Below are 57,671 nucleotides of genomic sequence, written 5' to 3'. Positions count from 1 at the left end.
ACACTGGTAACAAATTTCAACCTTTTTACCACAATGCTTCTAGGAGGATTATGGCATGGAGCCGGAGCACAATTTATAGTTTGGGGAGCATTACACGGTTTGGCATTAGCAATTCATAAAATATTCGTAGAATTTTTTCCTTCCAAAAAAGAAAAAAGTTCAAATTTCTTATGGACGTTTTTCTCTATCGTAATTACATTTCATTTCGTAGTTTTCTGTTGGATCTTTTTCAGAGCCAGAGACTTCGAAACCGCCTTGCAGGTAATTAATAATATTGGTCAGTTAACATTTGAACCGGAACAATGGAAGGTGATTGTATTAGGATATAAAAATGTGTTTTTATTGATGCTTTTTGGATATGTTTGGCACTTTTTACCGGAAATTTTCACATCAAAAATGAAATTTGTTTTCGATAAAACACCTTTAATCGGGAAAGCAATTGTACTGGGATTCATTTACTGGATTGTTTACGCAACCGCAGTTGCAGGTTCACAGCCTTTTATTTATTTTCAGTTTTAAAAAAAGGTACAAAGGTTCATAGCCACAAAGGCACTAAGGCGCAAAGGTTTATTCTTTGTGCTTTTTTGTTTCTCGCAGATTTAGCAGATATAGCTGATTTTTTATATGCACTCTTAAAAAAGATCTGCCCAATCTGCGAGAAACAATAAATTTTACGGTTTTTACGACTCTGCGAACAAAAAAAACTTTGTGTCTTAGTGCCTTCGTGGCAAAACCAAAAAATTGCGCTTAAATAAAAATTGCCTGAAATACCTAATTAGATTATCTTTGCACTTCAAATAAAGAAAATAGTATGTTTGATAATTTAAGTGATAAGTTAGATAAAGCGTTCCATATATTAAAAGGACACGGTAAAATTACAGAAGTAAACGTTGCCGATACCTTAAAAGAAGTTCGTCGTGCCTTATTAGATGCCGATGTTAACTTTAAAATTGCCAAAGATTTTACAACCAAAGTAAAAGAAAAAGCAATAGGTCAGGACGTTTTAACAACACTTCAGCCAGGACAATTATTGGTAAAGTTAGTAAAAGACGAGTTGACAGAATTAATGGGTGGCGATGTTGCAGGAATCAATCTTTCCGGAACACCTAGCGTTATTTTAATGTCAGGACTTCAGGGTTCAGGTAAAACGACTTTCTCTGGTAAACTTGCCAACTATTTAAAAACAAAGAAAAATAAAAAACCACTTCTTGTAGCGTGTGATATCTATCGTCCAGCGGCGATCAACCAGCTTCATGTTGTAGGAGATCAAATAGGTGTTGAGGTTTACTCAGAACCGGATAATAAAAATCCCGTTGAAATTGCGCAAAATGCAATTAAACACGCAAAAGCAAATGGTTTCAATGTAGTTATTGTCGATACGGCTGGTCGTTTAGCAGTAGACAAAGAAATGATGGACGAAATTGCTCGTGTTCATAAAGCAATTCAGCCACAGGAAACCTTGTTTGTTGTTGATGCAATGACAGGACAAGATGCAGTAAATACAGCAAAAGCCTTCAACGATATTCTAAATTTTGACGGAGTTATTTTAACGAAATTAGATGGTGATACACGTGGTGGAGCTGCAATTTCGATTAAATCGGTTGTAAACAAACCAATCAAATTTGTAGGTACAGGCGAAAAGATGGAAGCAATTGATGTTTTCTATCCGGATCGTATGGCCGAGCGTATCTTAGGTATGGGTGACGTTGTGTCGCTTGTAGAAAGAGCGCAGGAACAATTTGATGAAGAAGAAGCAAGAAAACTTCAAAAGAAAATCGCTAAAAACGAATTTGGTTTTGATGATTTCCTAACACAAATTCAGCAAGTAAAGAAAATGGGTAATATGAAAGACCTGGTTGGAATGATACCGGGAGCTTCAAAAGCCATGAAAGATGTAGAAATAGAAGATGACGCTTTTAAACATATAGAAGCAATTATTCACTCGATGACACCAATCGAAAGAAGTAAACCTGCCCTAATCGATGTAAAAAGAAAAGCCAGAATCGCTAAAGGTTCCGGAACGAAAGTCGAGCAAGTAAATCAGTTAATGAAGCAATTCGAGCAAATGAGCAAAATGATGAAGATGATGCAAGGCCCGGGCGGAAAAAACCTGATGAAAATGATGGGAGGCATGAAAGGAATGCCAGGCGGAATGCCGAGATAATAAAATAAGAAAAAAGTTTCAAGTTTCAGGTTTCAAGTTATGAGACTGAAATTTGAAACTTTTTTTAATAAATAAATATTTTCATTTTTAAGTGACACGCAAACCTGAAACTTTAAACCTGAAACAAAAAAATAAACCTGAAACAAAAAACAATGCAACTACTAGACGGTAAAAAAACAGCTGAAGACATTAAAAACGAAATCGCAGCCGAAGTTCAATCGATAAAAGATGCCGGTGGAAAAGTGCCTCATTTGGCAGCGGTAATCGTGGGAACAAACGGCGCAAGTTTAACTTACGTAGGAAGTAAAGTAAAATCTTGCCAGCAAATTGGCTTTGATTCCACTTTAGTAAGTTTACCGGAAGATATTAGCGAAGACGAGTTATTAGCAAAAATTAAAGAACTAAACGAAGATGACGATCTTGACGGATATATCGTTCAGTTACCTTTGCCAAAACACATCGACGAACAAAAAATCTTATTAGCAATCGATCCTGATAAAGATGTTGATGGTTTTCACCCAACAAATTTTGGGAGAATGGCACTTGAAATGGAAAGCTTTATTCCGGCAACACCATTTGGAATTATGGAATTGTTAGAGCGTTACAAAGTTGAAACTGCCGGAAAACACACCGTTGTTATTGGAAGAAGTCATATTGTAGGTCGCCCAATGAGTATCTTGATGAGCCGCAAAGGAAATCCCGGAGATTCAACCGTTACATTAACACACAGCCGAACTAAAAATTTAGCCGAATTCACTAAAAATGCTGATATTATAATTACAGCTTTAGGAGTTCCTGAATTTTTAAAAGCCGATATGGTAAAAGACGGAGTAATAGTAATCGACGTTGGAATCACAAGAGTTGACGATTCTACAAATCCAAAAGGCTACGTTATTAAAGGTGACGTTGATTTTGACGAAGTAAGCAAAAAATCATCATTCATTACGCCAGTTCCTGGTGGAGTAGGACCAATGACAATTGCAATGTTGCTTAAAAACACACTTTTAGCACGAAAAATGAGAAGCGCAAAAAAATAATTCTTTTCAAATAAAAATAAACAAAGCCTATTCAATCGAGTAGGCTTTGTTGTTTATAATTTGGGCGTGACCCTATTTGCAAAAGGCGCTTTTTTAGAATCGCATATACGCGCCTTTTGCAAATACGGTCGGGCTATCCATGCTACTTCGGTAGCTTATTCCTATCCCTCACGCAAGCAAAACAGTTTTCAGTCTCAGTCCCAGTTTCCAACACAATCTTGTCATCTCGACGAAGGAGAGATCACAAAAGAAACTCGACAAAGATTGGCGAATATCTGAACGGAAATAATAGTGCGATCTTTCCTTCGTCGAGATGACAAACTTTGTGTTTACTTCTGTGTCTATTTACTCATTTCTTAAATTAATGACATTGCCCTACGGGACAAAAAGAATATCGATAATTTTTCTCTGCCAACATTTAATCTCTACTAGATACTCCGTTAGGAGTTACATATTGGTAGAATGTCGGTAGAAAAAAATGATTATCACACCAATATTATCCGTAGGGATTACAAATATTCAAGTCCCAGCGGGACGACATATTTATAGAAAAAATATTTTATTTTAAAGAACCCCATCGGGGTGTCATATTTAAAAATATTATCCCAGAAACGTAATATCGCTCCGATGGAGCTTTAGTCTGAATGTTTAAATTAGCTATAAACATTATACTCCTCTGGAGCATTTTGAACGTTAATAAAAATTAATTTTTAAATATCCTCGTTAGAAGATAAATATCGGTAGAAAAAATGATTATCACACCAATATTATCCCGTAGGGATTACACATTTCCAACATTTAATCCCAAACAAAAATAAAAAAATCAATTTTCTACTTGTCAATTCAAAATAAAATATAACTTTGCAATACAAAGTACTTTATTTATGAATCAGAAGCACCAAGAAGATTTAGCACATATTCGTTCCATGATGGAGCGCTCTTCAAGATTTATATCACTAAGCGGACTCTCAGGAGTTTTTGCAGGACTATCTGCATTGATTGGAGGATTATATGTTTATCAATTATTCAAAGCAAACGGAGTTGAATATTTTGATGGAAAACATAAATTATATTCTGCTAATTTAGTTTCTGAGTTATTCTTTACCGGAATTATAATCTTAGTTTTTGCTTTTACATTTGGACTTCTTTTTACCATCAGAAAAAGCAGAAAATACGATTTACCAATTTGGACATCGGCTACAAAAAATATGTTGTTCAATTTAGCCATTCCACTTTTAGCAGGAGGTATATTTTGTTTAGCACTTTTACACCATGAGGTTTATGGTTTAGTTGCGCCAACAACTTTAATTTTTTACGGTTTATCACTTATAAATGCTGAAAAATATACTTTTTCAGATATTAAATATTTAGGATTCTGCGAATTAGTTTTAGGATTTATTTCTCTTTTTTATATTAGATATGGTTTAGTTTTTTGGATCATAGGATTTGGTATTTTGCATATCTTGTACGGATTAGTAATGTTCAAAAAATATAAATAATCCACAAATGGGAATTATTGATAAACTAAATAAAGATTTTGAAAGTCGCGTCAGATTGGGGATTATGTCCGTTCTGATGGTCAATGAATGGGTTGATTTTACAGAGATGAAAAATCTTTTGAACATCACAGATGGTAATTTAGCCAGTCATTCCTCAGCACTTGAAAAATCAGAATATATCGAAGTCAAAAAAGAGTTTGTAGGTAAAAAGCCCAAAACATCTTATCAGGTAACTCCCAGAGGACGTGCAGCTTTTAAAGAACACCTGTCTTATCTTGAAAAATTAATGAAATCCTAATAACCCTATTTTTTTATCTATTTACTTTGAAACGCAAAGTACTTTTAAATTTTAAATCATGAAATCGCCACTTAAAAATTGTGAAGACAAAACCAATAAAAAAGGGCGATAACATATTTGACCTCTAATAAATAAAATTCAACAAATATGAAAAAACACCAAATTATTCTAGCTTGCAGTTTGATATTTACGCTGCTTTTTTACAACGAATCAGCAGGAGTGAACCTCGCTATTTTCGGACTATTATTAACCGGTTTGATCTGTTATTTATTTCAGGATCGGTTCACTGACAGATCTCATTTAGTATTAGTTGTTACGTCGGTTTTGTCTTGTCTCGCATTTGCCTGGTATGGAGATTTTGCTTCTTTTTTAGCTTTGGCAATGTCAGTTCTTTTTTTACAATTTAGAACTCAGGAATCTCAACTGAAAGTAATACAGGTTTTTCCGCTTGTTTTTTTAAACGCATTTACTTCGTTAGGACGCATTTTTATGTTTAGTCAATGGCTTCCGGAAAGAAAAATTCACAATAACTTTGCTAAAAAGTTGGTCGCTTATTTTATAATTCCGGCGATTTTTATCATTGTATTTTTTGCAGCATATTCTTTCGGAAGCACACATTTTTTTTCTTTATTAACTGATTATACTTTAGATATCGATATTGTACAAGTCATTCTAATTGGAATTCTAGGATTTTACATTTCATTCAGTTTCTGGAATTATTGGGTTCCGGATGTTTCTTATGAAAAAAATGAGTTGCTCGATAATGACTTCAGTAATGTAGATCAAATCAAAAATCAAAATACATTTTCATTTCTTGATCTGGATTTCGAACGAAAAAGCGGAGAGATTACATTAGTACTTTTAAACTTCATGCTTTTAGTATTTATCGTCACCTATAACTATGAACAGTTTTTTGAAGTAGTAAAGAAAACTAACTTAAGCGCCGATACACATGACAGAGTAAACTCAGTAATTTTTTCAATAATTATGGCAGTCGGAGTAATCATGTTTTATTTTAAAGGCGGATTCAATTTTGATTCAAAAGCGATCTGGTTAAAAAAATTAGCAAAAATCTGGATTGTTTTAAATGGTCTTTTGATTATAAGTGCCATCATTAAAAATTCAGAATACATTTCAGTTTTCGGATTAACTTACAAACGATTAGGAGTTTATGCTTTTTTAATTTTAGCAATTATAGGTTTAATATTTGTGTTTCTTAAAATTACAAAACAAAAAACAAACGCTTATTTAATCAACCAGATGGTGTGGTATTTTTATGGAACCGTTTTGCTATGCAGTTTTGTAAATTGGGGAAATCTGATTACCAATTATAATATTTCGGTAAATAAAAGCGTAGAACCAATCTTCCTGAGCGGGCTTAATTTTAATGATGAAGCCAGAAGAGAATATTTTTCACAACACCATTTAGACGGACAATTAATTGAAATAAAAAGAGAAGATCAAATTGATGAATATCGTAACGCAACATTTTTGTCGAAAGCTTTGTATTATGAATTTCTGAAAAAATAGTAATCTTAAAAACCATCTTACTTCAGCAGTTAAGATGGTTTTTTAGTATTTAATTATAATTTTAAAGTTTCGGGTATTAGAAATAAAGGATACTTTTGCAGCACTAAAAAAAACTTCTCCAATGGACGATTATTATTCGTTAGTATTAAATTAAAATAGCTTTTGAATTTTTTCAAAATGCTATGATAAAACCCTGCAATTTTGAAATGAAAGCCTTTTACAAAAACAACAACGGATTAATCGAGACACAAGAATGGACTCCAAACTGCTGGATCAATATTGAATCTCCTTCAGAAACAGAAAAAAAATATTTATTAGAAGAACTTCAAATTCCCGAAGCTTTTTACAACGACATTGAAGATATCGACGAAAGACCACGTATGGAATCTGAAGACGGCTGGACTTTATTTATCATGCGCGTTCCAATAAAAAGCAATGACATTAAACTGCCTTTTCAAACCATTCCGTTAGGATTAATTTTTAAAGATGATGTTTGTGTTACTATTAGTTTTTATGAAACAGAAATTATTGCTGATTTTGTACAATACACAAACCGTAAAAATATTATCATAAAAGACAACTTAGATCTTGTTTTAAGATTATTATTGTCATCGAGCGTTTGGTACTTAAAATATCTAAAACAAATCAATCAAAAGATAAAATTAGCCGAAGATAACTTAGAAAAATCAATCAAAAATGAAGAATTACAGGCGCTTTTGCAAATAGAAAAATGTCTCGTATTTTTTATTACTTCCCTAAAAGGAAATGATGTTTTGTTTCACAGAATAAAAAATCTAAAAGCCCAAAGAGAAAACTTCGATCAGGATTTATTAGAAGATGTTGATATCGAATTAAGTCAGGCGCAAGACACCGCTAATATTTACAGCAATATCTTGACAGGAATGATGGACGCTTATGCCTCAGTAATTTCAAATAATATGAATGATATTATGAAGCAAATGACTTCAATTTCAATTATTCTTATGATCCCAACTTTAATCGCCAGTTTGTACGGAATGAACGTGCCAAATGGTTTAGAAGAAAGTAAATATGGTTTTTGGATATTGCTTTTTGTATCAGTTGTATTATCGATTTTTGGCGTTTTCTTATTCAAAAGAAGAAGATGGTTCTGATAAAACAGATCACAAATAGTGATAAAAAAAATCCATTCGTTGATTCGAATGGATTTTTTATGGGATTTAATAATCTCCTTTTTTCTTAAATCGAGGATCATCTTTTGATATAAAATCTGTTCTTCGTTTAGGCACATCATCTTTTGAGAGAAAATCAGTTCTTCGTCTTGGAGCTTCCGGTTTTGGTAAACTCGCTTCTTCAGTTTTACTGGATGGTTCAATTAAATGATTTAACTCTTTAATTTCATCATCAGTCAAATCACGATAACGCCCAACCTGAATGTCTAACGAAATATTTATAATTCTGATACGTTTAAGCGCCGTAACATCATAACCCAAATACTCAGTCATTCTACGAATTTGTCGGTTTAAACCTTGCGTTAAAATGATTTTAAAGGTGAATTGGCTAATTTGTTCTACTTTACATTTTCGGGTAACCGTATCTAAAATCGGAACACCATTTCCCATACGTTGTATAAAGCGTTCTGTGATAGGTTTATTTACTGTAACCGTATATTCTTTTTCGTGATTGTTTCTCGCGCGTAAAATCTTGTTCACGATATCACCATCGTTCGTCATGAAAATTAATCCTTCACTCGCTTTGTCCAAACGTCCAATTGGGAAAATACGTTTAGGATAATTAATATAATCCACAATATTATTTCGAACTTCTAAATTCGTCGTACATTCAATTCCAACAGGTTTATTAAAAGCAAGATACACGAGTTTTTCATGTTTCTCTACAATCAATTTCCCGTCAATACGAACTTCATCTTTCTGAGAAACTTTCGTTCCCATTTCCGGCACAACACCATTTATTGTCACGCGTCCTTCCTCAATAAGTTTATCGGCTTCACGGCGAGAACAATATCCTGTTTCACCAATAAATTTATTCAGACGTTTTAAATTCTCTTCCATACTGCAAAAGTAGTCAAAATTTGGATTTGTTACTAATTTGCCATTCCAAGGAACGAAGAATCTCCGTTAGAAGATCGAAAAATTGTAGAAAGTTACTTGTGAAGATTCCTTAATATTGGGGTTACTTTGCGTTTCAAGGGATCAAAATCCCTATCTACAAAATAAATCATTCTCCGGAATTTTATGAAAAGTTCCGGAGGAACGAAACATATTATAGGGATGGATTTTAATCCATTCTTCCAAGAATTGACAACAGTGCGTGTTTTTCGCGGGAGATTTCCTCGTTCCACAAGATGACAAACATGCCGTTACTTTATCTAAAAAAAACTTAGCAACTTAGCAACTCAGAACCTCAGAACCTTCCTTGAAAACTATTTATGATAACACGAACTATCCTCAGGCGTTTCATCCCGATCAAACATTCCGTAATCGCGAACAACAGTTGCAATACGTAAATGATACTCTTTAAAAACCTCATTTCTTCCTTTTTCCTGAGCGTGACGGTGCATTTCCAGATTTCTCCATTGCTGAATACTTTCTTCATCTTTCCAAAATGACAAAGACAAAACTTTTTCAGGATCGCTAAAACTCTGAAAACGTTCTATCGAAATAAAACCTTCGATATTGTCTAATTCAGGTCGCAGATTGGCTGCAATTTCAAGATATTCTGCTTTTTTTCCTTCGTTGGGAATTACTTCAAAAATTACTGCTATCATAATTTGTGTTTTTATTATTGTATTGAAATCCAAATTTCTTTTGGTAATCGGGCATTAATCAAGGATTCGTATTTAATGTTATTTTCTAAAAGTGTAATATTTTTATAGTTTTCAAATAAATATGATAAAGCTTCTGTCGCTATTTGAATCGAAAAATGTTTCGCCAAACATTGATGACCACCAATTCCGAAAGCTAGATTATCGTTATTATTGATGCGATTAATATCAAAATTTGATGCATTTTTAAACTTTTCAAAATCTCGATTTGCCGCTGCAAGAACAACTAAAATAGAATCACCTTTTTTAATTAAAGTATTTCCTAAGATAATATCATCATTCGCAATTCTTCGTGTATTATGAATTGGCGGATCAAATCGTAAAGTTTCAATAATAGATTTTTCAATTTCGGCTTTATCAGCAAAAGTTTTATGTTTGATAATCTGTAATAATGAATTACTCAAAATTCCGCGACCGGCATCATAACTTTGAATAAATAATCCGATCAAATTACTCACAAATTTTGTTTTAATTTCGTCAAGCGAAAGTTTATGCGATTCTGATATTTTGATCAATGAATCTTCATAGAAAGACTGAACTGATAAATGATTCCCGACTATCAAATAAAGTTGTTCCGAAATTTCATTAATAGATTTTATTTGTTCCTCAGTTTTATTCGGAAGCATAATTTTGGTGATAATTTCTATTTTCTCCGAAAGGAAACCAGAATCTTTATCGCTAAAACCAAAGCTTTTTAAAACAATAAGAATGGGTAATTTTTTACAAACTGAATCAATCCAATCAATTTTATTTTGGATTAAATCCTTTTCAATTAATTGAGAAATTATTGTTTTCACAGCAATAGATTTCATATTTGAAAATAACAGCATTGCAATTTCTCTTGAAATTTCATGTTGAATTCCATTTGATAAACGAGTTAAATTAGTCAAAACAGCTAAAGCATATTTGTTTAATTTTTGCTCGTTGTTTGAATTTACAATTGGAATATATGCATGAGGATTTTTTAAAACTTCAACACAATATTTATAAGAATAAATTGCCCAGATTTTATTTTCGTCATCCCAATATATCGGGTTTTTATCCAACATAGTTTTGTATATGGAAAATGGATCGTGAACATCAGATTGAAGAAATAAAGTAGCAGACATATAAATTGTTTTTAGCAAAGTTATTTAACTTTACAAAGGAATACTTCATTCTATATTTAACTATGAACACTTAAATGGAAGATCAATTTATAAAAGCGGCAGCATTAATTGGCGACCCAACGCGCGCATCAATTATGTGGACTTTGTTGGACGGAAGAGCTTTTACAGCAACGGAATTAGCAATATCTGCAAATACATCGCCGCAAAATATAAGTATGCATTTAGGAAAACTGCTCGAAGCTAATTTACTTTGCGTAGAAAAACAAGGACGTCATAAATACTATAGATTTTCAAATAAAGAAGTAGCTTATGTTGTTGAGGCAATGGCAAATCTTATTCCTAAACCTGAAATTGCTTCCAAAAAGAAATCTGAAAATTATCCTCCAATAAAATATTGCCGAACTTGTTATGATCATTTGGCGGGAAAAATTGGTGTTGCTTTGACGGATAGTTTATTGGAACAAAAAATAATAATCGAAAACAATAGTACTTTTGAAATTAGTTCTGAAGGTGAAAAATGGTTTTCAGATTTTGGAATTAATATCGAAGATGCTCAAAAGCAAAAACGAATATTTTTAAAACCTTGCCTGGATTGGAGCGAAAGAAGAAATCATATTGCAGGATCAATAGGAACTTTGTTATTAAATAAAATGCTCAACGAAGACTGGATCAGGAGAACCGCAAATTCCAGAGCAATTGTCATTACAGGAAAAGGAGAAAAAGAAATGTTGAAATATTTTAAGATTATTATTTAGACAGTGTTTTGTCATCCTGAGCGAAGTCGAAGGAACGTAAGCAGCTCGACAAAGATTGACGATTTCTGTTCGGAGTTTCTTGTGTTCCTTCGACTTCGCTCAGGATGACAACGTAAAAGCCGGCTGATTTTTTAAAAAAAACTCAGTGCCTTAGCGACTTAGTGGCTCAGAACCTTCCGAAAACAAAAACTCAATCACTTTATCATACAAATCGTCATCGTGCATTCCGTGACCTAAACCTTTGGTCTCAATAAACTGACTGTTTTTCCAGTTACTGGCAATCTTTTTACCTTCTGCAAAAGCTACAATTTTGTCTGAAGTATCGTGTGCAATTAGTCCCGAAACATTAAATTCTGAAGCAAATTTTTGTCCGGAGAAATCTTCCAGTTTAAAATTAAAATGTGTTAAAAACCGACTTTCTAAAAGTGAAAATATTTTGGTATTTAAACTTAACATCGAAACATAATTGTCAATCAATGTCTTTAAATCCGATGGAGCGCCAAGAATTACCATTTTATTAATACTCGTATTCGGGAATAAATATTGATGGTAAACACAAGCTGCGCCACCTATCGAATGACCAATAATAATTGTAGGTTGGTATTTTTCGACAGCTTTATTGATAAATTCAGCATAAAGCGGAATATTAAATTCCTTACCGCTGCTTTGCCCGTGAGCGGGAGCATCAATTGCAATAATAGTGCTTCCGGATTTTTGAAGATGCGGTAAAGTTTTTTTCCAGCGCGAGGCATTACTTTCCCATCCGTGAACCAATAAAATTTTAGTTTCATTTCCTTTCCATATATAAGTCTGAAAATGATGTTCGTTATGATGAAACGTTTCTGTTTCTGTATTTTTTAATATTTTGGGTAAGTTTTCCTTCTGGAGTCTTCCAATTCTAGGCTGACTAAAAAGTGCGTAAGAAAGTGCAACAGCTTTTTGCGGACGTACGTAACTCAGAAAGTTGATATATTGCCCGACCGATTTTAATGTAATGAAACGGATTCCTTTTTTAATTCCCAAAGCTTATTTTTTTTATAAAGATAAAAAATGTTTTGCCACAGATTAAAATGATTTTCACAGATTAGTAAAAAGTTTCGCCACGAATTTCAGGATCAACACTAATTAATTCGTGATAATTCGTGAAATTCGTGGCGAAAAAATACAGATTTGTAAAATCATTTTAATCTGTGGCAAGAAAAATAATCGCAAAAAAAAGTCCCGATTAAATCGGGACAGTTATTTAGAATTTAGAGAACAATTGTTCCATTTTTTCTTTTTCTTCTTCAGCTAATGCGCTGTCAACTAAAATTCTTCCAGAGTGCTCATCAGTAATGATTTTCTTTCTAGAAGCAATTTCTACCTGAGTTTGTGGCGGGATTGTGAAGAATGATCCTGCAGATGCTCCTCTTTCGATAGATACAACAGCTAAACCGTTACGAACACTAGTTCTGATTCTAGTATAAGCAGCTAATAATCTTTCTTCAATCTGAGCAGAAAACTCAGCTGATTTCTCAGATAAGAAGATTTCTTCTTTTTGAGTTTCAGCCATGATAGCGTCTAATTCAGATTTTTTATGTTTTAAATGAGAACTTTTAGCGTCAAGTTTTTCTTTTAAGTTAGATGTAACTTCTTTCTTGTGCTCAATAGAAGCTTTCATTTCTTTGATTTGCTTTTCAGCCAATTGAATTTCTAATTCCTGAAATTCAACCTCTTTAGTCAAAGAATTAAATTCTCTGTTATTACGAACTGATTCTTGTTGTTTTGTGTATTTTTTGATAACTTCTTTGTGCTCATCAATCGCATTTTTCTTTGATTTGATAAGATCCTCAATAACCTCAAGTTCACTTTTCAGTTTTTCTGAACGCGTGCTTAAACCTGCAACTTCATCTTCTAAATCTTCCACTTCTAAAGGAAGTTCACCTCTCACGTTTCTGATTTCGTCAATTCTAGAGTCAATAAGCTGTAAATCGTATATCGCTCTTAACTTGTCCTCAACACTTAATTCTTTCGTATTCGCCATATTCTATAAGTACTTAACTGGATTTGTATTTTCTTCTGATAAAATGATGGCAAAATTAAGGATTTTTTTTCGAAGATAATCAACAATATAGTTTTTTGTATAGCGTTCGCTCTCAAAATGACCAATATCGGCTAAAAGTAACCTGTTTTCTGCTTCGTAAAATTGATGGTATTTTAAATCAGCAGTCAAAAAAGCATCGGCTCCAGACATGATGGCATTTTTTATGGCATAACTTCCAGATCCGCCCAAAACAGCAACTTTCTTTATTTTCTTTCCTAAAAATGCAGAATGTCGAATTCCGTCTGCAATCATTTTATCTTTAACGAAGTGTAAAAATTCTTTTTCATCCATTTCAGTTTCAAGTTCACCAATCATTCCCAAACCAATATTTTGATGTGAATTTTTGAGATCATAAACTTCATAAGCGACTTCTTCATATATATGATTGGCAAAAAGTGCTTTCAGAATTTTGGGGTGCAAATGTTTTTCGAATATAACTTCAATTTTTATTTCAGTTCCCGTGTGTAATTTTCCTTTTTCTCCAATAACCGGATTGCTATTTTCATTTCCCTGAAAAGTAAAAAAACCTTCGGTATTAAAACTGCAATTGTCATAATTACCAATTGTTCCTGCACCAGCATGAAACATGGCATTTCTAACTTTTTCAGCATTTTCCGGAGTAGTGTAAGTAACTAATTTTTGAATGAAATTTTGTTTCGGAATCAAAACTTTAGTATTGGTTAAACCTAAAGCATCGCAGAATATTTTATTTACGCCAGCGGAATGATTATCGAGCGCGGTATGAACAGCATAAATTGCGATGTCGTTTTTGATGGCTTTCAAAATCGCACGTTCGACGTAATTTTTACCGGTAATTTTTTTAATTCCGGAAAATAATATCGGGTGAAAACAAACAACAAGATTACAGTTTTTAGCAATGGCTTCGTCAATTACATTTTCAAGAGCATCATGACAAACCAAAACTCCGGTGCTTTCAGTTTCTGAATTTCCGACTAAAAGACCAACATTGTCAAAATCTTCGGCGTATGCCAAAGGTGCCATTTTTTCGAGAACTGCTAATATTTCTTTGATTTTCATTTTTGATTTTTGTTTCAGGTTTGAAGTTTCAGGTTTATATTTTGTTAACCGGAAACTTTAAAGTTGAACAAATTAACGAATAAACGTATCAACTTTAAAATATTTGAAGGATATTGTTTTGAGTAAATTCGTATAATAGTATTACAGGTATTACCAGTATTACTAATTTTGTATCTTTGTATTAAATCAAATGACTATGAAAACGCTAACCATAAAAATAAACGAACGCACAAAGGCTGGAAAAGCTTTTATTGCGATGTCTGATGCTTTTAGAGGTGTTGATGGGATTGAAATTATTGAAACAGATTCAAAGAAAATTAAAAAAGATGAAACTCCTTATAATCCTGAATTTGTAAAAATGGTTTTAGATTCAGCGAAACGAGGTGATTATACAGAAGTTGATCCAAAAGATGTATGGGGAAGTTTAGGCTTAAAATAGAAAGATTGGCCGAGTCACATTTACAAAAACATTTTAAAGCAGGTAATCAGGCCAGTATTAAAAAAATCAGTCAGATATTAGATGAACTTAGTGAAACTCCTTATGAAGGCGTTGGGAAGCCAGAAGCATTAAAACATGGACTTAGTGGATTTTGGTCAAGAGAAATAAATGCTAAGGACAGAATTGTATATAAAGTACAGGAAGATATTGTAACCGTTTTTGTGATTTCTGCAATGGGACATTATTCTGATAAATAATTTTATGAACTTACTTCGAAAAATACTTTTTCCGTTTGCTGTTTTATACGGATTCATTACTACAATCAGGAATTTACTTTTTGATAAAGGGATTTTAAAATCAACTTCATTTGATATTCCTGTAATTGCAGTTGGGAATTTAAGCGTTGGCGGAACCGGTAAAACACCTCAAATAGAATATCTTATTCGGTTATTAGCCAATCAATATAAAGTGGCAACTTTAAGCCGCGGTTATAAACGTAAGTCTGAAGGTTTTGTTTTAGCCAGTGCAATTTCAAATGCTGAAGTTTTAGGTGATGAACCTTTTCAGTTTTACCAAAAATTCCCAAATATTCAGGTTGCAGTTGATGCGAATAGAACTAACGGAATTACACAATTACTTTCGCAGGATCAAAAACCGCAAGTTATTTTATTAGATGACGCGTATCAACACCGAAAAGTAAAAGCAGGATTTTATATTTTATTGAGTTCATACGGTGATTTGTACGCAGATGATTTTATGCTGCCTACCGGAAATTTACGTGAAAGCAAAAGCGGGGCAAACAGAGCGAATATCGTGATAATTACAAAATGTCCGAAGAATTTATCTGATGATAAACAAGCAGAAATTCGTCTTAAATTGAAACTTACATGTTCGCAACAAATCTATTTTACTTTTATAGATTATGATGATAATATTTATGGTAAAGACGAAAGAATCGCTGTAAATGAAATTAAAAACGAATCAAAACTACTTCTCGCAGGAATTGCAAAACCAACACCGTTTTTTGATTATTTAAAAAATGAAAATGACGAATGTCTGACTTTTCCGGATCATCATAATTTTTCGGATTCAGATTTAGAATCGATTCAGAATAAAGCTGGAAATAAAAAGATTATTACAACAGAGAAAGATTATGTGCGTTTAAAAGATTCTAAACTAGTTTCACAATTGTATTATTTACCTATAAAAAGTACATTTATCAATCATCATCAAAATTTTGATGCAACGATTTTAGAATACATAAAAACAAACTTAGTTACTTAGCATCTCAGAACCTTAGTAACTTAGAGAAAATCAATCAAAAAACCTCGCGATCGTACTATAAAACTCATCCGGAACAAATGGTTTTGTAATTACATCATTCATCCCAAAAGATAAAAGCATGTCTCTGTTCTCGTCCAGCGAAATAGCTGTTAAAGCGATAATAGGCGTTGTTTGGTCAAATTCTCTAATAAGTTTTGTAGCAGTTGTTCCATTGATTCCGGGTAAATGAACATCCATTAATATCATATCGAAACGTTTTACTTTTAAAAGTTCAATAGCATCTTCGCCATTATCGATTATTTCGCAGGTAATAACTTTGTTTTCAAGCATTTTGCGAGTAATCATCTGGTTGATTTTATTATCCTCAATCAACAAAATCGACTTGTGTTTTAATTGTTTGTCGTTATAAGATTTTGTTTCTTCTACTATTTCTAAAGGTTCTTGATTGATCTTGAAATTTAATTTAAAGGTAAAAGTGGAACCTTTGCCAACTTCACTTTTTAGTTTTATTTCGCCACCTAAAAGTTCAATTAATTTTTTTACGATTGTAAGCCCTAAACCCGTTCCTCCATATTTTCGGTTGACTTCAATTGATCCTTGCGAAAAACTTTCAAAAACCGTTTGTAATTTATCTTCGGGTATTCCAATTCCAGTGTCGACAATTTCAAAATAAACGGTTGCATTTTCTTCCGCAATAGCGTATAATTTTGCAATTACATTTACATTTCCGTTTTGCGTAAATTTTAATGCGTTGTTAATGAGGTTTAAAATGATTTGCGATATTTTAGTAGGATCACCAATTAAATGATCCGGAATTGCTTCGTCAATATCAAGGTTAAAATAATTTTTATTAGCAGTTGCTAATTCTTTTAACGAAGTTTGAATGTTGAATAATAACTCTTTTAAATTGAAGCAAATGTTTTCTATTTCAACTTTTGTTGAGTCAATTTTATTTATTTCGAGGATTTCGTTTATGAAAGTAGTAAGGTAATTTCCGGAAAATTTTAAGGATTCTAAATACTTTAATTGTGTTTTTTTAGGATTGTCCTCAAGAAGTAAATGTGTAATTCCGTTAATAGCATTTAGCGGCGTCCGAAGTTCGTGACTTACAGTTGATAAAAATTCTGATCTGGCTTTTGATGCTTTTTCAGCTTTATTTTTAGCCAGAATTAGTTCTTTATTTTTTTCTCTTAAAAGTAAATTATTCTGATTCCGAATAATATTATTTTTATAAAGTGCCAAGCTTAAAAGTGATAAAATAGAAATAAGCGCAATTGCTAAAATACTGACCAATTTTGAATAACGATATGTTTTTAACTGAATTTTTTCTTCACTTTCCCGTTTGAGAGTATTATTTAAGGATTGATTTTTTTTGAATTTCTCAAACTCGTTAAGATCTAGTTTGGCATTTTTTAATTTTAAAAGATAATTCTCAATCTGATAATGTTCATCTAAATAAGAATAGGCGAGGTCAAAATTTTTATTCTGTTTGTAATATTGGCTTATTGCTAAAATGATTTTTGATTTTTGAGCCAGATTGCTTGTTTTTTCGTTGTAATCTAAAGCGCTGTCAAAGTAAATAATTGCCGAATCGTTTCGTCTTAGCTGTGTTTCAATTAAACCAAGCTGATAATATGAATTGGTTTTGGTTTTTATAATCGACGGATGATCTTGCTTTTGGGTTATTTGCCGGAAATATTTTGCAGCTAGTGGTAAGTTTCTGCTTGTTTTTAAAGCCATCGCTTTTTGATACCGTAAAACTTCGGCACTGTCAACAATTTTCAGCTCTTTTAAAAGTTTCTCGGCTTTTTTATAATAAATATCGGCAGTTTCGTAATTACCTTTTGCGGTATTTGTAACACCAATATAATGCAACGCCAGAACTTTGGTACAAGTTGGTTTTACATTATCAAATAAAGAGACGCTTTTATGGAAGTTTTTTAGCGCCTCGTCATAATTTTTTTGATTGTAATAAATTTTCCCAAGCTTGAAAGTCTGATTGGCTAAATTTTCTTCTTTATGGTTTGATTCGCAAAAATCAATTGACTTTTTAGTATAAAAAACAGCCTTATAGAATTTTTTACTGTTGAGATTATTATCTACCAGTTTGTTATAATAGAAAACACTATCCGTATTCTGTTTGGTTTGAGAATACAAAAATGAATTAAAAAAACAAGCAACAATAAAAAGGTGATATTTCATGTATGGCAATGCTTTTACAATGAATCTATTCTATGTTTTTCTTATCAGTAAAATCAAATCAATTAATCTCGATGAATAGCCAATTTCGTTATCGTACCAACCCACAACTTTCACCATTTTATCAATAACGGAAGTTAATTGTGCGTCAAACAAACACGAATGTGTGTTGCCAATTACATCAACAGAAACGATAGGATCTTCTGTGTAATCTAATATTCCTTTTAAATTTGTTTTTGAGGCTTTTTGGAATGCTTTATTAATTTCTTCAATAGTAACAGCACGTTTTACATTAAACGTAATATCTGTCAGTGAACCGTCGGGAACGGGAACTCGAATTCCACAACCTCCGATTTTTTCATGCAATTTAGGGAAAATTTTCGTTAATGCCTTAGCTGCACCTGTAGTTGTTGGAACAATTGACTGACTTGCGCCTCTTGCACGGCGTAAATCCTTATGCGGCTGGTCGTGAAGACTTTGGTCTGTTGTGTAAGAATGTATTGTTGTTATGTAAGCTTGCTCAATTCCGCATAATTCATCGATGATTTTTATCATCGGAGCAGCATTATTTGTCGTACAGCTTGCATTAGAAACAATGTTTTCAGTTCCGTCCAGAATGTGTTCATTAACGCCTAAAACTACAGTTTTTATAGTATCAACTTCTGATGGAGCAGAAAGTATTACTTTTTTTGCTCCGGCTTCAAGATGTGCATTTAGTTCTTCGTGCGTTTTATATTTTCCTGTAGATTCTACTACAAAATCAATATTATGGCTTTTCCAGTCTAAATTTGAAATTTTTTTTTCGTGAAAAAATAAATAATGCTTTTCGTTGACAATGATTCCTTTTTCGTCGTGACTTACAATAAAAGGCAAAACGCCATGAATACTGTCGTATTTTATTAAATGCGCCATGGTTTTATTATCGGCAATATCGTTGATGGCAACAACTTCAATATCAGGATGGTTTAAAAGTAAACGGAATAAATTTCTACCAATTCTTCCAAAACCATTAATAGCAATTCTTGTTTTCAATTTTTTTGTTTATTCGGTTAATTGATTATTTGTTTAATCGGTTTGACCAATTAAACAAATAAACGATTAAACTTTTAAAGAATGTGTTTTTGTGCTTTGTATGAAGAACGAACAAGTGGTCCGCTTTCAACATGACGGAAACCTAATTCAAGACCAAATTTCTCATATATTGCGAACTGATCCGGTGTTATAAATTCTTTTACTGGTAAATGTTTTTTACTTGGCTGTAGGTATTGACCAATAGTAACAACATCAACATTTGCATTACGCAAATCTGTCATAGTCTGGAAAACTTCTTCTTCAGTTTCTCCTAAACCCAGCATAATTCCGGATTTAGTTCTGTTGATTCCTTTTTCTTTCAGGTAACGTAAAACTTCTAAACTACGATCGTATTTTGCCTGAATACGTACTTCACGTGTCAAACGACGAACGGTTTCAACGTTATGAGATACCACTTCAGGATTTGCTTCAACAATTCTGTCAATATTTCTTTCAATTCCCTGAAAATCAGGAATTAAAGTTTCAAGAGTAGTATTAGGATTCATTCTGCGAATTGCCTTTACGGTTTCAATCCAGATGATAGAACCGCCATCTTTTAAATCATCTCTGTCAACACTTGTAATTACAGCATGTTTAATGTTCATGATCTTTATAGAACGTGCTACTTTTTCAGGTTCGTCCCAATCTACCGTTTCAGGTCTTCCGGTTTTTACACCGCAAAATCCGCACGAACGGGTACAAACGTTTCCTAAAATCATAAAAGTTGCTGTTCCTTCGCCCCAACATTCACCCATATTTGGGCAACTTCCTGAGGTACAAATGGTGTTTAAGCTATATTTATCGACTAAACCACGAAGTTCAGTATATTTTTGTCCAATTGGAAGTTTAACTTTTAACCATTTAGGTTTTCCTACAGGTACATTTTCAACGACTGTTTCCATATATCAAAATTCAAAGTACAAAGATAAGGAATGTAGTTTATTTGGAGATTCGTTTAGGATTTAATTTGGTATGGATCTGTAATAGTTTGAAAAAATCTTTTTGACAATAAATTTACGGTCGTGTTAAATTATTGTTTTTAAATCATGAAGCTAATTAAAATGGCTTTTTTTTGTTTGTTAATTTGAATAAGAAGAATAATAATGACAGAATGTCAATTTTTACTCGTTTAATATTTATACCTTTATTTGTTATAAAATGATTTTAATTCAAATAGAAATACGTAAACATTGTAATACATTTGTTGTTAAATTGTAATAATATAAAACATGAAAAAGAAATTTATTGTATTGGGAGTTTTGTTTGCCACTTTTGGTTTTACTAAAATGAATGCCCAGATTAATTTTGGAGAAAAAGCTATTGGAGCCGTTCAAAAAGGAGTAAGTGGTTTTACATTTAGTAATGCTGATGCTGCTGCGCTGTCTAAAGCTGCGGTAGATAAAATGGATACTGAACATGAAGTTGCAGCGGCGACTGATCCTTACGCTTTAAGACTGAACAGAGTATTTGGGAAATATACTGCCGGTGATGGTTATACATTAAACTATAAAGTTTACAAATTAAAAGAAGTAAATGCTTTTGCAACCGCTGACGGAAGTGTTCGTGTATATTCAGGATTAATGGATATTATGGATGATAATGAATTATTAGCAGTAATTGGTCACGAAATTGGTCACGTTGCTAATCATGACTCTCAGGATGCTATAAAAGCTGTTTATAAAAAAGAGGCTTTAATGGATGCAGCAGCTTCACAATCTACAAAGCTTGCGACAATTACAGATAGTCAATTAGGAAAAATAGGAAGTTCTATTATCGATAGTAAATTCAGCCGTAAGCAAGAATCAGAAGCTGATTTGTTTTCGTATAACTTTTTGAAAAAGAATGGTTACAATGTAAATGCTGAAGAATCTGCTTTTAGAATTCTGGCGAAAATGAGCGAAGGAACCGAAGCTTCCTTCATCGATCAGATGATGAGTTCACATCCGGATTCAAAACAAAGAGCTGACGATGCTAAAGCCAGAGCAGAAAAAGATGGTTTGTATAAAGCGTATGTGCAACAAAAAATTGTAAATACTGCCCCGGTTGTAAAAACAACAACAAAGAAAACTACAACTAAAAAAACAACAACTAAAAAGAAATAATATTTTTAGTTTTTTAGATACAAAACCCGACAGATTTTACAATTTGTCGGGTTTGTTATTTTATGGTTTAGCCTAAAACGTGAAAAGCCAATACTTTTTGTACGTCGTATACATTTACAGATTTATTAAACTGTTTTACGATACTTGGATTTAATTCGCTAGAAACCCAGATTTTCAATTCGGCATCAAGATCAAAAGTTCCGGCAGTTTCTACGCTAAAGCGAGTGATACTTTTGTAAGCAATTGATTTGTATTCGGTTTTACTTCCTGTAATTCCTTGTACGTCAACCAAAATTAATCTTTTGTTTGTGAAAATAAAAGTGTCACGAATAAGTTTAAAACCCATTTCGATTTCTTCATTATCAGTTAAAAGCTGACCGTATTTTTTAATTAAATCTTCCTGACTTACTGAACCAGCGTTACCAAGAATAGCTGAAAATATTCCCATTTTTTATTTTTTAATTTTAATAGATTTTGATTTTCCTTTAAGGAGTTGTAAAAGTAATTAAAATTAAAAATAATATCGTTTTTCTAAGTATTAAGAGATTAAAATTTAATTACGCAAAGTCGCAGAATCGTAAAGTTTTTTAATTTTATTCTTTGCGACTTCGCGACTTTGCGTGATTTAAAAAAAAACTTAATCTTTCTTTAATATCTGATATTTCAATTAAAAGCATAAAAAAGCAGAACCTAAATTCTGCTTTTTGTTTTTTATTCTGCTTCCGTTTTTATTGTTATTGGAAGGTTATAGGCAGTTCGAACTGCTTTCCCGTTTAATACTCCGGGAATCCATTTTGTTTTTAGTGATTTTAAAACTCTGATAGCTTCTTTTCCAAGTCCGTAACCAGGATCGTTTTTTACCATGATATCAGTTATAGAACCGTCTCTTTCAATTACGAACGACACATATACTTTTAATGTTCTGTCTGCATCCAATTCCGGCTTGTTGAAATTGTTGCCTACATAAGTATAAAACTTAGCCATTCCTCCTGGAAATTCTGGTAGTTTGTCTAAAAGTGCAGGATTTAAGGGCTCATTAGTTACTACAGGCACAATAGCGTCTCCAACTACACCTCCAGTTGTTGGCATTGTATTCACACCAGGTCCTGTTCCTTCAGGATTTTGTACTCCCGTTGTGTTATTTGCATTAGTTGCAATTTCCGGAAGTGCCTGATCTGGTGCAGTAATAACAGGATGTGTTAATTGCGTACTTGTAGAGGGCGCTGCGGCTGCACTTTGTTGCTGAGGAACAATTGGTTCTGGTTTAACCGGCTGAACTGGAATTACAGGCATATCTACAACTGTAAATGGGTCATAAATAGTAGGTTCGGTTTCTACAGGATCCTGGATCCTAAATTTGTTAATTAACATTGATACACTTCCCAAAGCGGCTAATAATAGCAAACCCATAAATAGAGCGGTAATGGTGGTTTTTGAATTCTCCTGGCGTAATTGATACGCACCGTACTCTTTGTTTTTGTTTTCGAAAACAAGATTGGTCCAACTTGCTTTGTAGATACTGGATTTAGACATGATTATGGATTTTAAGGTTAAGTAACGTTTAACTCATAAGCAATAAGGTTTTGGGTTTAGCTAACAACAGAAATGTTGTAGTTTTAAGATGTAAATAATTTACTTTTTTAAGAATAAATCGAATGATATGTTATTCTTTATCTAAAGATAATAAATTATCGATTACGTTCGATAATTTCTGCTAATAATTTTTTAGCGCGAAGTAATTTTACTTTTACGTTGCTCAAAGGCTCATCGATTTTAAGTGCGATTTCCTGATAAGTCATTTCCTGAAAGTAACGTAAATGTATTACTTCCTGATAATGTGGTTTCAGTTCTTTGATGCATTGAAGTAAGCGGGAAAGATTTTGTTCTTTAATTAAAGCATCTTCCGCAGATGGAGTAGTATCGGCGATATTATATGCCTGTTGATCTTCGGTATCAGTGATTTCTATAAAAAGATTGGTTTTCTTTTTACGTAATAAATCAATATATACGTTTTTTGCAATAGCAATTAACCAGGTATTAAATTGAAATTCAGGATTGTAAGATGCTATTTTGTCAAACGCTTTCGAGAAGGTTTCAATCGTAATATCTTCGGCAGTAGTTTCGTTTTCTGTACGTTTTAGCATAAAGCCATAAACTTCATTCCAGAAATAATCTAATAAAAAAGTAAAGGCGATTTGATCGCCCTTTTTTGCTTTTTCTATTTTAGAATTTATTTCCAATATACAGGTTTTGAAAAGATATTAGTTATAAAGATATTAATTTGCGTGAATATAAGCATGATTTCTACGATAGGAAACCAAACTTTAAGGTCATTTTCTTTTAATTTTCCTGCAGAAAATCCAATAATAGTCCATACTATAGTATATCGTGTTGCTAAAATGGCCAATACAGCAATCCATTGAAATTGGAAAGCCAATAATATTATAACTAATAAAAAGAAAAATAATTGTGATAAAAAGAATAAACCTAACTGCATTTTATCAAAAAACTTATAATGTTCAGCAGTAGATATATGTCTTCTTTTTTGGGTAAACCATTCTCCGTAAGTTTCTTTTGGTCTTGAATAAGTAAAACTTTCCGGTGTATATGAAATCGTCGTATTTTCTTTGGTTGCAGCCTGATTAATAAATAAATCGTCATCGCCTGAACGAATTTGAATGTGCTCAATAAAACCATTTACATTAAAAAATTCCTCTTTTTTATACGCTAAATTTCTTCCAACGCCCATATAAGGAAGTCCTAATTTTGCCCATGAAAAATATTGTACAGCCGTTAAAACAGTTTCAAAACGGATAATCTTATTCAATAATGAACGTTCGATTTTTTCGTATCCGCCATATCCCAGAACAATAGTTTTGTTCATTGTGAATTGCGAAGTCATTGCAGTAATCCAATCTTTTGAAGTTGGGTAACAATCTGCATCAGTAAAAAGCAAATATTCTTTTTGTGAAGCTTTGATTCCTAAAGTTAAAGCGTATTTTTTATTACCCCAAAAAGCTTCGTTATTTTGTACTTTAACCAAGCGGATATTAGGATATTGTTGTTCAAATTGCTCAAAAACTTCTAAAGTTTCGTCGCTTGAAGCATCGTCAATTAAAACAATTTCAAAATCAGGATAATTTTGTTCTGCTAATAACGGAATAAACTTTTTGACATTTTCTTCTTCATTTTTAGCACAAACAATTACCGAAACGGGGAGTTTTTTTGATGTAATCTCTTGTGGTTTACCAAAAGCAAATTTTCCAAAAATTCCTAAGTAATAGAAAATTTGAATAAAAACAATAGCAATAAAGAAGTAAAATAAAGTTATAAGCATCTGATTTTAATGTCTTTTAATTTCTGAATCTTGCGCGTGCAAATGTACTTATGAATTCCTGGATTTCAATGGCTAAAGCCAATTTACTTTCGGCATTTCGACATTTCTTTCGCAACAGCAATAGCCTGAGGGTTTTCAGTTTTTTCTAATTCCGAAATTATATTTTTATAATTGTGATCATCTCTGTTCTGCGATAGTTTTTTTGTAGCCTGAATTTCATCAATTTCAATTTCAAAAGCAAAAATTCCTCTCGCTTCACGCATTGTTTTTACAGACAAATCTTCAACACGAACGGGATTCACAGAACCTGCCTCATATTTGTCCACTAATTTTTTAAGCTGTTCAACTCCTGTTTCATAGTCCACAATTTTTATGCGCCCATAAACATGCACGGCTATATAATTCCAGGTTGGTACATTTTCATGATCGTACCATGAAGATGAAATATAACTGTGCGGACCTGAAAATATAGCTAAAACCTGATCGTTTTCTGCAAAACCTTCTGCTTGCGGATTCAGTTTTGAAATATGACCTTCTAAAATTTCTTTTCCGTCAGCATTAATTTCAAGTTCTATCGGGATATGTGTAGCACAAAATTTTCCGTGAGTCTGATTTACAAGGATTCCAAAACTATTCTCTTTTAAGAAAGTTCTGATCGATTCCTGATCTTCGTCTTTGTATATATTAGGAGTATACATTTTTATAAATTTTGATTTAAAGATTTCCCCAAACAAATATCTTCTGGTCGATCTGTATATTTTCCGTAATTCGGAATTATTTTATAACCTTGTTTTTGATAAAACCGAATGGCGCTTTCATTCTTTAATCGTGTTTCTAAAACCAAATCAGTATAGCCAAGTGTTACGGCTTTCTCTTCTAAAACGAAGATAAAGATTTGCTGACAATTCCTCTATTATTGCTGCAACTTTTTCATCTGGATTTGTTATTTTTATGGAAATTGCTTCTGTGATTTATTTGAAAAAAAATGATTTTAAGTTGTCACATCGAGCGGAGTCGAGATGCTTTTGTATTATAAAGGACTTCGACTCCGCTCAGTCTGACAATAATATTAATTCGTGGTAATTTGTGTAATTCGTGGCAACTATTTTCATATCACATTAACTTCCGCTTCAATATGAATACCGAAAGTTTCAAAAACAGTTTTTTGAACATCTCTGGAAACTGCTAAAATTTCCTGTCCTGTTGCATTTCCGTAATTTACTAAAACTAATGCCTGATTTTTATGAACTCCCGCATCTCCAAAACGTTTTCCTTTAAAACCTGCTTGTTCAATTAACCAACCAGCCGGAACTTTTACTTCAGTTTCTGAAACTTCATAATATTTCATTTCCGGAAACTTCTGATGAATTTTCTCGAAATCAGATTTTAATAAAATTGGGTTTTTAAAGAAACTTCCGCTATTTCCTAATTCTTTTGGATCCGGTAATTTGCTTTGTCTGATGGCAATTACAGCATTACTCACATCTTTTAAAGTGGGAGTTGTAATATTATTTTTCGCCAATTCAGCGGTAATATCTCCGTAAGAAGTATTGATTTTATGATTGCGTTTTGTCAATTTATACACTACAGATGTAATGATATATTGGTCTTTAATTTCATTTTTGAAAATACTTTCTCTGTAACCAAAATTGCATTCAGCATTTGTGAATGTTTTTATTTCCAAAGAATTGATATTGATCGCCTCACAAGAAACAAAAGTGTCTTTTATCTCGGTTCCGTAAGCACCAATATTCTGAACCGGAGTTGTGCCAACATTTCCGGGAATAAGTGACATGTTTTCTAAACCGCCAAAATTGTTTTCGATAGTATAAAGTACGAAATCATGCCAGGTTTCTCCCGCCTGACTTTCAACCCAAACAAAATCTTCATCTTTTTTAATGATTTTTTTACCTTTTAAATCAATGTGAATTACCAATGCATCAATATCTTGGGTCAAAAGCATATTGCTTCCTCCGCCTAAAATAAATTTCTTCTCGTTTTTATGTTCTTCTAAAATAGTTTTCAATTCATCTACACAATGAACGGCAATAAATTGTTTTGCTTTGGCTTCAATGCCAAAAGTATTGTAGTTTTTTAAAGAAAAATTGGATTGGATTTCCATAAATAAAAGGCTTTTTGAATCCCGAAATTTCAGGATAATTCTGAGTTCAAAAGTAACGATTATAATTTATTTGAGTATATTTTTTACAGAATAACAAATAATAAAATTTTACTTTAAAGCTGCAATAAAAAGTTGCATTTCGTTCATAGTTCCAATAGTAATTCTGGTCCACTTTCCGTTTTCTTCATAGATTTTTGTACCCAATATATTATGATTTTCCAATTGCTTGAAATAATCTTTTTTATAGTTTTCTAAAGAGAAATAAAGGAAATTTGAATAAGACGGAATGCAAGTCAGGTTTAATTGTGTAAGTTGGGCAATAGTATATTTCTTAACTTCTTCATTATTAGAATTAACTTGTTTAACGAAATTTTCATCCTGTAAAGATGCTATTGCGCCGGCAGTTGAAACAACGCTTACAGAATCGTTAGCCGATGATTTTAAACTGCTGATTTCTTCAATAGTCGCAGGATTTGCAATGGCATAACCAACGCGTGCGCCAGCTAATCCGTACATTTTTGAAAAAGTTTTAGTAATAATTAGGTTTTTATTTTCCGTAACCGAGTTGCTTAATGATTGTTCTTTAGTAAAATCGATATAAGCTTCATCTACAAATACAATAACTTTTTTTGTTGCTTCATTTATAAATGATACCAGTTTTTCTCTATCGCATATTGTTCCTGTTGGATTATTAGGATTACAGATGTAGATCATTTTTGTATCGGCGTCAATTGCTTTCAACATTGCCGTTAAATCATGTTTTTTGTCTTTGGTTAATGGAATTTTAATTTTTTTAAGTCCCAATTTTTCACAAGGAGCTGTCCAGTAATTGTATGTAGTTTCGGCCATTATGAAATTACCTTTTTTTAGAGCAGTATATTGAAGTACTAAATCTAAAATTTCGGTTGAACCCGCACCAAGTAAAATATTATTGTCTGCAAGATTATTTTTTTTGGCAAGAGCAGAAATTAATTCTGATTCAAGATCCCAGCCGTATCGATTACTGTTATTGACGCTTTTTGTCATTGCGATACGAGCAAGCGGAGACGGACCGTAAGGATTTTCATTTGACCTTAATAATATAGGTGAAGTATCAAAATCAGGTAAAACATAATCTTCTGCTAACGGATTTGCAAATGTTTCAAATGGGATAAAACCTAAACTTATTGTGCCTAAACCTATTTGTTTTAGCCAGTTTCTTCTGTTATTCATCTTTATTTCAGGAATTAATTAAACGATTCAGTGAAACAGTATGACGTTGAAATTGGAAAATTGTTACGTGTTGTGAGGTTTTTACTGCAAAGTTCGCAAAGATTTGTGTTGATAAAGCTTTGCGAACTTTGTGTTTTTCTATTTATAATGTAAAATAAAATCTTAGCGCCCTTTGCGGTAAATCACGCTAGAGAATCCAACAACTCATGATATTTATCTGCAATAATCTTCATATTGATATCATAATTAGCATTTTCTTCAACAAATTTTCTGTTTTGAAGAATCGCATTATTTCGGGAATCAGTATTTTCAAAAGACCAGATTAATTCTTCGGCAAGCATTTCGATATTATCAATTTCAATTAATTGTCCGTTTTCACGATGATTAATCCAGCTTTGATTTCCTGGAATATCAGAAACTACGGGATAGCAATTACAAGCCATCGCCTCAAATAATGAAGCCGAAACGCCTTCGGTAATTGGCATACTGATATAAATATTGGATTGTTGTAATAATTTAGGAAGTTCAGTATTTGGAATTCTTCCTGTAAAAATTACTTTATTTTCGATTTGTAAAGCTGAGGCTAAATCTTTTAAGGATTGTAAACGAGTTCCGTCGCCAACAATTGTCAAAGAAAAATCAATTCCTTTTTTATGTAAAATGGCAAAAGCCTTCAAGATTGAATCATGTCGATATTCAGGTTGTAAAGAACGCGTTACAATTGCCTCAATTTTATTCGAATTATTGATTGAAGGCGAAAAAAGCGTTAAGTCAATTCCTTTTGGGATAACCAAAACTTTATTCATGTCAACGCCAATTGCTTTCATCGAAATTGTCATAACCGGACCCCAGGCATGAATTAAATCGGCTTTTTTGAATGCGTGTTTCTGAATTATTTTCTTGAAAGGCAATAAAACCGAACCATCCGGCCATAAATCAGTTCGGCCTTGCTGGGCGATTGCAACAGGATGCATTCCTGAAATTGCAGCCAGAAAACCATAACTTGTGGTTCTTTCGGCGATAATCATATCGGGTTTTTGCTCACGAATTGTTTTCCGAATAGAAATAGGAGAGAAGGCGTATTCTAAAATGCGCTTGAATCTGTTGAGTTTTGTATTGTTTGGCGTTTGAAGTTCCCAGGTGCAAATTTCAAAATCGCCAAATTCTTTCAAACCATTCATCCATGTAATAGCGTCGGCACGGTACGATTCTCCAAGAAAAAGTATTTTCTTTTTAGTCATTTGGGATTTGGTTTTTACCACAAATTTCACAAATTAGCACAAATTGCATTTTTGGAAATTGTAATTGAAAGTTTTAGACTGTTTAGTTTTTCTAAATAAATTTGTGAATTTGCGTAATTTGCGGTTAAATTTTTAAAATTCCTCTGTTTCTAAAGCGCGATTAATAAATTCGTTTAATGGTTTTAAGGCGATTAATTTCTTGCTCATTTTTGCGACAAAATCTTTTTGAGTGACTTCAGAAATATCAAATTTTTGAGTTGTCGTGAAACTTTTTAATTTTAAAAACTCAATTGCAGGATGGTCTTTCTCGTAACCTCTTGGCGGATTTTTAAGCGAATTATTTTCGTCGATATCTAAATTTCCAAATTCCTTTTTAAAGTTTTTATCTTTTAAGATAACTTCTAAATCATCATGAAAGAAAGCGATTTCTTTTCTAACCTTTTTTAATTGGTCAGGGTCCGGAGAGTAAAATCCGCCCGCAATAAAACTGGCGCCTTTTTCAATATGTACATAATATCCGGAACGATTTTGACCTTTTGCGCCAGACGACAGCCAAACGCCTAAATGTGCCTTGTAAGGAGATTTATCTTTTGAAAACCGAATATCACGATTGATTCTGAAAGTACAGTTTTTAATCTCAAGTAATTCTAATGAAGGATCAAGCGGTTTCATGGCATCCAGAAAATCACTAACTAATTGATGATAATCTTTTTTGAAAATCTCATATCGTTTTTTATTATCCTGAAACCAATCTCTATTGTTGTTCTTTTTTAAGTCGTCTATAAATTGCAATGATTCTTTTGTAAGCATATTTCTGTATTTATTGCAGTTGTTTTTTTAAATCTTTTTCACTGATAAGTCCCGTATTTTTCCATTGAACCGCTTTGTTTTCGTATAAAACCAAAGTCGGAAGCTGATCAATTTTAAGTTGAGTTGCCAGAGTTTTATTTTTGTCTACATCAATTCTGATAATGACAACTTTATCTGTCATTTCCTTTTGCATTTTCAAAATATACGGTTCCATTTGTTTGCAAGGTCCGCACCATTCAGCATAAAAATCGACCAAAACTTTTTTATCTGTATTTAATAAATCATTAAAGTCGTTCATTGACATTCCAACTTCGGTTGTTGTTGGTTTTCCAAATCCTTCTTGATTCCAATTCATGATTCCGCCTTCGAGTTCATAAACATTCTTAAAGCCTAATTCGTTCAGTTTTGTAGCTGCTTTTTTGCTTCTTCCTCCGCTTAAGCAATACACATAAACAGGCTTTGATTTGTCATAAGATCCTGCTTTTGATGCAAAATCTTCACTATTCCAATTCACGTTTTGGGCATTATCAATATGTTCCGACTCAAATTCATCGGGAGTTCTAACGTCTAAAATTTGTGGATTTTCGGTTGTTTTAATTTTTTCTGCAAATTCCTTTGGCGCAATTGATTCAATAGAATTCGATTTCTTTTCGTTACACGAAATTAATAGAACTGAAACTATTAGTAATAAAATTTTGGGCAATTTCATGGGGTGAATTTTAAAAATGGTATTGCTAAAGTAATGAATTTTGATTTTATATGTTCGAGTTTTGTTTGCCACGAAATGCACGAATTAGCATGACTTTTATAAATAATGCCTTAACGCTTAGCTTTGACATAGTTGGTCTGCGCATTTTTGTCATCCCGAGGAACGAGGGATCTCCGCAAGCAGCTCTACAATTTAAGAAAAATACTTTGTGTTAGTTTCTTGTGGAGATTCCTCGTTCCTCGGGATGACAATGATTGTGGTTGCTTTGCGATGACTTTTGTTGCTTTGTGATTACTTGTCTCAAAATAAGACACGGATTAAACTGATTCGCTTCGCAAAAACGCGGATAAAAACGGATTTTTTATTTGAATTTTGGATGGTAACTTTATAATTCGTGTTAATTCGTGAAATTCGTGGCGAAAAAAAACTTTACCCTAAATTAAACATTTTATAACTCTGATGTGTTGATTTCACGATTGCTTCGGTTCGTTCTGGATGCGTATCCGAAATAAAAAGCTGTCCGAAAGTTTCGCTGTTTACCATTTCGATAATTTTAGAAACACGAGTTTCATCTAATTTATCAAAAATATCATCAAATAATAAAAGAGGTTTTACGCCGCTTTGTTTCTTCAAAAATTCAAATTGAGCTAATTTCAAAGCAATTAAAAAAGATTTTTGCTGACCTTGTGATCCGAATTTTTTTATGGGATGTGAATCAATTTCAAAAGATAAATCGTCTTTATGAATTCCAACGCTCGTATAATGAAGCGCCCGATCTCTATTGATATTTTCCTGTAAAAGCGTCAATAAATCTTTTTCGAATAAATGACTTTCATAAACCAATTGTACCGTTTCTTCAGATCCGGTTATGGTTTTATGGTGTTCATTAAATATAGGTATAAATTGTTCCAGAAAATCTTTTCGTTTTTCAAAAATAGATTTTCCGTAACCATTCAGCTGCTCATTATATATAGATAAGGTATCATTATCAAAAACATGATTCAATGCAAAATATTTGAGCAGCGCATTTCGCTGTACAATTACTTTTTGATATTGAATAAGCTGATGTAAATAGGTAGAATCTAATTGCGAAATCACGCTGTCCATAAATTTACGGCGCGTTTCGCTTCCTTCAACAATTAAATCACGATCTGCCGGAGAAATAATTACTAAGGGAATAAACCCAATATGATCTGAAAACTTATCGTATGCTTTTCCGTTTCTTTTCAGGATTTTCTTTTGTCCTTTTTTTAAACTGCAAACAATTTGTTCCGTTCTGTCGTTTTTTTCTAATTCAGCATCAATTACAAAAAACTCTTCTCCGTGTTTGATATTTTGAACTGCTAACGGATTAAAATAACTTTTTCCGTAAGCTAAATGATAAATTGCGTCAAGTACATTGGTTTTTCCAATTCCGTTTTTGCCCACAAAGCAGTTTATTTTCAGGTCGAAATCAAAACTGGCTTCGGAGAAATTTTTATAATTGAATAAAGAAATTTTATTTAAATGCATTTTTGTTTGAAACTGTAATGATAAGAATTAACGTGTCCAAATTATGACTTTTCCCTGCAGATTAGGTTTTTTTCTGCCACAGATGAAAGGATTAAAAAGGATTTTGTTTCAGCAAATTTAATTTAATAAATTCTTAATCTGTGAGAATCTGTGAAATCTGTGGCTAAAAATTACTTTTTGGGAGATTTGCAACTTAATAATGAGTAGAAAATAATCAAATGCAAATTACCAAATAATTAGATTTTTAGCGGGTTTCAAGACGAATTATTTCGCTGTAAAACAGCAAGAAGAAGCTGTTTAGTGAATTATTTTTTTAAAATGGATATAAATTTGCTTTTTTTTGCTTTAGTTTCAATAAAAATTTTATTTTTGCCGTTCACTAAATTAAATTTAAATGGCTACTTACAATAAAAGAGGATATAAGGCACCAAAGGAAAAGGAAGTTAAAGAAGAAGTTGTAAATGAAGAACAACAAGTAATTCTTGATGGAAAAAATAGTACTACAGCTGACGTTTTTTCTAAATTAGATGAAACTGCTTCAAAAACTGAGGATTGGGTTGCTAAAAATCAAAAAATCATTATTGGTTTAGTTGCCGGTATTGCAATTGCTACTATTGGATATTTGGCTTACCAAAAATTCATTGAAGCTCCTAAACAAGACGAAGCTGCAACAGAAATGTTTGTTGCTCAACAAAACTTTCAAAAAGCAACTGATGGTGTAGCAAGCGATTCATTATATAAATTAGCTTTAAATGGTTCTGAAGGTAAATTCGGATTCGTGAAAATTGCTGACGAATATTCTGGAACTGATGCGGGAAATTTAGCGAATTACTATGCTGGAATGGCATATTTAAATACTGGTAAATTTGATGATGCAATTAAGTATTTAGGTGATTTTAAATCAGATGATTTAATTTTAAGCGCTTTGGCAAAAGGTGCAATTGGAGATGCTTATTCTCAAAAAAACCAACAAAAAGAAGCTTTAGACTATTATGTAAAAGCTGCTGAATCAAACAAAAATGACTTTACAACGCCTCGTTTCTTATTAAAAGCCGGTAAAACTGCTTTGGCTTTAGGTCAAAAAGAAGATGCTTTGAAGTATTTAACAGATATCAAAGATAACTACGATACAACTCCTGAAGCTGCTTCTGTTGATGTATTGATAGGATTAGCGCAATAAAAATTTTAGACTTTAGATTTAAGATTGTAGATTTGTATTAACAATCTATCCCGAGGCTTCGGGACGAAAATCAAAAATCAAAAATATTACAGATGGCTACCGAAAATAAAAATTTATCAGAATACGATAAAAACACGATCCCAAATGCGAAAGACTTTCGATTTGGGATTGTTGTTTCTGAGTGGAATGAAACTATAACTGAAGGACTTTACAATGGTGCTTTTGATGCATTAATTGATAATGAAGTTCCTGCCCGACAAATTATCCGCTGGAATGTTCCCGGAAGTTTTGAGCTGATTTATGGTGCAAAAAAAATGCTGCAAACGCAAAATGTAGATGCGGTTATTGTAATTGGATGTGTAATTCAGGGACAAACCAAGCATTTTGATTTTGTATGCGAAGGCGTAACGCAGGGAATTAAAGATTTGAATGTTCAAACTGATATCCCGGTTATTTTTTGTGTCTTAACAGATAATAATATCCAACAGTCAATTGACAGAAGTGGAGGAATTCACGGAAACAAAGGAACTGAAGCTGCAATTGCTGCTATCAAAATGGCATATATTCGCCAGCAAGCTTCAATGTCGCACCCATTTAATCAACCTTTGTTGTCTTCTGGAGCAATCCAAATTGAAGAAACACCAATAAAGATCGAGAAAGAATAAAGCACATTTGTTTTAAAATACTAAAACCTATACTGTGTAAAAATAGTATAGGTTTTTTGTTTTTTTTATGATAGCAGTTATTCTAAAAGCCAAGAGAAATTCATTAAATTTGTGCTTCTTGGTTTCAAAATTTTTAACCTTAACCTTTAAACCTTTTTTTCTTAATGTCCAGTATTATTCAATTACTTCCTGATCACGTTGCTAACCAAATTGCCGCTGGAGAAGTGGTTCAAAGACCTGCTTCAGTTGTAAAAGAGCTGTTAGAAAATGCTGTTGATGCAAAAGCAACTGACATTAAATTGATTATTAAAGATGCAGGAAAATCATTAGTTCAGGTTATCGATAATGGTTCAGGAATGAGCGTGACTGATGCGCGTTTGTGTTTTGAACGTCACGCCACTTCTAAAATCCGCCAGGCGGAAGATTTATTCTCCTTGTGTACAAAAGGTTTTCGTGGTGAAGCACTGGCTTCTATCGCGGCGATTGCACATATGGAAATGAAAACCAGACAGGATCAGGAAGAACTGGGAACACATATTATAATTGAAGGAAGTAAATTTGTTTCACAGGAAGTGGCAGTTTTACCAAAAGGAACTTCATTTGCCGTTAAAAATTTATTTTTCAATATTCCGGCGCGACGTAACTTCTTAAAATCAGATACGGTTGAATTTCGTCATGTGATGGATGAGTTTCAGCGTGTAGCATTGGCGCACCCAAACATTCATTTTACGTTTTATCATAATGGAAGCGAAATGTATAATTTGCCCGCAGCAGGTTATCGTCAACGTATTGTTGGGATTATGTCCGGTAAAACCAATGAAAAATTAGTACCTGTTAACGAAGATACAGAGATTATTAATATTCAGGGATTTGTCTCAAAACCCGAATTTGCGAAGAAAAATAGAGGAGAACAATTCTTTTTTGTAAACGATCGTTTCATTAAAAGCGGTTATTTGCATCACGCGGTAATGGCAGCTTACGACGGACTTTTGAAAGACGGCTCGCAACCAAGTTATTTCCTTTATTTACAAGTTCCCCCAAATACAATCGATATCAACATTCATCCCACTAAAACAGAAATTAAGTTTGATGATGAACAAGCATTATACGCTATTTTAAGAGCGTCGATCAAACATAGTTTAGGACAATTTAATGTTTCGCCTGTTCTTGATTTTGATCGTGATGCTAATTTAGATACACCATATCATTATAAAGATTTAGAAGGTGAAACGCCTACAATTCAGGTTGATGGAAGTTTTAATCCGTTTACGGATGATAAAACAAATCAGCATTATTCTAAATCCGGTTCTGGTTCAGGATCAGGTTCTGTTTACAGTTCCGGATCGGGTTCAGGTTCAGGTTCGTATTCGGGATATAATAAAAGAGTAGAACCAACGGCAACATGGGAAAGTTTATATGTAGGTTTAGAAACTGATACAATTGAAAGTTCGCCTTTTACATTCGAAAATGAGGAAGAAGTAACTTCGTCATTGTTTAATGATAATGAAATCGAGCAGGCAAGTCAGGGAGCGTACCAAATTCATAAAAAATATATTGTTTCGCCAATAAAATCCGGAATGGTAATCGTTGATCAGCAACGTGCGCATCAACGTATTTTGTACGAGCAATTTTTATTGAATATGACTGTGAATCAGGCTTCAAGTCAGCAATTATTGTTTCCGTTGAATTTGTTTTATTCTTCAGATGAAATGACGCTGATCGAAGAATTGAAACCATCTTTAGAAACTACAGGTTTTGTTTTTGAAGACGCGCAAACAGATCATATTGTGATTTCGGGAATTCCTGTAAACATTACTGAAAGTGAAGTTTCAATGGTAATTGAACAATTATTAAGCGATTTGCAAGACGGAATTCCTGCAAGCAGTTACAGTCAAAACGATACTATTGCCAAATCAATGGCAAAAAGTTTAGCGGTTAAAACAGGATCTTATTTAACCGAAAAAGAACAAGATAATCTGGTAAACGGTTTGTTTGCTTGTAAAGATCCAAATATTTCACCTTTTCAAAAACCAACTTTCATCACAATGCGTGTGGAAGATATAGATAAAAAGTTTGCCTTATGATGAATATGACTCCCGTAGTAAAACAATTGTTGATAATTAATATCATATTTTTTATTGGTTCTCAATTAGTTCCGGTTTCTTATGAATATTTTGCTATGTTTTTTCCGGAAAATCCAAGTTTCAAAGCGTGGCAGCCTATTACACATATGTTTATGCATGGCGGCATTATGCATATTGCTTTCAATATGATTGCAATGGTATCTTTTGGTTCTGCGTTAGAACATTTTTGGGGAGGTAAAAAGTTTTTATTTTTTTATATTTCATGTGGGTTAGGAGCTGCACTATTACATACAGCGGTAAATTATTACTCTTTTCATGAGACAATGAATGTTTTAATGACTAATGGATATCAAAAAGAGGAGATTTTGAAGCTTTTAAGCGAAGGCAAAATAGATACGAGATGGCAGGATTTAGTTTCGGTTTCACAATTTGAAAGTTTTACTGATTCTTATATTGGTACAGTCGTAGGGGCTTCTGGTGCAATTTATGGGTTATTAACCGCTTTTGCCTTTATGTTTCCTAATGCTGAGTTAGCTCTTATGTTTATCCCTATTCCTATTAAAGCTAAATATTTTGTTCCCGGAATTTTAGCAATTGATTTATTTTTAGGATTTAGAGGCAACTCTTTGTTTGGAAGCGGTGGTACAGGAATTGCTCATTTTGCACACGTTGGCGGAGCTTTAACTGGATTTTTAATTATGTGGTATTGGAAAAAGAATCAGTTTAATAGTAATCGTTGGAATTAATTTCTAATTTTAATAGCGCAAATAAAAACCAAAAGAAGCTTTTATGAATATTCTTGATGATTTAAAACTACAATATAAATTAGGCGGTATCGCAATGCGTGTTATTTATTGGAATATTGCTTGTTTCCTGATTTCTTTAGCATTCTTCCAATATTCCGGAGGTAGTTTTGTGTATCCAAATTGGCTTGCATTATCATCAGATCCAAATGTGTTTATGTTTAAACCGTGGACATTTTTGACTTATGCATTTTTTCATGCTACATTTTTGCATTTACTGTTTAATATGATGGTTTTGAATTTTGCCAGCAATTTATTCATGACCTTTTTTACTCAAAAACAATATTTAGGTTTATACATTTTAAGCGCTATTTTTTCCGGTGTTGTTTTTTCATTGAGTTTTTATTTTTTAAATGTTGCTGGATCTATTGTTGGAGCTTCGGCTGCAATTATGGCAATTTTAGTTGCGGTAACAACCTATCAGCCATTAATGAATGTACGATTATTGCTTATTGGCAACGTTAAACTTTGGCATATTACAGCGGTAATTCTGGTTCTTGATTTAATGCAATTCCGTTTAGATAATACTGGCGGACATATATCACATTTAGCCGGAGCATTTTTTGGATTTATATTTATAAAATTGCTTCAAAACGGAACTGATTTAAGTATAGTAATATCTAAAACATTAGATTTCTTTACTAATCTTTTTAGAAAATCCCCTACGACCCCTTTCACAAAAGTTCATAAGAATTACAAAAAACCTACAGAAAAAGTTACATCAAGAATTGTTACGAAAGACAAAACGCAACAACAGATAGATGAAATTTTAGATAAAATTAGCCAGTCCGGTTATGATTGTCTGACAAAAGAAGAAAAAGAGTTTTTATTTAAAGCTGGAAAATAATCCTTTTAGCAAGAAAATATGAAAAACCTTTCGTGGTTTAATAAAATAATGTTCTTTTTGAATATAGTGCTTACTGTAGTAACATTTAGTATTTATATTCTACCTTTTTTAGCACCTAGAAGCTTTCCGCTTTTATCGGTGCTTACGCTGTTTATGCCAGCCTTTTTTGTGTTGAATGGGTTGTTCTTCGTTTATTGGGCAATTCAGTTTAAAAAACGCCTTATTTTATCTGGTTTGGTTTTACTTACAGGAATTACCTTTATCAGCAAGTTTTATAAATTTACAGGAACAGAATACGTCAAAAACGAAAAAGATTTCTCTATAATGAGTTATAATGTACGTCTTTTTAATGTGTTCAAATGGGTCGATCGTGATGATATTCCGTCAAATATTAAAGCGTTTATCGACGAAAAAGATCCTGATATTCTATGTATTCAGGAATACTCAAGTTCTGCTCATATCGATTTAAAAGTATATCCTCACCGTTATATTTTTATTGACGGAAACCAGATTAAAACCGGTCAGGCAATTTTTTCTAAATTCCCTATTATTTTCGAAGGCAATATTATTTTTCCAAAATCTGATAATAACGTTATTTATGCTGATATAAAACGTGGTAAAGATGTAATTCGCGTATATAATATGCACTTGCAATCTATTAAAATTTCACCTGATGTGAGTGATATTTCGAATAATATCGATAATGTAAATCAGGAGAAATCACAGCTTATTTATACCAGAATCAGTAAAGGATTCAGACAACAACAGGAACAGGCAGAAATTTTTAAAGAGAATATTAAAAAATGTACAACGCCGTTTATTATTTGTGGAGATATGAATAATAGCCCATTTTCCTATGTTTACCGAAGTATAAAAGGAAAACAAAAAGATGCTTTTGAAGAAGCCGGTGAAGGTTTTGGAGCCACTTATAAGTTCCGTTACTATCCTGCCAGAATTGATTATATTTTTACCGACAGTAAAATGAAAGTCAAACAATTTGAAAGTTTTCCTGATTTCGAAAACTCAGATCATTATCCTATAATGGCGAGACTTTCGATGGAGTAGAAAAAGTTTGAGGTCAGGTTTCAAGTTTATTACAGAATGTGAAATCTTGGCATATAAATGCTAAAGTAATTCCAATTTTTGGCTTTTTAAATAATCCATTGCAAATTTACCTTCGTTAAAAAGTAAATCCAGAACACTTAAATTATTAATGAATCCGTGTTTGTCATCAAAAACCTGAGTGTATTTTTCAAATGAATTCGGATCTTTTTTTCCGTTTGCAAGAAATCTAAAGTCAGATGTATTTTTTGTTTCAACAAAATACTCAGTCGTTTTTGCAAAGTCTAATTTCATTCTTAAACACTTTGTCACAATATCCAGCACTTCCATATTTAAATCCATTAGGAAAATATGTTGTTTTTCGAAAACAGGTCGAATATCATCTTCAAAAAACTCAAAGAAAGGCGAACTTCTATATCCGGCTTCTAAGGATTTAAAGTGCTGTTTTTGCCAGTCAAAATCATTTTCGATTAAAACATCTTTTGTTTTTTGATGTAATGTTTTCGAATGTTTGACAGGAATATTCAATAACTGAATACCATTTGGACTATAGATATAAGTACGGTTCCTATTCGTTTGTTTCTGAAAATTATCTTCCATTTCAAAAGTAATATTTTCAGATTGAGCCATAACTGCAAAATGGCTAATCGACGGAAAATAGGTAGGAAGTAATAGAGAGTTCATGTTTTCTTTAATTTTTGCGTTAAATGTTTCAGGTTTCAAGTTTCAGGTTCGCAAAGAACTTGAAACTTGAAACCTGAAACAAAAAAAACTTTATTTTTTTTATGCTTTATTTTCTCTTCTTTTTTTCCAGAAATATTCTCCAACAAAATAAGCTGCAAGAATAAACAGGAAGTATTTAAAGTAAGATTGTGGTTGTCCTTCACCATCAACAGTTGTAAAAACTCTGTTCCAGCGAATTTTGTTGATTCCTTTTCCGTTAGTGTCCCAGCTCATCCAGATAAAAACAGGTTTTCCTACGATGTGATCTGCAGGAACATAACCCCAATAACGACTATCTTCAGAGTTATGACGATTGTCTCCCATCATCCAGTAATAGTTTTGTTTGAAAGTGTATGTAGTAGCTTGTTTTCCGTTTATTAAAAAATGAGAACCGTCTAACTCTAAAGTGTTTCCTTCGTATTTTGTGATGATTTCTTTGTAAAATGGCAAAGATTCATTTGTTAATGCAACTGTTTTTCCTGCTTCAGGAATGTAGATTGGACCAAAATTATCCTGATTCCACTTGTTGATATGAGGGAAAATCGAGTTGTCATTTCCTCTGGCGATTTCTCTTTTTACAGCAGTAATTCCAGGAGTATTTTTAAAACGTTCTGCACTAGCTTCTGTTAAAGCTCTGAAATAAATTGTGTCTTTTTTCTCCTGATCTTTGATATAAGCGCCATCAGTAATATCTAATTCTTTCATCAATGATTCAAAATCAATAGATGTTTTTCCGTCTAAGGCTACAGCATAAGAATATTGAGGTCTGGCTCTTTCCGGTAAAACTAATTTTTTTCCGTTAATGAAAACAAATCCGTCTACGATAGACAAGCTATCACCAGGAATACCAACACATCTTTTTACGTAATTCGATTTTTTATCGATAGGTTTAATAACTCCTGGTCTTCCTTTTGGCTCATAAAAATAATGAACCGTATCAACAGGCCAGTTAAAAACAACGATATCTGTTCGTTTTATTTTTTCTATAGCCGGCAATCTAAAGTATGGTAATTGCGGCCAGCTTAAATATGATTTTCTTTTTAAAAACGGAATAGTATCGTGAACCATTGGCAACGCAATAGTTGTCATAGGTACGCGAGGACCGTAATTTACTTTACTTACAAATAAAAAGTCACCAATTAATAATGATTTTTCTAATGATGAAGTCGGGATTGTGTAAGGTTGTACAACATAAGTATGTACCAATGTTGCTACGATAATAGCAAAAAGTAATGAACTAACAGTATCAGCAGTTTTATTTTGCGGTCTTAATTCTCTATCTGCATTATATACTAATTTCTCCGTATAATTGATGTAGTAAATGTAAAACCCAAAAGTAAAGATCCCTAATAAAGTATCTAAAGTAGATTTTTTTCCAAAAGTTCTTAAGGTTTCCACCCAAACAACAGGAAACATAATCAGGTTAATAATCGGGATGAAAAGTAATATTGTCCACCATGTTGGGCGACTGATAATTTTCATTAAAACTATTGAATTGTAAACCGGAATTGCAGCTTCCCAACTTTTTCTTCCTGCTGCTTTATACAATTTCCAGGTTCCCAGAAAGTGAATAATTTGTACGGCTAAGAAAAATACGAACCAAAGATATAGTGTCATAATTTTTTGTTTTATGTTTCAGGCTTCAGGTTATATTGATTGAAAACCTTATGCTTTTAGTTTTGTTATTTTAAGTTTAAAACATCTTTCATGCTGTAAATACCTTTTTTACCGGCAAGCCATTCAGCAGCAATTACAGCTCCAAGAGCAAAACCTTCACGATTGTGAGCAGTATGTTTTAATTCGATGCTGTCAACAGTTGATTCATAATTTACGGTATGAGTTCCGGGAACATCGCCAATTCTTTTAGCTTCGATATGAATTTCGTTGTTTTTAGCTTCATCAAGAGTCCAGTTTGCATAATTGCTGTTTTCGATAACACCTTTTGCTAAAGAAATTGCAGTTCCGCTTGGAGCATCTAATTTTTGAGTATGATGAATTTCCTCCATCGTAACTTTATAGGTGTCAAACTGAGACATTATTTTAGCCAAATATTCATTTAATTCGAAGAAAATATTAACTCCTAAACTAAAATTTGAACTTGATATAAAGCCAGTTTGTTTTTCATTGCAAAGTGCAGCCATTTCATCATAATGTTCTAACCATCCGGTTGTTCCTGAAACTACAGGCACATTATTGTTAAAAGCATTCGAAATGTTGCTTACGGCTGCAGTGGGAACGCTAAAATCAATTGCAACATCAGCAGTAGAAAGTCCGTCGTAGGTATTGGATTCGTCTTTTTTCAGAACAATTTCATGACCTCTTTCTAAAGCAATTCGTTCAATTACTTTACCCATTTTTCCGTATCCTAAAAGCGCAATTTTCATTTTGTAAATATTTAAATTTTTTAAATAACCAGAGCTATTTAAAATTGGTAATTAAAGGTTAGTCCTACGTTTGGACGAAAAGTTACATCGTTTGGATAAATTTCCGGACGCATTGATAATCTTTCGTTTACGTTAAACTGAATTAAAGCCGCATCAACATTGGCATCGATAATGTTTAAAACGTAAAAACCTACGACAAACAAAGCAGATAAATCTCTGTTTCGCTGATAAAATTTCTGACCGGCAACAAGTCTGCTTTCGTCCAGAAACTGGTAAGCGTCGTCATTATAACCTTCAAGTCTTCGTTTGTAAGCTCTGCGATAATCGCGGTATTTGTTATTATTATCGATATAAAAATATAAGCTGGTGCCAATTGCTCCGTAAACCAAAGGGATTTTCCAGTATTTTTTATTGTATGCCTGACCCAAACCTGGTAGTATTGCCGAGTAAAAAGCTGCTTTTGCTGGCGTAAGCGGGTCTATTTCTTTTAATTTGCTAGTGTCTTTAACGACCAAAACCGTGTCTTTTTTTACCTGGGCAAAAAGAGAAACGGTTCCTATGATAAAGAACAATAGACTTATGGGGACAATCTTATTCACTATCCGTTTATTAATTTTATAATTCGATTAAAGTCGGCTTCAGAATTAAACGGAATTGTAATTTTTCCTTTTCCGTTACCAGCGACTTTCACATCAACTTTCGCACCAAAATAATCGTTGAAAGTATTTTTTTGTGTTTCTCTAATTACAAAAGAAGATTCTGCTTTTGGCTTTCCTTCTTCTTTTGGTTTTAAGCTTTCGTGATAGTTTTTCACCAAAGTTTCTGTTTCACGAACAGATAAATTCTGGCTCACTATTTTTTGATAAATATCAGTTTGAATGTCTAAATCTTCAATGTTGATAATTGCTCTACCATGACCCATACTAATAAAACCATCGCGAATACCCGTTTGAATAATTGGATCCAGTTTTAAAAGACGTAAATAATTGGCAATTGTAGAACGTTTTTTTCCTACGCGCTCGCTCATTTGTTCCTGTGTCAATTGAATTTCGTCAATTAAACGCTGGTATGAAAGTGCAATCTCAATAGGATCTAAGTCATGACGCTGAATATTTTCAACCAGAGCCATAACCAGTGATTCATTGTCATTTGCAATACGAATGTATGCCGGAACATGTGTCAGGCCGATTAAAGTCGAAGCACGCAAACGACGCTCTCCGGAAATTAACTGGTATTTATTAAATTCTAATTTTCGAACAGTAATAGGTTGAATCACACCAAGTTCTTTAATAGAAGTGGCTAATTCGCGTAACGATTCTTCATTAAAATTACTTCTTGGCTGAAAAGGATTTATTTCTATAGCACTTATTTCAAGCTCAATAATATTTCCAACAACCTTATCAGCGTTTTTGTCTTCAACTGATGTAATGTCGTTTTCCGGATCTTTTAATAATGCTGATAATCCTCTTCCTAAGGCTTGTTTTTTAATTGCTTTTGTCATAAAAACTATTTGCTGTTTTTCTTTATAATTTCTTGAGCCAGATTAATGTAATTAACTGCTCCTTTGCTTGTTGCGTCATAATTAATGATGCTTTCACCAAAACTTGGAGCTTCACTTAATTTTACATTACGCTGTATAACGGTATCAAAAACCATATCGTTAAAGTGTTTTTGAACCTCTTCAACAACCTGATTTGATAAACGTAATCTTGAATCGTACATTGTTAATAACAAACCTTCAATATCAAGATCCGGATTATGTATTTTTTGAATACTTTTTATAGTGTTCAATAATTTTCCCAATCCTTCAAGTGCAAAATATTCACATTGAATAGGAATAACTACTGAATCTGCTGCTGTTAAAGCATTTAAGGTTAATAAACCTAATGAAGGCGCGCAGTCAATAATGATATAATCATATTCGTCTTTTACACTTTCTAATGCTTTTTTAAGCATGTATTCTCTGTTTTCTTTATCAACCAATTCGATTTCGATGGCAACAAGGTCAATGTGCGCAGGAATTACGTCAACATTTACAGCTGAACATTTAATAATAGTTTCTCTTGGAGTATTACTATGTTCAAGTATCTGGTAGGTCCCTATTTCAACAGATTCTACATCAATCCCAAGACCAGATGTAGCATTTGCCTGAGGATCAGCGTCAATCAATAATACTTTTTTTTCTAAAACACCCAATGAGGCCGCAAGATTTACTGATGTAGTAGTCTTTCCAACGCCTCCTTTTTGATTAGCAATCGCAATGATTTTGCCCATTTATTTTCTGAATTTTGAACCGTAAAAATACAATTATTTATGGTTTCTGAAAATCTATTTTGTTAACATTTAAGAAACTTCCATTAACCGTTGTATGGCGCATGTTTTGCGGGATTTTATTTCTCACTTAATCAAAAATAGCAACGAAAACCTGTACTATTTTTTTCTTGTTTTTAGTATAAAAGAACCAATCGCAAGTTTAAATCTTAAAAAAGACTGAAACGTTAAAATTGATTTCTGTTTTAATTCTTTCTTTTTAAATCTTTTACTAAGCTCGCCGTAAAAAATAGAATTGTAATTCCGCCCAGGATTATGCAAATCCACATAAACCAGGGTTGTTGCCAAAATGATTTGCTCTGAATTTCACTTTTTGCATTCGTTCTTTGCTCAATATCATAAACGAATGTTTGTGGTAAAATAGCGGCAATTTTATTTTTAAAATTCGAAAGATCATATTCCGGTTCCGTCAGGTTTTTATTGCCTGTTTTCAGGATATAACTTTCATTTATATTTAAATCTGCAATTACAGAAATTAACTTTTGATCGTATTTTATTTTTGAAATTGACAAAGGCTGATTGTCATGATTTTCAATTTTTATATAGAATTCCTTTTCGAATATCTCAGGAATTGTAAATATGTTTTTTGTGTTCGAATTCAGTTCAAAAGAAATGATTTCTTCATCAAATATCTGCGATTTTCTTTTTACATCTCGTTTTACTTTTTTGTATAAAATAGCCCTACGATTATAATAGGTAGGTTTTAAAACTTCAAAAGTAATTTGATTGATAACTTGTGGCGCATCAAAAAGAACATGAATTTGAGTTTCTTTTTCTGAAGGAATTTCGGTCGTTACAGATTTTTTCGGAACAGTTTCCTGCACTAAACTTCTGGGCAATTGTGTGGTGAAATTTCCAATTTTCAAAATGTTTATCGGAAGCGTTTTTCGATCATCAAAATCAATTCTTAAATAATGATATGTGCTTAACGGATAGGAAATATTCTTTACAACGCTTGTTTCTGTAGAGCTGTTTAAATCAGATAAATATTGTGCGTCAGAGATTCCGAACCATTCTTTTTGATCGTCACTTCCGGAAATCGAATACTTTTTTTCGACATTAGAATTAGCAATAAAAAGCGAAAGCTGATTGTTGCTTTTATTTGGCGGAATTGCAATAATAATCGAAGTGCTTTTCTTCGGGGAAACCGTTTTTGAAACAATTGCATATTCTTCAAAAGTATTTTTTGAAACTGTATTATCGCTTTGGATAAAATACGGAATCTCATTTCCTTTGGAATCAAAAATTCTGATATCGCTCAAATCCTGTTTTGAATATGACCTGATTTCCGGCGACAAAATGATTTCATGAAAACCATTTTCTGCAACCTTTTTTAATTTTCCGGTCGTTTGATATTGCCCAAACGAAAGGTTTGCAATAAATAATAAGAGTATAAATTTATTTAGTTTCATTGTCTTCCTGTGGCTTGTTTTCATCAATAACTAAAACTTTGATTTTTTGATATACAAAAGATATAATCAAAATTAAAATTCCTAAAAGGATAAAAGATATGATTTTTCCGGTTTCGGATATATTGCTGATATCGTATAAAAATAATTTTAAAATAGTTAATCCAAGTAAAGTCAAAGCGATAATTCGAAGTGATTTGTATTGTTTTTTTATTCCGATAATTAAAAATACAAAAGCAAGAATTCCCCAAAGCACCGGAAATCCTGTTTTGATGATTTTTGTTCTTGCAAGTCCAATAAAATCATCGGCAATAAAATCACGTAAATACGGCAAGTTTGTTTTATAACTCGCAAACATTGGGCTTGCTTGTATGTCCTCAGGCGTGATGGCAGAATTCATTAACACAAGTCCGTGAAGCATAACCTCTGAACTGGCGATATATATGATGAAAAAAGCAACAATCCACATAAAATAAGGACTTTTAAAAAACGAAAAACTGAATTTCCTGCTGATTAAAAACAATTGATATCCTGAATAAATCGTGATAATCAATGAAATGTAATGTATATAAAATGCGATTGACTTTCCGGTTCCTGAACTCATAATTTCCTCGTGTTCGAAAAATGGATAATTCGAAAACCAAAAGGCAAACAAAACAATATTTGCAATAATTATTAAAGTTGCAGCCTGATATGCTGATTCGGTTTTTTTCCTGATCATGAAAGTAGAAAATATTACCGAAAATATTAAATGATATAATATTGGTAATGAAATCGAGCTGTAAATACTTGGAATATGGCTGTTTGACTGAAATATAACTTCAAATAAACCTGTTAAATAGGTTATTAAAAGTCCAGTTCCTAACAGATATTCTTTGTAATTATCCGTATTAAATAGGGTATTAAATGTAGTTGGGTTTTCGTTTGTGTCTTCGGATTCGTTTTTTAATAAATACCAAACGGCAAATAATGAAAACGAAGCAAAAAGTCCTGTAATAAATATTGGATTAATAATAATATTAAGCTGTAAAGTGCCTTTGTAATATTTGTTCCAATCCATTATCAGACTAAAAACCATTAAAATATGAACGGCTAAAGAACCAAATCGATAACTTGAAATTTTTGATTTTTGTGCAAGCCATACTAACAAAACAGCTTCGGCAGCCCAGAATAAAGTAATATAATTGCCTTCAAACTGAATAGGAATTGCCAATGTTATAAAAGTCAATGTCAAGCCAATTAATAAATAAGCGGCTTTTTGATCGAGGTCGAATTTTTTGTATAAAATCCAGGCATAAACTAAATTTAAAACGGCAAGAATTGTTGTGAATAAACCTTTTAATTCCGGATGATAATGGCTTAAAATTGCCATTCCTGCGCCATAAAATAAGAATGTATTACTGGCTAAAATGGTAAGCTGAGTTTTAGAAAATTCTCCTTTTGATCGAATGTTGTTTATAATATTCATTAAAATGAAAATAAAATAAAAGGCAAAACCAAAAATAAGCGCGCCTAAATAATGGGGTTTGCCTGAACTTAATTCTTTAGACAACCACGCGCCATATAAAAGTACGGTAAATATATAGGCGAGAATATTAACGAGATTCCATTTTTTATAATAGGCTAAAGCCAAAATTCCGATGTTTAAAATAATGATATATGTAAACAGCACGACATAATTTCCCTCGCCGGTACTGACCATAAACGGAACTGCAAATCCGCCAATTAAGGACAGAACCGCTAATTCGAGTCGGTTGTAGGATAAGGATATTAAAGCGCTAAAAGCCGTAATAATCACCATAATACTAAAGGCGACGGTTTGATTGAATAAATGATAATCATGAAACGCGATCCCAATCGTAAAATAGAAAATAGCAATGGCGCCGGCAACAATTACAGAACTAAAAGCTGCGTAATTTTTACGTAATTTATGAGCAATTCCCATAACCAGGACGCCACATAAAACGCCGATTCCTACACGTGCAGGTTCGTTGATCCAGTCTTTGTCGATGGCATATTTTACAAAATAACTAATTCCTAAAACCAGAATTAAAACTCCAATTTTATTGATTAAATTTTCTCCAATAAATTTTTCTAAATCAGGATTTTGTTCTTTGAAATTTTCCCAGAATGATTTTTCGGGTTCAGCAGGAATAATTGGTTTTTGAACAGGTTTTGGTTCAACTGGATTGCTTTCAATCGGTTTGATTTCAACAGGTTTTCCTATGTTTTCAATATGAGATGATAATGCAATTTTTTCTAATTGTTCATCTGTAATTTTTTCATCAATAACTTGTGCTGCAATTTCTGTTTTCGCAGGTTCAAAAGTAGCATCGTTTGATTGATCAGGAGTTATTTTAAATTCTTCTTTTTTAACAGCAGGAATTGGAGCAACCGGAATAATTTCAATAGGTTTTTCTGTTGCTTTTAAAAGATCTAGTTTTTTACTCAGTTTTTGAATATCATTTTCAAGATGATCAAAACGACCTTTGATTTTATTAGAAATATAGATTAAAAAGCCAAATAACGCAGCTAAAAGAAAACCTTCCATAAACAAATAAGTATTGTGTTATAAGTGGTAAATATAATAACATTTTAATGCGGTAAGTTTTTTTTGCTTAAAAAGAAGCCAAAATGGAAACCGTTTTAAAATAAATAGAATATTTCGTGATGTTTTAAGATTTATATGTAATTTTTATTCGGTTTTTAGAAGCGTTTAAGATTATTTTTAATTTTCAAGAATCTCAATTTTTACAATCATTCCGCCACTTTTTTTGTTTGAAGTAATATCCATAAAAGCTTTTTTAGACAGGTCAATTTCTCGTCCGTTAATAAATGGACCTCTGTCGATGACTTTTACAATTACAGATTTTTGATTGATTTTGTTGGTGATTTTTAACATCGTACCAAACGGTAGTTTTTTATGCGCTGCGGTCAATTTATTGTTGTCGAATTTTATGCCGCTTGCTGTTTTTCTTCCGGTAAATTTATCATGATAATACGACGCATGAACGTTTTCTTTGTAGGGTTTTAACTTCTCAATTTTAATTTCTTCAATTGTTGATGTTGGATTTTGTTGCGCATTTGCTGATATGGCGATTAAAAAGACAATATATAGTACTATTTTTTTCATTTTTAGATTTCTAAATTTTGCGCAAAGAGAACTATTTGCAAGAAATCCAGAAGGTCATAAAAGATATTTTTGTATTATATAAGGACATATTTTTGGTTTGTTGAGTGCTAAAAATCTTTGGTTTTAAACCAAAAAAAAGAAGCTCTTTCGAACCTCTTTTGTCGTAATTGTATGTTTTTACAAAGATTATTTCGTCTTTATTATATTTTCCAGATACTCGATTTTATCTTTTTCGGCTTGTAATAAACGTTCGTAAAGCTTTTTGATTTCCTCTTGAGATTCAATTAATTTATCAAGCGGATTAAATGTACATGCATTGACATGTCCAAAATTAGCACCTTGACTGTTGCTGAAATCATTATCAGTGAAAGTATTGAAATAGTTAATCATATTTTCTTCAGAGAAATTTTTGATTGCTTCAACCGTTACGCCAAGTGCTTTTGCGACATCAGCAAGTTTTTCATCATCTATTGTTTCGCTGTTTTCAATAGCCGAAATTGCCTGTTGGTTAGTTCCTAAAGCTTGTGCCAATGCTTCTTGTTTCATGTCTTTCAGTTCACGAATACGGCTAATTTTTCGCCCTATATGACTTGGTTTTGTTAATGTGCTCATAGCTCAAAGATAATAATTACAAATAATAAATTGATAAAAAGGTAAAATACATCGTCATTACTTTTTGATACCAATAAAAGTAATATTGAAAAATGTAATAAACTGGATTACTGAAATGTATAAAACAAAAATACAATTTTTCATACAAGTAACCCGTTGGGTGCAATTAAGTTAAAAATACAAACTGTATAAATTAGAACGCGGATAAAACAGATTTGCTTTGCAAAAACGCAGATTTTCGCTGATTTTTATATAGAATTTAAAGAAGATCCGTGTAAATCTGTGTCTTCGTGATAACGAATCCGTCAAATCCGCGTCGAAATATATGTTTTGTTTAATACACCCAACGAGTATACAAGTATTAATAGAAACTGAATTTTGAAAGGGAGTTTATTATTCTACGATAGTTTTTAAATTGTTTGAAATTTCATGCTTGAAACAATTTTTTATCAATTATTGAAAATTTCGATTTTTCTCATGTTACTTTCTTAAATAGAATATTTTGGATCAAACGTATTGAAAATGATGTTCCGTGAATTGTCCTACAAATTCCATGAATATCTCGTAACGGTTCGATGTGTTACCAATACCTTTGTTTAAAAAATTAAAGGCTATTTTTATGAAAAAAGTATTGATTACAGGAGCAAATCAAGGAATAGGTTTTGAAACAGCCTTGCAATTAGCACAATTGGGTTATTTTGTGTATTTGGGATATAGAAATCAGGAACGCGGACTTGAAGCAGTTAAGAAACTAAAAGATATTGGGCTGGAAAACGTAGAGGGTATTTTGATAGATATTGCAGATGGTAATTCTATCCGTAAAGCCAGGGTAGAATTAGAGTCTAAAACTATTTTCTTAGATATTTTAATCAATAATGCGGGTATTGCCGGAGATGAACCTCATATTTCTACTTGTAATATTGATAATCTTAAAAAGATATTTGATACAAATGTTTTCGGGACTTTACAAACCATTCAGGAATTTCTTCCTCTTTTAAAAAAATCATTGAATCCGTCAATTATTAACGTTTCAAGCGAGGTTGGCTCTCTTACTTTACTTGCAGATCCGGAAGAAAATTCCAGTCGTAGTAATTTTCATGTTTATGGATCTTCAAAAACAGCAATAAATGCGGTAACTTTAATGTTGTCCAGCGAACTTAGGAAAGAAGGAATTAGTGTTAATAGTATTACACCGGGATTTACTGCTACTGAGCTAAATAACTTTCAGGGAAGAAAACGCCGGAACAAGGCGCTCATCCAATTGTAAAATTGGCAATAGAATCTAATTTGGGTATAACCGGAAAGTTCTTTAAAGACGGAGGTGAAGCTCCCTGGTAACCAGAACTAATTATTAAGTCATTGAAAAATGGATTTTAAAAAAAAAGAATAATATGCGTATAGTAACTCTTGAAGAACATATTTCATTTCCTGAAATGGCAGGTCAAATTCCTAAGGCAGCTTTAGGTGGGTTTGGAGAATCAGAAAGAATGCAACAGCTTTCGGCAAAATTGGCTGATATAACAGGAGCTCGCCTGGATTCTATGGATGCGAATGGCATTAGCACCCAGGTATTATCTGTTGATAGTTCAGGGGCTAATTTATTAAGCCCAAAAGACGGTCCTGCTTTTGCAAGGCAATACAATGATATGATTGCTAAACGAATATCCGGTTTTGAAAATCGGTTTACAGCTTTTGCCCATTTGCCAATGACAGCGCCAATTGCGGCCGCAGATGAATTAGAACGTGCTGTGACCGAATATCATTTTCGTGGCGCTATGATTCGCGGACTTACTCAGGAAAAGTTTCTGGATCAGCCTGAATTTGCCCCGATATTTGAGCGCGCCGAGAAGTTGGGAGTTCCTATATATCTTCATCCGGGATTGCCGCCAAAAGGAGTATCGGATATTTATTATAACGGATTACCAAATCATTCAGGCATGGCAGAAGCTTTGGCTTGTTACGGTTGGGGTTGGCATTCAGAAACTGCGCTTCATGTTTTACGCTTGCTGTATTCGGGTATTTTTGATCAATATCCCAAATTAAATTTAATTATAGGACATATGGGAGAAATGTTACCCATGATGATGGCACGATCAGAACGGGCATTCAAGCCTGGCAATGGCGGCGCCAACCAACGATCGCTAACGGATACTTTTCATCAGCAGGTTCATATTACCACAAGTGGTTTTTTTACCCAGCCACCGCTAAAAATTGCTTTAGATACTTTTGGTATCGACAACATTATGTTTTCTGTAGATTATCCGTTCAGTACAAACGAAATGGGTATCGATTTTTTGAATGCTATCGACCTTCCGGAAGAGCAACTGTTAAAGATTGCTCATGGAAATGCTGATAAACTATTGAAATTAAATAAATAAAGATATTTTGTATTGATGAAAAACATTCCAATAGATGAGTTACAAAAAAAGACAAATACAGGTTTGCAAATTAAAATTTTCGAACCTGAAAATGAACTTCAGCAAGAGAGGGATTATGATATTGCTCATAGGGATGATCATTATATCTTTTTTTTGTTAACAAAAGGTTCAGGAACATTAAAGATTGATTTTCAGGATGTTTTAATTACTGCCGGACACCTATATTATATATTACCTTCACAAATCCATTCCCGAATAAAGGCAAATAATGCCGAGGGATGGTTTATTGCTGTAGACACCTCGTTGATTCATACGGATTTTCGAGGAGTTTTTGAATTTAGGCTTAATTTACAACTGCCATGTAAATTGTCAGAATATGAGTTAACTCAATATAAAAGCTTACTAGGAGTATTACAAACCGAATTTGTTCTGCGACAAGGAGATAGATTCTATATTTCAATTATCCACACGCTTGTTCAGTCATTTTTAGGGATGGCAGCCAGTACTTATAATTCTTTAGAAACAACATCAAATACGCGTAACAGGCAGGCTGAGCTTGCTAAACAGTTTAAAAATCTGCTTGTAATTAATATTCATAATACAAAAAGTCCGTCTGCTTATGCATCAAAACTTAATGTATCAACAGGTTATCTTAATGAGGTAATAAAGGAGGTTACAGGTTCAACCGTGAGTTATTGGATTCAACAGGAAATATTCATTGAAGCCAAAAGATTATTGTACTATAGTGATATGGATGTAAAAGAAATTGCTTACAAATTAGGTTTCAGTGACTATTCTTATTTCACAAGATCATTTCGTAAAGCTATAGGTTTGTCTCCTTCTGAGTTTAGATTGCTCAATCAAAAGGGATGATTTAATTAAGTAAAACATGTCTTAATACCTGTTTTTAAAATCCTGTACATTATTTTAATCAACCTTAATTTTCAATTTATCTGTTTTTTTAGTTTCACTTGGATTGTATCCAAAATGACTTTTAAACAGGCGTGAAAAATGCGAAACGTTTTCATATCCAACTTCATCACAAACATCTGCAATTTTTAATTGAGTGGTAAGAAACAATTCCTTTGCTTTATTTAATCGCTTTTCCTGAATCCATTTTGCAGGTTTTGTATGAAACAAAGATTCAAATTCCCTGCGGAAACTCGATAAGCTTCTTCCGGAAATATAGGCAAGTTCCTGAAGAGAATAAGGTTGTAGATAATGTTGTTCTATGGTTTTCAATAAATCTTTAGTTTCATTGCGATCGATGTTTATTAACTCATTCAAAAATGATTGATTTGCTTGTGAAAGATCATAAAGTAATTCTAATATTTTTAGTTTGAATAATCCCGTTTTTATGGTTTCGTTATCTTCAAAATAAGGTTTCAACGAGGTGAGAAATGATTTTAAACGTTCTCCATATGGGTGAATAATTGCTTTATCATAATTTCCTGCTTCTTGATAATTATCCATTTCTATTAATTTAATAAAATCGATAATTATATCTTTCTTAAGTGAAAAAGACACACTTTCGTACATGAAATTATTTAAAGGATCTCCGGTTTTTACAATTTCAACGTAAGTCGCTTTTTTTATTAATAACATTTCACCTTTTTTTAATGAAAATTGCTGATTTCCAATCTGCAATTCATTTAAACCTTCTACAGCAAATAACAAAAAATGATCTTTCAACAAATTCTGTTTATGAAATGGAGTTTTATGTTGTTGTCGGCAAATTTCTGTTTTACCAATTTTATCAGATGTTATAATAATATGTGTTCCCGGATATGAATCCTGATCTCCCGTTTGCTTTATAACGTTCATGATATTTTTTTTTACGAATGTATAAATTTTCTTACCACTGATTTGATTTTTACAAATGTAAATAAGTTGTAATTGAAACAAATAGTCATGAAATAAGACATTTTAAGAAAAATCAAAATAAAGAATGTAACAGATCTTTGTTAAAAATTAATTTATAGATATTATGTCAAAATTTAAAAATTCAGAAAAAGTATTAAATATTAAAGGTTTATCTCAAGCAGTTGTTATTCCGTTTGAGAATCAGAAAATGATTATGCTTTCCGGGCAAATTCCGTTTAATAAACAAGGAGAATTAGTTGGAAATGATGTAAAAACCCAAACAATTCAAATTTTCGAAAATATTAAAAACATCTTAGAAACATGCGGCGCCAATTTAAATGATATTGTAAAACTGGGAATTTTTACTTCGGATATTTCTCAAATTGCAGGATATAGAGAAGCCAGAGATCAGTTTATCAACCTTGATGAGCCACCAACAAGTACACTTTTAGAAGTTAAAGGATTGTTTAGAAGCGATATCTTTATTGAAATAGAAGTAATTGCTATGTTGAAAACTGTTTAATTATAGAGAGAATTAGACACAACAAAAGTCTTTTCATTTTCTTGAAAAGACTTTTGTTGTGTTTCCAGTTCAAAAGACATCTCATGCAAATTCACATTATCTAAAATTTATAATCCATTTTTAAAAGAACATATCTTGGAAGAATCCTATATTCTGTTTTCGAAGTAACGACATCACTTATATATGACTGCCTAAAAGTTTTAGTATTGAATAAATTATTACTCGATAATGAAAAAGAAAGTTTGTTTTTTTTAAATATATAATTGGCTTTAATATCAAGGAAATAATATTTACTACTGCTAGCCTCTAAATTGCCAAAATGATATCTTTCAGTCTGAAATTCAGCATTTAAATTTTTATTAAAGCTTAGCAAAAGATCAAAAAAGGTGAGATTGTCAGTATTTTTATTAAGATCCGATGTTCTAATTTCATTTATAGTCCATTTAGTTCCCAAATGATAATTTAAAAAACCTTTAAAATTTGATCTTATTTCTATACTTGAAACTGTAATTCCTGATTCTACTTCTCTTAATTCATTATTTACAATGTTTTTATAGTTGCTTTTAGAATAATTTGCCTCAACTTTTAAAGTAGATGAAATATCGCTAAAAAAATAACTCATATCAAGATCTGCTCTAAACATAGATCTGTTTTTAATTATAATTTTTTCTAACTGAGAATAATTTTGTAGAATAACGGCATTTGTAGAATAAAAGTCAAAATTTTTATAATAATAAATAGAGGCATTTGATGAAAATTTACTTTCCCAGTTTCCTAATCCATATTTTAGAAAAAATACATTTGATTGTAGCTGATTAAATTGTCCTGTTCCTTTTTGAAAGCTTTTATAACTTGTCAATACATACCCGTTGTAGACATCTAAAATTTTGGCATTTGTTGTATTATAAGAAAACGAAGTGCTAATTTTATTGTTTTGGTTAATTTCCCAACTTAAAACCAAAGATGGATTTATGAATAAATTATTATTTTTTTCAACAATTTCAGTAGTCTTCAGATCTGAAATAAAGTCATGTAATTCGACCTTGGCTTCTATTGCAAATTTTCTGAAAAAATAATTATATTTTGATTTAAAATAAATATCCTGAGTGCCAAAATTTACTTTATTAGCATAATCTGCGGGAGCAATAATACTATTATCGTTCTCTAAAAACTCTAATTCCGAATTAAAATAATCTTGCCTGTTTTCATATCCTGCCTTAAATTCTAAAAGATTTCCTTTTTGTTTTTTATCAAAAAAATGAGTTTCAAAACCCAAAAAATTCAGCTTGTCATTACTTCCCTGACTTACGTTATTTGCAGTAACGCCACCTGGTAATATATCGTTGAAAAGAAAAACGTTATTGTAATAATTTTGCGGTGCCTTTTCATTTATTATTCTTCCTGTAAAAATTAAAACTTTATTGCTTCTAAATCTATTGGTATAAACCGCTTTTTGGTCGATGAGTTGTGTTTTTTCATTAAGTTTTTCCCAGGATTTTTCTTCATTAAAAATTAAATTTGTGTTTGTATTACCGTTTTCTAAACTGTATTTACTTATAAATTCAAACGATTCATTACTGGAGATATCATAATTGAAATTAATTTTTGCAAAGCCAATCTTTTTTTTCTTACTTAAATTGTAATCTTCAAAATTAGTAAACGCAGTATTTTCAAAATGATATTCATCTATTCCTTTTCTGAAAAAATCATTTTTATCTGAATTATAAAATCCTATAACTTTTAATTTTACTTTTGAAGAAATCGTAAATATAGAATTTAAGGATATTAATTCGGCATTATTAAAATTCGTTCTTTCTTCTTTTAAATTGGGTTTTGAAGTGTTTAAACTGAGCAATGTTTCAGAGTTTTCATCGTCTCCAATACTGCTTATTCCATCTAAATTCACAGGTCTGATGATGTAATTTATATCTCCTACGGCATCAACTCCTACGTTGTTAAGATTTCCTATTGCATAAAATTTTGCTTTTTTTTCAAACGACATCAAATTAGTTCTTACATCATACCTATTCTCTGATGCAACGCCATAGCCTAAACTCATGTTTCCGAACCATTGAGATTTAATTTCATCTTTTAAAGTAAGATTCAGCGCTACTTTATCACTATTTTCAATGTTTTTTAGCAATCGGTTATTTGAATATTTTTTATAAATCTCAATTTTATCAACCGTAGATGCGTTCAAATTTTTTGTGAGAAGTTTATAACCATGCTCAAAAAAATCATCGCCGTCAATCATTACTTTCTCAACTTCTTTAGTGCCAACTTTAATCGTTCCGTTTTCAGAAATATTTAGTCCGGGTATTTTTCTCAATAAATCTTCAAGAACAGTTTCATTTCCTTGGGCAAATGCTTTTGCATTAATAACAATTGTATCGGTTTTTACTGTTATTGGTTTTTCAGTTTTGATTACAACTTCGTCAAGAAAAGTTGTTTCGTCCTGAAGTATTACATTTTGAATATATTTTTTACCAGTTTCTATAGCAATTTGGAATATAGTTGGTTTATATAATATTGCTGTAAAACTAATTTCATAATTACCTGATTCTTCAACCTCCAAGACGTAACTTCCATCTTTAAGTGTACGTGTAAAAGCCACTATAGAATTATTGACTTGCGATTTAATAAATACATTGCTAAAAGAAACCGGATTAGAATCCTTATCCCGAACAATTCCGGAAATGGATGTTTGAGAGTTTAAAAAGTTAACAGTTAAAATTTGCATGAGCAAAAAAAGCAAAACTCGGACACGGTTAATATTCAAAATATCTATTTGTTTTTCTTTTCGGTTTCCCAATCATAAACTAATTCCACACTTGTTCTTGTATCAGTTCCTTGCTCCATTGTTGTGCCACGTGGCATTACTTTCATAATGCGGGCATACATTATTTGCTTTTGTTTTTCGATTTCTTCAACAAATCCTTTTAAGGTTATATCTTTTGTGTTTTGCTTATCTAAAACGCTTAGATCAAATGTTTTTGTTGAAGGATATGTTATTTTTGATACTGTCCAATGGTAATTATTATTGGTGTCATATATTTCAAGAATTAAACCAGGGAGACCATAAAATTTCCAAGGTCCAAATGGCAAAGCAACATACGGAGTGTACCAGGCAATGTAATTGCGGCCTCTAAAACTCAAAAAAGCTTTATTGCATATAAAAGTATCTATTTTTTTTACTTCATTATCCTTTGAAAGTTTCCAATTCATTACTGGAAGTTGTTCAGTGATTTTGTAATTGCTGTTTTTTATATTATCTACAGAAATAATATTGTTACTCACTA

Annotated in this window: 55 protein-coding genes (2 of these 55 cut by a window edge); 22 read left to right on the top strand and 33 right to left on the bottom strand. The window is 32.3% G+C overall.

The features are described from left to right. From ACHZDT_RS03875 to ACHZDT_RS03845, 7 genes are all read left to right on the top strand, one after another. Window positions 1-519, top strand: partial view of an MBOAT family O-acyltransferase gene (locus ACHZDT_RS03875; RefSeq protein ID WP_394773339.1) — the 3' portion only. It extends 1,164 nt beyond the left edge of the window; only the last 519 of its 1,683 coding nucleotides appear in the window; its start codon lies off the left edge, out of view; the stop codon is at window positions 517-519. Window positions 520-811: 292 nt separating this feature from the next. Then, entirely contained in the window at window positions 812-2,164 is a 1,353-nt protein-coding gene (gene ffh / locus ACHZDT_RS03870; protein WP_394773338.1) for a signal recognition particle protein, read from the top strand. A gap of 152 nt (window positions 2,165-2,316) precedes the next feature. Continuing rightward, the gene (locus tag ACHZDT_RS03865; protein WP_394773337.1) at window positions 2,317-3,201 is read left to right on the top strand and encodes a bifunctional 5,10-methylenetetrahydrofolate dehydrogenase/5,10-methenyltetrahydrofolate cyclohydrolase; all 885 of its coding nucleotides are present in this window, start codon (window positions 2,317-2,319) and stop codon (window positions 3,199-3,201) included. Window positions 3,202-4,085: 884 nt separating this feature from the next. After that, window positions 4,086-4,700, top strand: a complete 615-nt coding sequence (locus tag ACHZDT_RS03860; protein WP_394773336.1) for a hypothetical protein — start codon at window positions 4,086-4,088, stop codon at window positions 4,698-4,700. A 7-nt stretch (window positions 4,701-4,707) separates the two neighbouring features. Beyond that, a complete protein-coding gene (locus ACHZDT_RS03855; RefSeq protein WP_055093284.1) occupies window positions 4,708-4,998 on the top strand; it encodes a transcriptional regulator in 291 nt (96 codons plus the stop codon). 147 nt (window positions 4,999-5,145) lie between these two features. Beyond that, the gene (locus tag ACHZDT_RS03850) at window positions 5,146-6,528 is read left to right on the top strand and encodes a DUF4173 domain-containing protein (RefSeq protein ID WP_394773335.1); all 1,383 of its coding nucleotides are present in this window, start codon (window positions 5,146-5,148) and stop codon (window positions 6,526-6,528) included. Window positions 6,529-6,710: 182 nt separating this feature from the next. Then, window positions 6,711-7,661, top strand: coding sequence for a magnesium transporter CorA family protein (locus ACHZDT_RS03845; RefSeq protein WP_394773334.1), 951 nt, complete (start codon window positions 6,711-6,713; stop codon window positions 7,659-7,661). Window positions 7,662-7,727: 66 nt separating this feature from the next. On the opposite strand, the gene rluF is transcribed toward ACHZDT_RS03845, so the two are convergent. The 3 genes from rluF to ACHZDT_RS03830 all read right to left on the bottom strand — a co-directional run bounded on the left by rluF (window position 7,728) and on the right by ACHZDT_RS03830 (window position 10,461). Further along, window positions 7,728-8,579 (bottom strand): 23S rRNA pseudouridine(2604) synthase RluF, encoded by an 852-nt coding sequence (gene rluF, locus ACHZDT_RS03840; RefSeq protein ID WP_394773333.1) that lies wholly within the window; start codon window positions 8,577-8,579, stop codon window positions 7,728-7,730. A gap of 371 nt (window positions 8,580-8,950) precedes the next feature. Then, entirely contained in the window at window positions 8,951-9,295 is a 345-nt protein-coding gene (locus ACHZDT_RS03835) for an antibiotic biosynthesis monooxygenase family protein (RefSeq protein ID WP_394773332.1), read from the bottom strand. Between the two features lie 14 nt (window positions 9,296-9,309). Next, window positions 9,310-10,461: a cytochrome P450 gene (locus ACHZDT_RS03830; protein ID WP_394773331.1), complete on the bottom strand. Its 1,152-nt coding sequence runs from the start codon at window positions 10,459-10,461 to the stop codon at window positions 9,310-9,312. Window positions 10,462-10,535: 74 nt separating this feature from the next. Between ACHZDT_RS03830 and ACHZDT_RS03825 the strand changes: the two genes are divergently transcribed. After that, window positions 10,536-11,216: an ArsR/SmtB family transcription factor gene (locus ACHZDT_RS03825; RefSeq protein WP_394773330.1), complete on the top strand. Its 681-nt coding sequence runs from the start codon at window positions 10,536-10,538 to the stop codon at window positions 11,214-11,216. Window positions 11,217-11,366: 150 nt separating this feature from the next. Here ACHZDT_RS03825 and ACHZDT_RS03820 read toward each other — a convergent pair whose 3' ends face one another. The 3 genes from ACHZDT_RS03820 to ACHZDT_RS03810 all read right to left on the bottom strand — a co-directional run bounded on the left by ACHZDT_RS03820 (window position 11,367) and on the right by ACHZDT_RS03810 (window position 14,337). Beyond that, window positions 11,367-12,239 carry an alpha/beta fold hydrolase gene (locus tag ACHZDT_RS03820; protein ID WP_394773329.1) on the bottom strand — a complete coding sequence of 291 codons (873 nt, stop codon included), beginning with the start codon at window positions 12,237-12,239 and terminating at the stop codon, window positions 11,367-11,369. Between the two features lie 220 nt (window positions 12,240-12,459). Then, window positions 12,460-13,239, bottom strand: coding sequence for a zinc ribbon domain-containing protein (locus ACHZDT_RS03815; RefSeq protein ID WP_072964878.1), 780 nt, complete (start codon window positions 13,237-13,239; stop codon window positions 12,460-12,462). 3 nt (window positions 13,240-13,242) lie between these two features. Beyond that, complete coding sequence (locus tag ACHZDT_RS03810; protein WP_394773328.1) at window positions 13,243-14,337, bottom strand: Nif3-like dinuclear metal center hexameric protein; 1,095 nt, start codon at window positions 14,335-14,337, stop codon at window positions 13,243-13,245. A 196-nt stretch (window positions 14,338-14,533) separates the two neighbouring features. On the opposite strand from ACHZDT_RS03810, the gene ACHZDT_RS03805 reads away from it, so the two are divergent. Genes ACHZDT_RS03805 through lpxK form a run of 3 tightly spaced genes read left to right on the top strand, consistent with a single transcriptional unit; the run spans window position 14,534 to window position 16,060 of the window. Continuing rightward, on the top strand, window positions 14,534-14,776 hold the full coding sequence (locus ACHZDT_RS03805; protein ID WP_394773327.1) for a DUF2683 family protein: 243 nt from the start codon (window positions 14,534-14,536) through the stop codon (window positions 14,774-14,776). Window positions 14,777-14,781: 5 nt separating this feature from the next. Continuing rightward, on the top strand, window positions 14,782-15,033 hold the full coding sequence (locus tag ACHZDT_RS03800) for a Txe/YoeB family addiction module toxin (protein ID WP_394773326.1): 252 nt from the start codon (window positions 14,782-14,784) through the stop codon (window positions 15,031-15,033). 4 nt (window positions 15,034-15,037) lie between these two features. Next, window positions 15,038-16,060, top strand: a complete 1,023-nt coding sequence (gene lpxK, locus ACHZDT_RS03795) for a tetraacyldisaccharide 4'-kinase (protein WP_394773325.1) — start codon at window positions 15,038-15,040, stop codon at window positions 16,058-16,060. 30 nt (window positions 16,061-16,090) lie between these two features. Here lpxK and ACHZDT_RS03790 read toward each other — a convergent pair whose 3' ends face one another. The 3 genes from ACHZDT_RS03790 to lipA all read right to left on the bottom strand — a co-directional run bounded on the left by ACHZDT_RS03790 (window position 16,091) and on the right by lipA (window position 20,232). Beyond that, on the bottom strand, window positions 16,091-18,262 hold the full coding sequence (locus ACHZDT_RS03790) for an ATP-binding protein (RefSeq protein WP_394773324.1): 2,172 nt from the start codon (window positions 18,260-18,262) through the stop codon (window positions 16,091-16,093). Window positions 18,263-18,292: 30 nt separating this feature from the next. Next, window positions 18,293-19,291 carry a type I glyceraldehyde-3-phosphate dehydrogenase gene (gene gap, locus ACHZDT_RS03785; protein ID WP_394773323.1) on the bottom strand — a complete coding sequence of 333 codons (999 nt, stop codon included), beginning with the start codon at window positions 19,289-19,291 and terminating at the stop codon, window positions 18,293-18,295. Window positions 19,292-19,365: 74 nt separating this feature from the next. Further along, window positions 19,366-20,232, bottom strand: a complete 867-nt coding sequence (gene lipA / locus ACHZDT_RS03780) for a lipoyl synthase (RefSeq protein WP_213306861.1) — start codon at window positions 20,230-20,232, stop codon at window positions 19,366-19,368. Between the two features lie 327 nt (window positions 20,233-20,559). On the opposite strand from lipA, the gene ACHZDT_RS03775 reads away from it, so the two are divergent. Continuing rightward, window positions 20,560-21,432, top strand: coding sequence for a M48 family metalloprotease (locus tag ACHZDT_RS03775; RefSeq protein WP_394773322.1), 873 nt, complete (start codon window positions 20,560-20,562; stop codon window positions 21,430-21,432). Between the two features lie 67 nt (window positions 21,433-21,499). On the opposite strand, the gene ACHZDT_RS03770 is transcribed toward ACHZDT_RS03775, so the two are convergent. From ACHZDT_RS03770 to recF, 11 genes are all read right to left on the bottom strand, one after another. Continuing rightward, entirely contained in the window at window positions 21,500-21,880 is a 381-nt protein-coding gene (locus ACHZDT_RS03770; RefSeq protein ID WP_065450978.1) for a PH domain-containing protein, read from the bottom strand. 263 nt (window positions 21,881-22,143) lie between these two features. Continuing rightward, entirely contained in the window at window positions 22,144-22,965 is an 822-nt protein-coding gene (locus ACHZDT_RS03765; RefSeq protein ID WP_394773321.1) for an energy transducer TonB, read from the bottom strand. Between the two features lie 155 nt (window positions 22,966-23,120). After that, window positions 23,121-23,672, bottom strand: coding sequence for an RNA polymerase sigma factor (locus tag ACHZDT_RS03760; protein ID WP_213306855.1), 552 nt, complete (start codon window positions 23,670-23,672; stop codon window positions 23,121-23,123). Next, complete coding sequence (locus ACHZDT_RS03755) at window positions 23,663-24,769, bottom strand: glycosyltransferase (RefSeq protein ID WP_394773320.1); 1,107 nt, start codon at window positions 24,767-24,769, stop codon at window positions 23,663-23,665. Before ACHZDT_RS03755 ends, ACHZDT_RS03760 begins: the two co-directional genes overlap by 10 nt. Before the next feature lie 83 nt (window positions 24,770-24,852). Continuing rightward, entirely contained in the window at window positions 24,853-25,467 is a 615-nt protein-coding gene (locus tag ACHZDT_RS03750) for an FMN-binding negative transcriptional regulator (RefSeq protein ID WP_394773319.1), read from the bottom strand. A gap of 410 nt (window positions 25,468-25,877) precedes the next feature. Beyond that, window positions 25,878-26,891 (bottom strand): UDP-N-acetylmuramate dehydrogenase, encoded by a 1,014-nt coding sequence (murB, locus tag ACHZDT_RS03745; protein ID WP_394773318.1) that lies wholly within the window; start codon window positions 26,889-26,891, stop codon window positions 25,878-25,880. Between the two features lie 108 nt (window positions 26,892-26,999). Beyond that, window positions 27,000-28,103: a histidinol-phosphate transaminase gene (gene hisC / locus ACHZDT_RS03740; RefSeq protein WP_394773317.1), complete on the bottom strand. Its 1,104-nt coding sequence runs from the start codon at window positions 28,101-28,103 to the stop codon at window positions 27,000-27,002. A 182-nt stretch (window positions 28,104-28,285) separates the two neighbouring features. After that, window positions 28,286-29,344 (bottom strand): glycosyltransferase, encoded by a 1,059-nt coding sequence (locus ACHZDT_RS03735; protein ID WP_394773316.1) that lies wholly within the window; start codon window positions 29,342-29,344, stop codon window positions 28,286-28,288. A gap of 132 nt (window positions 29,345-29,476) precedes the next feature. Continuing rightward, window positions 29,477-30,154, bottom strand: coding sequence for a DUF2461 domain-containing protein (locus ACHZDT_RS03730; protein ID WP_394773315.1), 678 nt, complete (start codon window positions 30,152-30,154; stop codon window positions 29,477-29,479). A 10-nt stretch (window positions 30,155-30,164) separates the two neighbouring features. Further along, window positions 30,165-30,863, bottom strand: a complete 699-nt coding sequence (locus ACHZDT_RS03725; RefSeq protein WP_394773314.1) for a thioredoxin domain-containing protein — start codon at window positions 30,861-30,863, stop codon at window positions 30,165-30,167. Between the two features lie 429 nt (window positions 30,864-31,292). Then, a complete protein-coding gene (recF, locus tag ACHZDT_RS03720; protein WP_394773313.1) occupies window positions 31,293-32,375 on the bottom strand; it encodes a DNA replication/repair protein RecF in 1,083 nt (360 codons plus the stop codon). A 394-nt stretch (window positions 32,376-32,769) separates the two neighbouring features. Between recF and ACHZDT_RS03715 the strand changes: the two genes are divergently transcribed. The 6 genes from ACHZDT_RS03715 (at window position 32,770) to ACHZDT_RS03690 (ending at window position 39,019) form a co-directional block, all read left to right on the top strand. Next, window positions 32,770-33,555, top strand: coding sequence for a tol-pal system YbgF family protein (locus ACHZDT_RS03715; RefSeq protein ID WP_394773312.1), 786 nt, complete (start codon window positions 32,770-32,772; stop codon window positions 33,553-33,555). 92 nt (window positions 33,556-33,647) lie between these two features. Next, window positions 33,648-34,220: a 6,7-dimethyl-8-ribityllumazine synthase gene (ribH, locus tag ACHZDT_RS03710; RefSeq protein WP_394773311.1), complete on the top strand. Its 573-nt coding sequence runs from the start codon at window positions 33,648-33,650 to the stop codon at window positions 34,218-34,220. A gap of 164 nt (window positions 34,221-34,384) precedes the next feature. Next, window positions 34,385-36,304: a DNA mismatch repair endonuclease MutL gene (gene mutL, locus ACHZDT_RS03705; protein WP_394773310.1), complete on the top strand. Its 1,920-nt coding sequence runs from the start codon at window positions 34,385-34,387 to the stop codon at window positions 36,302-36,304. Beyond that, entirely contained in the window at window positions 36,301-37,050 is a 750-nt protein-coding gene (locus ACHZDT_RS03700) for a rhomboid family intramembrane serine protease (RefSeq protein WP_394773309.1), read from the top strand. The genes mutL and ACHZDT_RS03700 overlap by 4 nt, the downstream gene beginning before the upstream one ends. 43 nt (window positions 37,051-37,093) lie before the next feature. Further along, complete coding sequence (locus tag ACHZDT_RS03695) at window positions 37,094-37,954, top strand: rhomboid family intramembrane serine protease (protein ID WP_394773308.1); 861 nt, start codon at window positions 37,094-37,096, stop codon at window positions 37,952-37,954. A gap of 18 nt (window positions 37,955-37,972) precedes the next feature. Then, window positions 37,973-39,019, top strand: a complete 1,047-nt coding sequence (locus ACHZDT_RS03690; RefSeq protein WP_394773307.1) for an endonuclease/exonuclease/phosphatase family protein — start codon at window positions 37,973-37,975, stop codon at window positions 39,017-39,019. Window positions 39,020-39,079: 60 nt separating this feature from the next. Here ACHZDT_RS03690 and ACHZDT_RS03685 read toward each other — a convergent pair whose 3' ends face one another. The 10 genes from ACHZDT_RS03685 to ACHZDT_RS03640 form a co-directional block, all read right to left on the bottom strand. After that, a complete protein-coding gene (locus tag ACHZDT_RS03685; protein WP_394773306.1) occupies window positions 39,080-39,700 on the bottom strand; it encodes a WbqC family protein in 621 nt (206 codons plus the stop codon). Window positions 39,701-39,799: 99 nt separating this feature from the next. Further along, window positions 39,800-41,356 carry a signal peptidase I gene (gene lepB, locus ACHZDT_RS03680; protein WP_394773305.1) on the bottom strand — a complete coding sequence of 519 codons (1,557 nt, stop codon included), beginning with the start codon at window positions 41,354-41,356 and terminating at the stop codon, window positions 39,800-39,802. A gap of 65 nt (window positions 41,357-41,421) precedes the next feature. Further along, a complete protein-coding gene (gene dapB, locus ACHZDT_RS03675; RefSeq protein WP_394773304.1) occupies window positions 41,422-42,123 on the bottom strand; it encodes a 4-hydroxy-tetrahydrodipicolinate reductase in 702 nt (233 codons plus the stop codon). A gap of 38 nt (window positions 42,124-42,161) precedes the next feature. Further along, window positions 42,162-42,722 (bottom strand): DUF5683 domain-containing protein, encoded by a 561-nt coding sequence (locus ACHZDT_RS03670; RefSeq protein ID WP_394773303.1) that lies wholly within the window; start codon window positions 42,720-42,722, stop codon window positions 42,162-42,164. Then, the gene (locus tag ACHZDT_RS03665) at window positions 42,722-43,624 is read right to left on the bottom strand and encodes a ParB/RepB/Spo0J family partition protein (protein ID WP_394773302.1); all 903 of its coding nucleotides are present in this window, start codon (window positions 43,622-43,624) and stop codon (window positions 42,722-42,724) included. Before ACHZDT_RS03665 ends, ACHZDT_RS03670 begins: the two co-directional genes overlap by 1 nt. A 5-nt stretch (window positions 43,625-43,629) precedes the next feature. Next, window positions 43,630-44,397 carry a ParA family protein gene (locus ACHZDT_RS03660; RefSeq protein ID WP_394773301.1) on the bottom strand — a complete coding sequence of 256 codons (768 nt, stop codon included), beginning with the start codon at window positions 44,395-44,397 and terminating at the stop codon, window positions 43,630-43,632. A gap of 242 nt (window positions 44,398-44,639) precedes the next feature. Continuing rightward, window positions 44,640-45,866, bottom strand: coding sequence for a hypothetical protein (locus ACHZDT_RS03655; protein WP_394773300.1), 1,227 nt, complete (start codon window positions 45,864-45,866; stop codon window positions 44,640-44,642). Further along, window positions 45,853-48,414: a DUF2339 domain-containing protein gene (locus ACHZDT_RS03650; RefSeq protein WP_394773299.1), complete on the bottom strand. Its 2,562-nt coding sequence runs from the start codon at window positions 48,412-48,414 to the stop codon at window positions 45,853-45,855. The genes ACHZDT_RS03655 and ACHZDT_RS03650 overlap by 14 nt, the downstream gene beginning before the upstream one ends. 177 nt (window positions 48,415-48,591) lie before the next feature. Beyond that, on the bottom strand, window positions 48,592-48,996 hold the full coding sequence (locus ACHZDT_RS03645) for a septal ring lytic transglycosylase RlpA family protein (RefSeq protein ID WP_394773298.1): 405 nt from the start codon (window positions 48,994-48,996) through the stop codon (window positions 48,592-48,594). A gap of 186 nt (window positions 48,997-49,182) precedes the next feature. Further along, window positions 49,183-49,608, bottom strand: a complete 426-nt coding sequence (locus tag ACHZDT_RS03640) for a helix-turn-helix domain-containing protein (protein ID WP_394773297.1) — start codon at window positions 49,606-49,608, stop codon at window positions 49,183-49,185. A 619-nt stretch (window positions 49,609-50,227) separates the two neighbouring features. Here ACHZDT_RS03640 and ACHZDT_RS03635 point away from each other — a divergent pair. From ACHZDT_RS03635 to ACHZDT_RS03625, 3 genes are all read left to right on the top strand, one after another. After that, on the top strand, window positions 50,228-50,875 hold the full coding sequence (locus ACHZDT_RS03635) for an SDR family NAD(P)-dependent oxidoreductase (protein WP_394773296.1): 648 nt from the start codon (window positions 50,228-50,230) through the stop codon (window positions 50,873-50,875). A 124-nt stretch (window positions 50,876-50,999) separates the two neighbouring features. Then, window positions 51,000-51,986 (top strand): amidohydrolase family protein, encoded by a 987-nt coding sequence (locus ACHZDT_RS03630; RefSeq protein WP_394773295.1) that lies wholly within the window; start codon window positions 51,000-51,002, stop codon window positions 51,984-51,986. 15 nt (window positions 51,987-52,001) lie between these two features. Next, entirely contained in the window at window positions 52,002-52,859 is an 858-nt protein-coding gene (locus tag ACHZDT_RS03625; RefSeq protein WP_394773294.1) for a helix-turn-helix domain-containing protein, read from the top strand. Between the two features lie 54 nt (window positions 52,860-52,913). Here ACHZDT_RS03625 and ACHZDT_RS03620 read toward each other — a convergent pair whose 3' ends face one another. Then, a complete protein-coding gene (locus tag ACHZDT_RS03620; RefSeq protein WP_394773293.1) occupies window positions 52,914-53,810 on the bottom strand; it encodes a helix-turn-helix domain-containing protein in 897 nt (298 codons plus the stop codon). A gap of 163 nt (window positions 53,811-53,973) precedes the next feature. Between ACHZDT_RS03620 and ACHZDT_RS03615 the strand changes: the two genes are divergently transcribed. Then, complete coding sequence (locus ACHZDT_RS03615; protein WP_394773292.1) at window positions 53,974-54,372, top strand: RidA family protein; 399 nt, start codon at window positions 53,974-53,976, stop codon at window positions 54,370-54,372. A gap of 100 nt (window positions 54,373-54,472) precedes the next feature. Here the strand turns inward: ACHZDT_RS03615 and ACHZDT_RS03610 are convergent, their stop codons facing one another. Together ACHZDT_RS03610 and ACHZDT_RS03605 are read right to left on the bottom strand one after the other, a co-directional pair. Continuing rightward, window positions 54,473-57,112: a carboxypeptidase regulatory-like domain-containing protein gene (locus ACHZDT_RS03610; RefSeq protein WP_394773291.1), complete on the bottom strand. Its 2,640-nt coding sequence runs from the start codon at window positions 57,110-57,112 to the stop codon at window positions 54,473-54,475. Between the two features lie 44 nt (window positions 57,113-57,156). Beyond that, window positions 57,157-57,671, bottom strand: partial view of a GLPGLI family protein gene (locus ACHZDT_RS03605; protein ID WP_394773290.1) — the 3' portion only. 259 nt of this gene lie beyond the right edge of the window; 515 of the gene's 774 nt are visible here — the last part of the coding sequence; its start codon lies off the right edge, out of view; the stop codon is at window positions 57,157-57,159.

Source organism: Flavobacterium sp. (genome assembly GCF_043722275.1).
Taxonomy (GTDB): domain Bacteria; phylum Bacteroidota; class Bacteroidia; order Flavobacteriales; family Flavobacteriaceae; genus Flavobacterium.
This window is presented reverse-complemented; position numbering and strand designations above follow the sequence as displayed.

What these genes read in the sequence shown, in the direction of transcription:
- ACHZDT_RS03610 (WP_394773291.1), bottom strand. Translation starts at nt 57,112, where the DNA reads ATGCAAATTTTAACTGTTAACTTTTTAAACTCTCAAACATCCATTTCC.
- ACHZDT_RS03775 (WP_394773322.1), top strand. Translation starts at nt 20,560, where the DNA reads ATGAAAAAGAAATTTATTGTATTGGGAGTTTTGTTTGCCACTTTTGGT.
- ACHZDT_RS03750 (WP_394773319.1), bottom strand. Translation starts at nt 25,467, where the DNA reads ATGTATACTCCTAATATATACAAAGACGAAGATCAGGAATCGATCAGA.
- ACHZDT_RS03685 (WP_394773306.1), bottom strand. Translation starts at nt 39,700, where the DNA reads ATGAACTCTCTATTACTTCCTACCTATTTTCCGTCGATTAGCCATTTT.
- ACHZDT_RS03660 (WP_394773301.1), bottom strand. Translation starts at nt 44,397, where the DNA reads ATGGGCAAAATCATTGCGATTGCTAATCAAAAAGGAGGCGTTGGAAAG.
- ACHZDT_RS03645 (WP_394773298.1), bottom strand. Translation starts at nt 48,996, where the DNA reads ATGAAAAAAATAGTACTATATATTGTCTTTTTAATCGCCATATCAGCA.
- ffh (WP_394773338.1), top strand. Translation starts at nt 812, where the DNA reads ATGTTTGATAATTTAAGTGATAAGTTAGATAAAGCGTTCCATATATTA.
- ACHZDT_RS03835 (WP_394773332.1), bottom strand. Translation starts at nt 9,295, where the DNA reads ATGATAGCAGTAATTTTTGAAGTAATTCCCAACGAAGGAAAAAAAGCA.
- ACHZDT_RS03625 (WP_394773294.1), top strand. Translation starts at nt 52,002, where the DNA reads ATGAAAAACATTCCAATAGATGAGTTACAAAAAAAGACAAATACAGGT.
- ACHZDT_RS03665 (WP_394773302.1), bottom strand. Translation starts at nt 43,624, where the DNA reads ATGACAAAAGCAATTAAAAAACAAGCCTTAGGAAGAGGATTATCAGCA.
- ACHZDT_RS03810 (WP_394773328.1), bottom strand. Translation starts at nt 14,337, where the DNA reads ATGAAAATCAAAGAAATATTAGCAGTTCTCGAAAAAATGGCACCTTTG.
- mutL (WP_394773310.1), top strand. Translation starts at nt 34,385, where the DNA reads ATGTCCAGTATTATTCAATTACTTCCTGATCACGTTGCTAACCAAATT.
- ACHZDT_RS03805 (WP_394773327.1), top strand. Translation starts at nt 14,534, where the DNA reads ATGAAAACGCTAACCATAAAAATAAACGAACGCACAAAGGCTGGAAAA.
- ACHZDT_RS03825 (WP_394773330.1), top strand. Translation starts at nt 10,536, where the DNA reads ATGGAAGATCAATTTATAAAAGCGGCAGCATTAATTGGCGACCCAACG.
- ACHZDT_RS03790 (WP_394773324.1), bottom strand. Translation starts at nt 18,262, where the DNA reads ATGAAATATCACCTTTTTATTGTTGCTTGTTTTTTTAATTCATTTTTG.
- ACHZDT_RS03815 (WP_072964878.1), bottom strand. Translation starts at nt 13,239, where the DNA reads ATGGCGAATACGAAAGAATTAAGTGTTGAGGACAAGTTAAGAGCGATA.
- murB (WP_394773318.1), bottom strand. Translation starts at nt 26,891, where the DNA reads ATGGAAATCCAATCCAATTTTTCTTTAAAAAACTACAATACTTTTGGC.
- ACHZDT_RS03855 (WP_055093284.1), top strand. Translation starts at nt 4,708, where the DNA reads ATGGGAATTATTGATAAACTAAATAAAGATTTTGAAAGTCGCGTCAGA.
- ACHZDT_RS03850 (WP_394773335.1), top strand. Translation starts at nt 5,146, where the DNA reads ATGAAAAAACACCAAATTATTCTAGCTTGCAGTTTGATATTTACGCTG.
- ACHZDT_RS03650 (WP_394773299.1), bottom strand. Translation starts at nt 48,414, where the DNA reads ATGGAAGGTTTTCTTTTAGCTGCGTTATTTGGCTTTTTAATCTATATT.
- lpxK (WP_394773325.1), top strand. Translation starts at nt 15,038, where the DNA reads ATGAACTTACTTCGAAAAATACTTTTTCCGTTTGCTGTTTTATACGGA.
- lipA (WP_213306861.1), bottom strand. Translation starts at nt 20,232, where the DNA reads ATGGAAACAGTCGTTGAAAATGTACCTGTAGGAAAACCTAAATGGTTA.
- ACHZDT_RS03635 (WP_394773296.1), top strand. Translation starts at nt 50,228, where the DNA reads ATGAAAAAAGTATTGATTACAGGAGCAAATCAAGGAATAGGTTTTGAA.
- ACHZDT_RS03770 (WP_065450978.1), bottom strand. Translation starts at nt 21,880, where the DNA reads ATGGGAATATTTTCAGCTATTCTTGGTAACGCTGGTTCAGTAAGTCAG.
- hisC (WP_394773317.1), bottom strand. Translation starts at nt 28,103, where the DNA reads ATGAATAACAGAAGAAACTGGCTAAAACAAATAGGTTTAGGCACAATA.
- ACHZDT_RS03865 (WP_394773337.1), top strand. Translation starts at nt 2,317, where the DNA reads ATGCAACTACTAGACGGTAAAAAAACAGCTGAAGACATTAAAAACGAA.
- ACHZDT_RS03630 (WP_394773295.1), top strand. Translation starts at nt 51,000, where the DNA reads ATGCGTATAGTAACTCTTGAAGAACATATTTCATTTCCTGAAATGGCA.
- dapB (WP_394773304.1), bottom strand. Translation starts at nt 42,123, where the DNA reads ATGAAAATTGCGCTTTTAGGATACGGAAAAATGGGTAAAGTAATTGAA.
- ACHZDT_RS03860 (WP_394773336.1), top strand. Translation starts at nt 4,086, where the DNA reads ATGAATCAGAAGCACCAAGAAGATTTAGCACATATTCGTTCCATGATG.
- ACHZDT_RS03730 (WP_394773315.1), bottom strand. Translation starts at nt 30,154, where the DNA reads ATGCTTACAAAAGAATCATTGCAATTTATAGACGACTTAAAAAAGAAC.
- ACHZDT_RS03695 (WP_394773308.1), top strand. Translation starts at nt 37,094, where the DNA reads ATGAATATTCTTGATGATTTAAAACTACAATATAAATTAGGCGGTATC.
- ACHZDT_RS03735 (WP_394773316.1), bottom strand. Translation starts at nt 29,344, where the DNA reads ATGACTAAAAAGAAAATACTTTTTCTTGGAGAATCGTACCGTGCCGAC.
- ACHZDT_RS03690 (WP_394773307.1), top strand. Translation starts at nt 37,973, where the DNA reads ATGAAAAACCTTTCGTGGTTTAATAAAATAATGTTCTTTTTGAATATA.
- ACHZDT_RS03655 (WP_394773300.1), bottom strand. Translation starts at nt 45,866, where the DNA reads ATGAAACTAAATAAATTTATACTCTTATTATTTATTGCAAACCTTTCG.
- ACHZDT_RS03640 (WP_394773297.1), bottom strand. Translation starts at nt 49,608, where the DNA reads ATGAGCACATTAACAAAACCAAGTCATATAGGGCGAAAAATTAGCCGT.
- ribH (WP_394773311.1), top strand. Translation starts at nt 33,648, where the DNA reads ATGGCTACCGAAAATAAAAATTTATCAGAATACGATAAAAACACGATC.
- rluF (WP_394773333.1), bottom strand. Translation starts at nt 8,579, where the DNA reads ATGGAAGAGAATTTAAAACGTCTGAATAAATTTATTGGTGAAACAGGA.
- ACHZDT_RS03755 (WP_394773320.1), bottom strand. Translation starts at nt 24,769, where the DNA reads ATGCTTATAACTTTATTTTACTTCTTTATTGCTATTGTTTTTATTCAA.
- ACHZDT_RS03725 (WP_394773314.1), bottom strand. Translation starts at nt 30,863, where the DNA reads ATGAAATTGCCCAAAATTTTATTACTAATAGTTTCAGTTCTATTAATT.
- ACHZDT_RS03700 (WP_394773309.1), top strand. Translation starts at nt 36,301, where the DNA reads ATGATGAATATGACTCCCGTAGTAAAACAATTGTTGATAATTAATATC.
- recF (WP_394773313.1), bottom strand. Translation starts at nt 32,375, where the DNA reads ATGCATTTAAATAAAATTTCTTTATTCAATTATAAAAATTTCTCCGAA.
- lepB (WP_394773305.1), bottom strand. Translation starts at nt 41,356, where the DNA reads ATGACACTATATCTTTGGTTCGTATTTTTCTTAGCCGTACAAATTATT.
- ACHZDT_RS03715 (WP_394773312.1), top strand. Translation starts at nt 32,770, where the DNA reads ATGGCTACTTACAATAAAAGAGGATATAAGGCACCAAAGGAAAAGGAA.
- ACHZDT_RS03845 (WP_394773334.1), top strand. Translation starts at nt 6,711, where the DNA reads ATGATAAAACCCTGCAATTTTGAAATGAAAGCCTTTTACAAAAACAAC.
- ACHZDT_RS03765 (WP_394773321.1), bottom strand. Translation starts at nt 22,965, where the DNA reads ATGTCTAAATCCAGTATCTACAAAGCAAGTTGGACCAATCTTGTTTTC.
- ACHZDT_RS03830 (WP_394773331.1), bottom strand. Translation starts at nt 10,461, where the DNA reads ATGTCTGCTACTTTATTTCTTCAATCTGATGTTCACGATCCATTTTCC.
- ACHZDT_RS03620 (WP_394773293.1), bottom strand. Translation starts at nt 53,810, where the DNA reads ATGAACGTTATAAAGCAAACGGGAGATCAGGATTCATATCCGGGAACA.
- ACHZDT_RS03615 (WP_394773292.1), top strand. Translation starts at nt 53,974, where the DNA reads ATGTCAAAATTTAAAAATTCAGAAAAAGTATTAAATATTAAAGGTTTA.